A 57,671-nucleotide genomic window follows, 5' to 3' on the forward strand; every position below is an offset into this window, starting at 1 on the left:
CCCCCCCCCCCGCCCCGGGGGGACGTTCATCCCTCTCTATCTCAGAGTGGAGGTCCACAGGGCGACGTCAAGGTGCCGCAGCATGCCGTTGGGGTCACCCACTGACACTCCGTCCATCCCGGCTGCCTCGTCAACGATGTCCCGCAGGGCTGCCATGAGCTCGTTGTCGCTCAAGAGGTGACAGAAGACCTGCCAGTCAGCCGCGTAGGAGCGCAACTCCCACGTCCCGAGAAGCTGTCGCACCCGCTTGTCCCGAATGGGAAAGAGGTCTGGACGCTTCCGCGCACAGAGCTTGGAGGCGGTCACCCATGCGTCGGAAGTCTTTGCTGCCACGGGTCGAAGGGCCGCCTTAACGCCGTCGTAGAACTCGCTCATCGCGTCCAGCGTCTCGGGTCCGGCGGTTTGCAGATTGAGGTCCACCGCCAGGGCGTTGCTCGCGAGCAGCCGGTTGAGATGCGTTGATGTGGGGCAGGGCTCGGTCAACCGGCGCACAGCGATCTGAGGAATATCAACAGAGAGAAGGTGCACTGCAAGCAGGTCGCTTCCTCCGATCGAGAAGGGATCGTTGGGGTTGAGCTCGGAGAAGGTTGCCCCGGCGTAGTTGCTCTCGCGCCTGTAGTAGGCAGCCACCCGTTCGGCAACGTCATCGGCGCTCAGGACTTCCCGAGTTCTATCCGCGGCGTGACCCAAGATGTTCGGAGCGGTGGGGGTCCAAGCTTCGGGTAGTCCAGCAAACACTTAGACGTCCTGTCGTTGAGCGGCGCGATCGGGAGGCGTGGCGTCATCGCCGCAGCACCCAACCCGACACTAAGACCCCCCTCCGACTTTGGGGGTGAACCGTCACGGAGAATGCAGTCGCTAGGGCTCAGCGGTCGCTGCGGCGTGCTAGACCATGGGCGTGACCAAAGCCAACCGACCAACCGGGCTCGACTTCGTCCAAGGCAAGACCCGCTTCGACATCATCGTGGAACTGCTCCGTGAAGTCGGTGACGACATTGCCTCCCGCGATCGGATCGCCTTGGCGACATCGTTCTCACACGGTGAGAGTGCGTGGGTTGCCGAGACGGCTTGGCAGGCGGCCCACCGGGGGCTGCACGTCAAGCGAGAAGCCTCCGTTGGCGGCGTGCCCCGCGTTGACCTAGAAGTGGCGGGCACCGCGGTCGAGTTCAAGTCGACCTTCGCGTCATGGGCTCTCAATCCCGCTACCGCGACCGAGTGGGAGAAGTGGCTTGGCGCGGACGTCGATAAGCTCAAGGCAGGAAAGAACCCAGGGGTCGTTGTCGTCACCACTGCGGCTCTCACCATGGGCGTCGCGCATCAGCGCCAGGCCTTCAAGGTCATGTACGGAGACCCCGCCCATGGCGATCTCGATCCGCAACAGCTCCTCGAAGAGGGTGTCCGAGCGATCGACACGGTTCTGCGACCTCGCTGCGCTCAGGTGCATCGCGTGGACCTGCACCCGGGCACTGTCCCGCTGAACGGCGGCTCCGTGTTCCTGACCGCGCTGGTCGGGGCGGTAAACATGCAAGCCGTTCGTGCGGGTGCTTAAGGGCGGACTGGGCATCAGCCGTCGAGCCAACCGGACCGTACCAGTCCCCCAAGGCAGTCCGTGGGTGCTTCACTGAGCCACATGGACAGTGCTTGGGTCGGGGTTGTAGGTGCCGTTGTCGGAGCGGTGGCGTCCTATCCGTTTCAAGTGCTCCATGCCAAACGTACAGACGCGTACTCCCGGTCACAGCAGTTGCGGACCGAACGAGTCGCGGTCTACAGCAGCTTCGCCGAGAAGATCATGGACTGGCGACGGTCCCAGAACCGCCGGAAGAAGCGCAGTTTCGGGCGGGAAGCCTCAGGCAGCGCAGACCCAGTGATTAGTGACGAGAACCAGCGCGTGCGAGCCGCCGCTTGGTCGGCCTACTACCGGGTGAAGCTCCTTTGCGACGACCCCGAAATCGACCGAGTGGCGTTCGAAGCTCTTGAGTGCGTCAGTCGGATGAAGGACGCGCTGACCCTCGAGGAGGTGCAAGCCGTAGGTGAAGAAGTCCGCGCAAAGCTGGAGCGCTTTCTAAGGGAAGCATCCCGACAGACTCGGTCATCCACCTGACTAGCTCACGCATGCGTGCGCTCTCTGCGTGCGTTGTGCGGGTGATGGGAGCAACCCAGCGACCCCAGCTCTTGATGGCCGTTCATGCCGACTCGCTCGACGCCCAGTGGGCTTAACACCTGGCCCTACATCTGTCTGCTCGGACGACGGCAGAGTTCTGGCAAAAGACACTGAGCAACAGTTGACGGGTTGTATATCCAGGTTAGGAGGGCAGAGTTCGGCCCTAAGAGACTGCTGGCAATCCCAAGCGGTCCTGAGAGCTGCGAACTCTCCCACCAACCGGTATCCGTGGTCAGTGTGGGGGCAGGTGTCTGGACACCCACCAACCTCCGCTTGTGAGGCCGTCGTCCGGAGGATCACGTTCTCCCTGATCCCTACCGCGGGCTAGCTCTGGGTCTCCACACCCTCGCGGGGTCCTGTGCGGCGGTCCGAGACACAGGCCGTACCCAGAGTCATCCACACCGCGTCGTTGAGGTGCGGACCCTTCTACCTGACAGTCAACACCCGATGCGGACTGACGCAAGACCCTCAGACCGCTCAAGACAGGCTCGAGGGCAGGCTGCGCCTCTCCGACGAGACCAAGGCGAGCCGTTCGCTTCAGATCCCTCCACTTCAATCCTCTTCGCTGAAGCGGCGCAAGCGGCCAAGTTGACCTCGCCAACGGTCCGCAAAAAGTCCGCAAGAGGATCGAGCACCACCACTTCTCACCAACGCTATCAACGCAAACGCGCAGGTCAGGGCCGCGCCACCAACGCTGACCCGCACTCACCAACATGCGGGGCGATCTCGAGATGTACTTCGACATCTGATCGAGCGTGTGTTCCCCGTGCGGGAACGTTGAGGGGCCGGAGGGAACATTTCCCTCCGGCCCCTCAGTCTTTCCTCCGTATGCCGGGACCTTGGGCCCATCTCGCGCGTCACCGCTGTGGCGATGCTGGGGTTCATCGACCCGCGAAGGAGGACACCATGCGAGCACTCCCGGGAGACCACATCATCCTGGCGCCGCCGTCCGTCGACGGCCCGCTGCGTGAGGGCGAGGTGATCGAGACGAGGGGTCAGGAGGGCCAGCCGCCCTATGTCGTGCGATGGAGCGACGGGCACGAGGGACTGCTCTACCCCGGACCGGGTTCGGTCCTGCGCGTGGAGTCGGCCCACGGGAGCCACACGGCGCTGGAGCCGGTGGCCGGCGGCGAAGCGGCTGCGTCGGTGGCTCCCCACCCTGAGCACGCGCCCTCGGGCATGCACCTGCACGCGAGGGACTGGACCGTGAGGATCAGCGTGCTGGGTGACGAAGACGATGCGGAGGCGCGTGTGGTCCTCGTGGCCGACTCGCCCCGACACCTCACCGCCCACGGTCACAGCCACCGGAGCTCCGGCGACCGACCGGTGCCCGAGATCGGGGACGAGGTCGCCGTGGCCCGGGCCCTGCGGCGGCTCGCGGATCGCCTGCTCGGCACTGCTGCCGACGACATCCAGGGCGTCACGGGTGAGCACGACGTGACGCTCCGCAGCCGCTAGACCTCGGGACGAGATAGCACGACACGCCGCACCCGGCGCACGGGAACGGCGTGTCGTGCTACCTCGACGGGCGGTGCCCGGTCGGGCTCAGTCCTCGAAGAGGTCCTGGCCGTCGATGGTCTCGGCGTTCTCGTCGATGGCCTCGACGAGCGCGGTCGGCTCGGCATCCGCCTGGGGTCGCCGGTCGAGGTGGACGCCGGCGATCATGCAGCGCACCGAACCACCGGCGAGCTCGATCGTCGGGATGTCGACCGCGATGATCTCGCACGACTCCTCGATGGCGGCCACCTGGTCGGGCCGCAGGCTGCGCCGGGCACGCGCCGACATCGCCATGACGTAGCGGCGCTTGCCCGTGTCGGTGCGCCCGCACAGCTCGACGGCGTTGCCGGCGAACTCACGGATCTGCTCCTCGGTGAGCTCGACGATCGTGCGTCCGGTGACGGAGAGCCGTTCGCGGACCTGCTCGCGGCGGACCTCGTCCGGGATCATGTCGAGCGCAATGAGGGCGACGTCGGTGCCGATGCAGGCGATGACGTTGGTGTGGTAGACCGGCACGCCCTCGGAGTCGACGGCGTCAAACGCCATCGGCTCGTAGCCGAAGTCGGTGCAGAAGCGCTCGAGCACGGCGATGTCGGCTCGGTGGCTGCGTGCGGTGTACGCGACCCGTGAGACGTGGTCGAGGACCATCGCGCCGGTCCCCTCGAGGAAGATCCCGTCCGGCTCGAGGCCGGAGTAGTCGACGATGGCCTGCACCCGGTAGTCGCTCTTGAGCATCTCGAGGACGTCGGCGCGCCGCTCGTGGCGGCGGTTGGAGGCGTACATCGGGTAGACCGCGACGTAGCCGCCCGCGTGGGTCGACAGCCAGTTGTTGGGGAACACGCTGTCGGGGCGGGTGTGGTCCTCGTCGGCGAAGACGTGCACCCGGACGCCGGCCTCCCTCAGGGCAGCAGCGAGGGCGTCCATCTCGGCGAGCGCGGTCGCCGAGACCGTCTCGTCGCTCTGGCCCGACGGCACGTCACGCTGGAACGCGTTGTCGGCGGCGGTGGCCGGGTTCGGCAGGAACTTCTCGGCGCGGACGAGGATGACAGCGGAAGGGGCCTGAGCACTCACGGACGGAATGTAGTCCATGGGGACTCAGGCCCCGAAACTCCCGCTGGTCAGAACCCGCCGCCGAAGTCCCCTCCCCCGAAGTCGCCACCGCCGAAGTCACTGCCACCGAAGTCACCGCCACCGAAGTCGCCACCACCACCGAGGTCCGAGCCACCGACGTCCGAGCCACCGCCGTCGGACACTCCGGAGTCACCGACGCCAGCGTCGCCAGCACCGTCTCCACCGCTGCCGTCACCGGTCCCGGCGTCCCCGCCCGCACCCGAGTCGCCCGAGTCACCCGAGTCGCCGGCCTCGGCCGCCTCGGGCGAGGAGCCGTAGTCGTTGAACAGGGCGTCGGCGATGGCCGACCCGACGACGACACCGGCGATGGTGCCCATCATCGAGCCCATGAGCGTGCCGCCCATGCCGGCGCCACCGAACCCGCCCCGTCCGAACGTGCGCTCCAGCGTGCCGGGCTGGCGCATCTCGGCACGGGTCGCAGCACGGGCGAGGTCCTGTGGCTGGGCGCTCATGGGCGCCTCGCCCTGGGGTGCGTCCTGGCGCAGCCCCTCGAGGACCTGCTGGCGCTGGTCGGGGGTGAGGCGTCCGAACGCCTCGGCGTGGACCTGCTCGAGGGTCTCGGGCGGCGCCGTGCGCAGGAGGTAGCGGTAGCGGGCGATCGCGCGGGCGTCGTCACCCGACGCCCCTGCGTCACCCGACGCCCCACCCGCAGCCGACGCCCCGCCCGCACCTTGGAACTGCTGGGACTGCTGCTGTGGCTGTCCGGACGACGTCCCCTGCGTCGTCCACGACCCGCCCCCAGCACCGGGCGCACCCGCCTGGCCCTGCATGCGTGGCTCGCGTCCGAGGAGCTTGTCGAGGAAACCCATCGTTCGTCCTCCCGTCGTGGCGCATCCGGTGATGCGGCCTCGCTCCCAGCATGCCCCAGACGGAGGTCAGCGAGTCAGGGCGAGCGACCCCAGTGCGACGAGCCAGCTGACGAAGCTGCCGACCAGGAAGTACTCGGTGACCTGGTCGATGCCATCGCCCTTGATCGTGGCGTCGTCCTTGATCGTGGAGTCGTCCTTGGCCGACTGCAGCTCCGGGAAGCGGATGAGGCCCTTGGCGGCGATGACGACGCTCGCCGCGGTGATCTGGCCAGCGAGCCCGAGCCCGAGGATGAAGATGCGCTCCATCGGACCCAGCAGCCGGCCGCCCTTGAGCCGGTCGGAGGGCTCGCTCTCACGCGTGTGGCCCGAGCGAGCCGACGGTCGCATCGCGCCCACGCTCACGAGCACGAGCCGGACGATGACGTTGCCGGTGGAGAGGTTTGCGACGAACAGTCCTGTCACGAGCAGCAACCGGTCGACCGGCTCGTCGCCGGCGAACGGCAGGTCCGCCCACCCGAGCCAGTCAGCCAACGGACCACCGGCCGTGCTGGCCAGCCCCGAGGTGGCCACGAGCGCGACCGCGGTCCCACCGAGGACGAGCAGCGCCTGTGCGTGCCCGCCACCTCGGCGCAGGGAGCGCTCGGACAGCGCGACCCAGCCGACGAGGGGCACGACCGAGGCGATGAGCGCGACGAGGTCGGCCGCACCGGTGAGTCCGGCGAGCAGCCCGACCCCGACGACGACGAGCGCGCCGACCGGCACGGCCGAGCGTCGGACGAGCCGGGAGTCGACGGCGCGGAGCAGGTCGGCGGTGCCGACGCCGAGCAGCCAGACGGCGAGCCACGTCATGGCAGCGTCCTCAGCAGGTCGTGGCAACGCAGGATGACCGCGAGGCCGTCGGCCCGCACCCGCTGCGACACCGCCGACGGGCTGATGCCCTCGGCCTCGGCCAGCTCACGTTGTGTCATCCCCTCGAGCAGTCCTCTCAACAGTCGCCCCGACCTCGCTGACAACGAGCCAACCATGTGGTCCTGACAGTGCAGGGCGGCGTCGACGGCGACCGCGGTCCCCATCTCGTCGCGCTCCCCCTCTGCGAGCCGGTATGCCGTGTGCACCTGTCCCAGCGCGGCCCGCTGCGCCTGGTCCTCGACGGCGACGATGGCCTCGCGGGCCGCCCACCAGGCGGGCCCGTCCTTGATGCCGCGCACCTCGTCGAGCGTGGTGGTCGTGCCCCGCCCGAGCCCGTATCGGGTGTCCGCGTGCGGGAGGAGGACGACCCGGGCGCGCAGTGCGGCGTCGAGTGCGGCCCCGAGGTGGGGGTAGACACCCTGGAACTCGTCGCCGACCGTGACCTCGAGCGGCTCGAGGTGCTCGACCCGGTCGTTGGTGTCGGCAAGGGCGGCCTCGACCGCACGGTGCAGGCCGCGACGGTCGGTGCTCGCGCGTGAGGCCACGACGTCCCCGATGAGGACGACAGGTGAGAGCTGAACTTCCGGCATCTTCAGATCATACCTTCATTTGCCGCAACTTCAGTGCGTTGCTTCATATCCACCGAATGAAGTCCCTGGCTGAAGGTCCACGAACTCCAGGTCCACCCTGCGCGTCTGACCACGCGCTCGCGTTCGCGAGGTCCATGATGGGAGGACGACCCCAGTGGGGCGTGACGACGGGACTCGCCGGTCCCGGACCGCGAGGTTCCCGCCGCCTGACCACCGAGCTGTGGAGGCGTCATGAGCGGCATCACTTCCCCCGTCCGCACCGAGCGGATCGTCGTCGGCATCGACGGGTCGGCGCACGGATGGGCGGCCCTGGCCTGGGCGGCCGAGCACGCCTCCCGGAGGTCGATCCCGGTCCACATCATCCATGCCTTCGCCCCCGACATCCCGATGCTCGGCTTCGGCAGCACGGACCAGACCTCGATCAAGAACGAGGGCGAGCGACTCCTCACCACCGCTCGCGCCCGTGCCCACGCGATCGACCCCACGCTCACGCTGACGACGTCGCTGCCCCCGGGCTTCGCCTCACCCGCCCTCGTCAAGGCCTCACACGACGCGACCATGGTCGTGCTCGGGGCCGTCGGCCACGGGCTGCTCAGCCGGGCGACGATCGGTGCAGTGGCCCAGCAGGTCGCCGCCCACGCCACGTGCCCGGTCGTCATCGTCGGGCACGAGGGCCACAGCGAGACCCCGCACCACCGCGTCGTCGTCGGCGTCGACGGCTCCACGCCGTCGGCAGCGGCCCTGCACAGCGCCTTCGACTACGCCGCCTCGCAGGAGTCCGAGCTGGTCGTCGTCCACGCCTGGGAGGCCAAGGGCCCCGAGGACCCGACCCTGAAGACCGACTCGAGCTGGCCGGCATACGAGAGCGACCTCGAGCAGCGGGTCGACCGGGAGATCGCGGCGAGCAGCGCGGCCCACCCCGCGGTCAAGGTCCGGCACGAGGTCGTGCGCGACTCACCGGTCGCCGCCCTCATCCAGGCCGCCGACACGGCCGACCTCGTCGTGGTCGGCGCGCGCGGCACCGGCGGCTTCCCGGGCCTGCACCTCGGCTCAGTCTCGAGCCGGCTCCTCGGACGCACGGCCTGCCCGCTCGTCCTCGTGCACCCGCGGGAGCTGTGAGGTCGCGCCCAGCTGGTCGAGGACGAACGCCCACTCCCACGCCACCTGCTCCCACGCGGCGTAGCGCCCGCTGCGACCGCCGTGGCCCGCCGACATCTCGGTGCGCAGCAGGATCGGACGGGTCTGCGGGTCGTTGGTGACGGTGGCCCTCAGCCGCGCCACCCACTTGGCCGCCTCGGTGAAGAACACTCGTGTGTCGTGCAGGCTGGTCGTGGCCAGGATCGCCGGATAGTCCTGTGCCGCAACGTTCTCGTAGGGCGTGTAGCCCTTCATCACGGCATAGACCTCGGGGTCCTCGAGCGGGTTGCCCCACTCCTCCCACTCCCCCACCGTGAGCGGCAGGTCGGGCCGCAGGATGGTCGTGAGCGCGTCGACGAACGGCACGGCACCGTGGGCGACGCGGAACCGGTCGGGCGCGAGGTTGACCACGGCGCCGACGAGCAGGCCGCCTGCCGAGCCGCCCTCGAGCCCGAGGCGGTCGGGCGCGACCCAGCCGAGCTCGATGAGCCGGTCGGCGCTCGCCACGGTGTCGGTGAAGGTGTTGGGCTTGGCGAGCAGCTTGCCCTGGTCGTACCAGTGACGGCCCATCTCGCCACCACCGCGCACATGGGCGGTCGCGTGCACCACGCCACGGTCGAGCAGCGACAGCCGGGCCACCGAGAAGTAGGGGTCGCTGGAGTGCTCATAGGCGCCGTATGCCGTGAGCAGACCCGCGTTGGTCCCGTCCGGTCGCAGGCCCACCCGGTGCACGACCGAGATCGGCACCTGCGTGCCATCGGCGGCGGTGGCCCACTCTCGGCGCTGGACGTAGTCGGAGAGGTCGACGCCGCCCAGGACCGGCTGCTGCTTGAGCACCGTGCGCTCGCCCGTGACGAGGTCGAGCTCGAGCACGGTGTGCGGGGTGACGAAGGACTCGTAGACGACCTGTACGCGGGTCTGGCCCGGCTCGGGGTTGTCGCCGAGACCGACGGCATAGATGGGCTCGTCAAACGCGACCGGAACCGGTGCGGCATACCCGGACTCGCTCGACGCGTCGACGGGGAGGACCGTGAGGGCGGTGAGGCCGCCGCGGCGCAGCGAGAGCACCGCGACGTCGTCGAACGCGTCGACACCGAGGAACCGCTCGCCCTCGCCCGCGGCGAGCAGCGGTCGCCACTGCTCGTGGCTCGTGGCGTCGAGCGGCGCCCAGGCGAGGTCGGAGTCGGGGTGGTCGGTGTTGTGGACGATGAGCAGGCGGTCCGAGGCGGGCTCGACGTCGTACTCGATGCCGTCACGCCGGGGTGCGACCACGCGGAAGTCGGCGGTCGGGGTCGTCGCGTCGAGGAGGCGGACCTCCGACGTCGTCTTGGAGCCCAGCGCGAGGATGAGCCAGCGGTCGTCACGGCTCGAGCCGACCCCCATCCAGAACCGCTCGTCGGGCTCCTCGTGGACGAGGACGTCGGTGCCCGTGTCCGCACCGACTTGGCGGCGCCACAGCTGGTGCGGCCGCCAGGCGTTGTCGACCCGCGTGTAGAAGATCGTGCCGCCGTCGTGGGAGAACTCGACGCCGTAGCCGATCCCGGTGATGGCGTCGTCGAGGGTCTCGCCCGTCTCGAGGTCGCGGACCACGAGGTCGAAGCGCTCGTCGCCGGTCGTGTCGGTCGCCAGCGCGAGGCGGGTGTGGTCCGGGCTGACGCTGAGGGCGCCGATGGCGAAGAACTCGGAGTCCCCGGCCTCGACGTTGCCGTCGACGAGGACCTGCTCGCCCTCGGGTGTCTCGCCGGGAGCGATCACCGGTCGCTGCGCCGGGTCGGTCACGGCGACGCGCGCGTGGATGGCGTACTGCTGGCCCTCGACGGTGCGCGAGTAGTACCACCACGGCCCGGAGCGCACCGGCACCGAGAGGTCGGTCTCGAGCACCCGCGACTTGATCTCCCCGAAGATGCTGTCCCGCAACGGTTTCAGGTGCTCGGTGCGGGCCTCGGCGTAGGCGTTCTCGGCGGCGAGGTAGGCCAGGACATCGGGGTCGTCGCCGTCGCGCAGCCACTCGTAGGGGTCGAGGACGCGGTCGCCGTGGTGCTCGCGTACGTGCTCGCGGGCCTCTGCCCGCGGCGGCGTCAGGTCAGCCACCGGTGAGACACCTCGCCCCGAGCAGGACCTTGAGGTCGCCGAAGAGCGACTCGCTGGCGTTGACCCGCAGCGCGTCGTCGAGCTTGATGAGCGTCGTCCGGCCCGGCTTGGTGAGCTTGAGGTGCACCTCGGTGGTGCCGGGGTGGTTGGCGAGGACGCCCTTGAGCTCCTCCATCCGACCCGTCGTGGCACGCAGCGTGTCGAGGGTGACGACCACCGGGCCGCGCGGGCCCTCGGTGAGCTCGGGGAGCGTGAGCTCCTGCGCATAGATCGACACCGAGTCGTCGCGCCGGTTGACCTTGCCCCGGACGACGGCGACGACGTCCTGCGACAGCATCGTCGACACCGTGAGGTAGGAGCTCGGGAAGAACAGGCACTCGACCGCACCCTCGAGGTCCTCGACCGTCGCGATCGCCCAGAGGTCGCCCTTCTTGGTGCGCTTGATCTGGAGTCCGGTGATGAGGCCGGCGACGGTGACCATCGAGCCCTCGGGCTTGCCGTCCTCGGCGCTCAGGGTGGCGATGGCGGTGTCGGCGTGCTGCTGGAGCACGTGCTCGACACCGAAGAGCGGGTGGTCCGAGACGTAGAGGCCGAGCATCTCGCGCTCGAAGGTGAGCAGGGTCGACTTGTCCCACTCGACGGTCGGGACGGGCGTGAGGCCCATCATCGTGTCGTCGCCGCCCGCGGCGTCGTCGTGGCCGAAGGAGCCGAACAGCGAGTCCTGGCCGATCGCCTCCTGGCGCTTGATCGACACGAACGCGTCGACGTACTCCTCGTGGATGCGTAGCAGGCCGGCGCGCGACTCCCCAAGCCCGTCGAAGGCGCCACCCTTGATGAGCGACTCGATGGTCCGCTTGTTGCAGACGACGGCCGGGCACTTGGAGAGGAAGTCGCGGAACGACGTGAAGGCGCCCTTCTCCTCGCGGGCCGCGATGATGCCCTCGACGACGTTGTGGCCGACGTTGCGGATGGCCGCCATGCCGAAGCGGATGTCGGTGCCGACGGCGGCGAACCGCGCGACGGAGTCGTTGACGTCCGGCGGGAGGACCTTGATGCCCATCCGCCGGCACTCACCGAGATAGAGCGCGGACTTGTCCTTGTCGTCACCGACGCTCGTGAGCAGGCCGGCCATGTACTCGGCCGGGTAGTTGGCCTTGAGGTAGGCGGTCCAGTACGAGACGAGCCCGTATGCCGCCGTGTGGGCCTTGTTGAACGCGTAGTCGGAGAAGGGGACGAGGACGCCCCAGAGGGCCGCGATCGAGGCCTCGTTGAAGCCCTTGGCCTTCATGCCGCTGGAGAAGGGGACGTACTCGGCGTCGAGCACCTCCTTCTTCTTCTTGCCCATCGCGCGCCGGAGGAGGTCGGCGTTGCCGAGCGTGTAGCCGGCGAGCTTCTGGGCGATCTCCATGACCTGCTCCTGGTAGATCACCAGGCCGTAGGTCGTGCCGAGGATCGGCCCCAGGGCGTCGATCATCTCCTGCTGGAGCTTGCCCTTGAGCTGTGGGTCGAGCGGCGTGAGCTCCTGCTTGCCGTTCTTGCGCAGCGCGAAGTTGGTGTGCGCGTTGACACCCATCGGGCCCGGTCGGTAGAGCGCGAGGGCGGCGGAGATGTCCTCGAAGTTGTCGGGCTGCATGAGCTTGAGCAGCGTGCGCATGCCGCCACCGTCGAGCTGGAAGACGCCGAGCGTGTCACCGCGGGCGAGCAGGTCGTAGGTGGCCTTGTCGGTCATGTCCTTGGACAGGGCGTCGAGGTCGAGGTCCTCGCCGCGGTTGGTCTTCACGTTCTCGATCGCGTCGTCGAGGATCGTGAGGTTGCGCAGGCCCAGGAAGTCCATCTTGACCAGGCCGAGCGTCTCGCAGGTCGGGTAGTCGAACTGGGTGAGGACCTGCCCGTCCTGGAGCCGCTTCATGATCGGGATGACGTCGATGAGCGGCTCGCTCGACATGATGACGCCGGCGGCGTGGACGCCCCACTGCCGCTTGAGGCCCTCGAGGCCCTTGGCGGTCTCGACGATCTCCTTGAAGTGCGGCTCGGTCTCGACGAGCTCGCGGAACTCCTTGCCCTCGCCGTAGCGCGGGTGCTCGGGGTCGTAGATGCCCGACAGCGGCACACCCTTGCCCATGACGTCCGGCGGCATGGCCTTGGTGAGCTGCTCGCCGACGTTGAACGGGTGGCCCATGACACGGGCCGAGTCCTTGACCGCCTGCTTGGCCTTGATCGTGCCGTAGGTGACGATCTGGGCGACGCGCTCCGAGCCGTACTTCTCGGTGACGTAGCGGATGACCTCGCCGCGTCGGCGCTCGTCGAAGTCGATGTCGAAGTCGGGCATCGAGGCGCGCTCGGGGTTGAGGAAGCGCTCGAAGATCAGACCGTGCGGGATCGGGTCGAGGTCGGTGATCTTCATCGCGTAGGCGCACATCGAGCCGGCGCCCGAGCCACGGCCCGGGCCGACGCGGATGCCGTTCTTCTTGGCCCAGTTGATGAAGTCGGCGACGACGAGGAAGTAGCCGGGGTAGCCCTTGGAGACGATGACCTCGATCTCGAAGTCGGCCTGCTTCTGGGCGTACTCCGGTATGCCGTCCGGGAACCTGTCGTGCAGGCCCGTCTGGACCTCCTTGACGAACCAGGACTGCTCGTTCTCCCCCGGCGGGCAGGGGAACTTCGGCATGTAGCGGCCCTCACCCTCGGTGAAGGACACCTCGCACATCTCGGCGACGAGGAGGGTGTTGTCGCACGCCTCCGGCAGCTCACGCCAGATGTGGCGCATCTCGGCCGCGGTCTTGAGGTAGTAGCCGTCACCGTCGAACTTGAACCGGTTGGGGTCCATGAGAGTCGAGCCGGACTGGACGCAGAGCAGGGCGCCGTGCGCCTGCGAGTCCTCGGGGTAGGTGTAGTGGCTGTCGTTGGTCGCGAGGAGCGGGAGGTCGAGCTCCTTGGCCAGCCGCAGCAGATCCTTGATCGTGCGCCGCTCGATCTCGTTCTGGTGGTCCATGACCTCGCAGAAGTAGTTCTCGGCGCCGAAGATGTCGCGGTAGTCGCTCGCCGCCTGCCTGGCCTCGGCGTACTGACCGAGCCGCAGCCGGGTCTGGATCTCGCTCGACGGGCAGCCGGTCGTGGCGATGAGCCCCTGTCCGTGCTTCTCGATGAGCTCGCGGTCCAGACGGGGCCACTTCGCGTAGACCTGGTCGAGCGAGGCCTGGCTGTCCATCTGGAAGAGGTTGCGCAGGCCGTTGTTGTTCTTGGCCAGCAGCGTCATGTGCGTGTAGGCGCCCGACCCCGAGACGTCGTCGCCCTGGCGGGTCCGCTCGTCGCCCCACTTGACGCGGGTCTTGTCGGTGCGGTGGGTGCCGGGCGTGACGTAGGCCTCGAGCCCGATGATCGGCTTGACGCCGGTCCCCTGGGCCTTGCGCCAGAACTCGTGCGCGCCGTAGAGGTAGCCGTGGTCGGTCATCGCGAGGGCCGGCATACCGAGCTCTGAGGCGCGGGTGAACAGGTCACCGATACGAGCAGCTCCGTCCAGCATGGAGTACTCGGTGTGGACGTGCAGGTGGACGAAGCTGTCCGTGCTGTCCGGGGCTGGGGAGGTGGTGGGCGACGACATCGTGGATCATCCTAGGTCGCTCCGGTGACAGCCTCGAACGGCTCGCCACGGTGTGAAGGATGTGACGACTGAGACCGCCAGAGGGTGCGCCGCGACACGCCGTGCGGAGCCGCCGAGGCACCCTCGGGACGGGTCGGGCGAGTCGTCAGAGACGGTCGAGCGCGTCCTGGAGGTCCTGCGGGTACTGGCTCTCGAAGGTGACCCACTCCCCCGTGCCCGGGTGCTCGAAGCCCAGGCCGACGGCGTGCAGCCACTGGCGCTCCAGCCCGAGCTTCTTGGCCAGGGTCGGGTCCGCGCCGTACGTGAGGTCGCCGACGCACGGGTGACGCAGCGCCGAGAAGTGGACGCGGATCTGGTGGGTGCGGCCGGTCTCGAGGTGGATCTCGAGCAGGCTCGCGTGCCGGAACGCCTCGAGCAGCTCGTAGTGCGTTACCGCGTGCTTGCCCGACTCCATGACCGCGAACTTGTAGTCGTGGCCGGGGTGGCGCGCGATGGGGGCGTCGATCGTGCCGACGAGCGGGTCGGGCAGGCCCTGGACGAGCGTGTGGTAGGTCTTGTCGACCGTGCGTTCCTTGAAGGCACGCTTGAGCAGCGAGTAGCCACGCTCGCTCTTGCAGACCACCATGAGTCCGGACGTGCCGACGTCGAGCCGCGAGACGATGCCCTGCCGCTCGCTCGCCCCGCTCGTCGAGATGCGGTAGCCCGCGGCGGCGAGCCCGCCGAGGACCGTGGGCCCGGTCCAGCCGACGCTGGGGTGGGCGGCGACGCCCACCGGCTTGTCGACCACGACGATGTCGTCGTCGTCGTGGATGATCCCCATCCCCGGCACCGGCTCGGCGATGACCTCGAGGGTCGGGCTGGGATCGTTGCTCGGGAGCGTCACCTCGAGCATGTCGCCGCCGTGGACGCGGTGCGACTTGCCGACGTGCGAGCCGTTGACGGCCACACCGCCGTCGGCAGCGAGATCGGCGGCCCGCGTGCGGGAGAGCCCGAACAGCCGGGCGATCGCCGCGTCGACGCGCTCACCCTGGAGCCCTTCCGGCACGAGCATGGTGCGGCTGTCAGACATCGTCGGTCTCCGTCGTGTCGGCGGGTGCCTCGTGGCGACCGTGGGTCACGCCTTCGAGCGGTATGCCGCGCAGCGCGAGGATCGCTCCCGCCACCGCCGCCACGACGATCGCGATGTCCGCGACGTTGCCGATGAACAGGCCGAAGTAGTCGATGAAGTCGACGACGTGCCCGCGCCCGAACCCCGGGGCGCGCAGGATGCGGTCGATGAGGTTGCCGACGGCGCCGCCGAGGAGCGTGCCGAGCGTGGCGGCCCAGGCGCGGTGCCCGACGCGCGTCGCGGCCCGTCCCACCCACACGACGATCCCGAGGGCGACGAGGGTGAGGAGCCAGGTGACGCTGTCACCGAGCGAGAAGGCCGCACCGGGGTTGCGGATGAGGTTGAGCCGCAGCAGCGGGCCGAGGAGGTCACGTGGCTCCCCCGGCGTGAGAGCGCGCAGCGCCCACACCTTTGACCCCTGGTCGAGGACGAGCGTGACGACGCCGACCCCGATGAGGAGCGCAAACAGCCGCGACCGGCCCTGGCGATCTTCCGGGGCCGGTGCGGGGGTGGACTGGGGGCTGGAGGTCAGCGGCGTTCCTGTTTCATCTTGCATGGCATGCATAGGGTCGCACGAGGTGCGGCCTGGAGGCGAAGTTTGCCGATCGGCTGGCCGCAGGACTCGCACACGCCGTAGGTGCCGTTGTCGAGCCGCTCGAGCGCGTGCTCGTTCTGCAGGAGCATCTCGCGGGCGTTGTCGGCGAGGGCGATCTCCTGCTCACGCTCGTAGGTCTTGGCGCCTGCGTCGGCCTGGTCGTCCCCGGCGCCGTCGCCGGAGTCACGCAGCAGGTCGGAGAGCTCGGACTCGGCCACGGCGAGCTCGGCCTTGAGCCGGGCGATGTCGCCCTCGATCTCGCCGCGGACCTCGCGCAGCTCCTTGGCGGTCCACGGGGACTCGTCCTCGCGCACGACGAGGGCGACCTTCTTGGCCGCTCGCTTCGCCGGCGCCTTCTTCGCCGCCGGGGCAGAGGGTGCGGGTGCCTTGGCGGGCGCGGCCTTGGTCCCTGCAGCCTTCGTGGGCGCGGCCTTGGCGGCCGGGGCCTTCTTCGCGGCGGCCTTGGTGGCCGGCGCCTTCTTGGCCACCGTGGCCTTCTTGGCGGGTGCCGCCTTCGTCGCCGAGGCCTTGGCCGTCGACGCCTTGGTGGCACTCGCCTTGGTGGCAGCGGGCGACTTCTTGGCACCCGTCGCCTTCGTCGCCGTCGTCCTGGCGGTGGTCTTCGTGGTGGCCGCCTTCTTCGCGGCCGGCGCCTTCTTCGCGGTGCTCTTGGCGGCGGCTGCCTTCGTGGCCGGCGCCTTCTTCGCGGTGCCCTTGGCGACAGCCGCCTTCGTGGCCGACGCCTTGGTGGAGGGCGCCTGCTTGGCGGCCGTCGCCTTCGTGGCCGCGGCCGTCCCGGAGGCCGGGGAGCCCGCCTTCTTCGCCACCGCCCGCGAGCCAGCGGTCTTGCCGGATCCAGCCTTGGTGGCCCCCGAGGGAGCGCGCTTGGCAGCCATGCCTGTCCTCACTGCTCAACAAAGGCCGGGCCCGGCAGGGCTCGACCACGTGCGGCGAGGATAAGCCCTGATGATGCCGACCACAACGCAAAACGCCACACGACCTGCACGGGTCCCACACGGCATACCTGGTCGTGGGAACGCCGAAGGGCGCCTGGTCCAAGACCGGGCGCCCTCCTGCGTCGTGGTTCAGTGACGGGTCACTGGTTCTGCTTGGCGTCTTCCTCGACCTCGACGTCGACCGCCGTGTGGTCGAGCTCCTTGAGCTGACCCTCGATGTAGGTCTTGAGGCGGCTGCGGTAGTCGCGCTCGAAGCCACGCAGCTGCTCGATCTTGCGCTCGAGCACCGCCCGCTCCTCGCTGAGCTCCTGCAGGATGGCCGCCTTGCGCTGCTGCGCCTCGTGGACCATGCCTGTGGAGCGCTCGCGCGCCTCGGTGATGAGCTCCTCACGCTTGGCGTTGGCCTCGGCGAGCATCGTGTCGTGCTGCGTCTGGGCCGTCGTCACGAGGTCGTCGTGCTGGGCCTGAGCCGTGCTGATGAGCTCGTCGTGGCGGGCCTGTGCGGTGCTCACGAGCTCGTCGTGCTTGGACTGACCCGTGGTGACGAACTCGTGGTGCTTGGCCTCACCGGTCGAGATGAGCTCGTCGTGACGGCTCTGCGCCTCGCGGACGAGCTCGTCGCGGCGGGACTCACCGGCGGAGACGTGCTCGTCGTGCAGGCGCTGGGCGAGGGCGAGGACGCCGGCGGCGGAGCCGGCTCCGGCGCCACCGGCACCGGCGAGGGCCGCGAGGTCACCCTGGGGGGCCTCGGCGGGGGCGGCGGCGTTGGCGGTGCGCTCCCTGGACTCGGACTCGGCCTGCTCGGCCTCTGCCTGGGCCTTCTGGATCCGGCGCTGGGCGTCGGCCTCGGCCTCCTCGACGCGGGCACGCAGGGTGGCGAGCTGCTCGTCGGCGTTGTCGTTGGCCTTGTCGTAGACCGCCTGGCGCTCCTGCTCGTTCTTGGCGGACGCGGCTTCGTACTCGGAACGCTCACGGTCGCGCTCGGCGAGGACGGAGTCCCGCTCGCCGCGCAGGTCGTCCCGCTCGGCCACGAGGGAGTCGCGCTCACCGGCCAGCGAGTCGTGGCGACCGCGGATGTCGGCGAGCTCGCGCTCGGACTCGGCGAGCTTGGCCTCGAGCTCGCGGACCCTGGACTCGAGCTCGTTGTTGCGCTGCGAGAGCCCGTCGACCTCGCCGTCGTTCTGGGCGAGCTGGTTCTTGCCCTCGAGCTCCTCGAGCTCGCGGACGCGGGCCTCGAGCTCGGTGTTGCGGCCCTCGAGCTTGGCGATCTCGGCCGAGCGGTCGGGGGTGACGGCGGCCGGCGCCGGCATCGCGGCGGTGACCGGCTCGAGCCCACGGCCCTGACGGCAGTCGTTGAGCTGCTTGCGGATCTCGTCGTCGGTCTTGGTCATCCGACGCATCTCGGCGACGATGTCATCGAGGAAGTCGTCGACCTCGCGCTCGTCGTAGCCACGTCGGAACTGGGTGGTCGTGAACGTCTTGTTGAGGACGTCCTCGGGCGACAACGCCATGTCAACTCCTCTGTATCGATCGGTTCAGGGTGCCGTGAGCCTCACGAGCCCCACGGGGTTCAGCGATCCAGCCTAGAGGATCGCGATCAGCAGATAGAGACCGAGCACCAGGACGAGAAAAGCGAGGTCGATCGAGGCACCCCCCAGACGCAGCGGCGGGATGACCCTGCGCAGGGCGTTGAGGGGCGGGTCGGTCAGTGTGTAGACGGCCTCGGCGAGGACGAGCACGATCCCCCGGGGTCGCCAGTCGCGGGCGAAGACACGGATCCAGTCGAGGATGAGCCGCCCGAAGACCACCATGAGGTAGAGCCAGACGATGAATTTGAGCGTCGAGAGCACGGCGTCCATGGCGACAGTGTGCGTGAACGGTCTGTGGGCCAGCTGGGCCGGGGGTCAGCTCTGGTTGAACAGAGTGCGTCCGGGGACCGCCACGGACTCCTCGGCGTTGACCTCGACGGTCGACGGAGAGAGCAGGAACACCTTGGCGGTGACACGCTCGATGGCGCCGTGGAGCCCGAAGACCAGGCCGGCGGCGAAGTCGACGAGACGCTTGGCGTCGGCGTCGTCCATGTCGGTGAGGTTCATGATGACCGGCGTGCCCTCGCGGAAGTTCTCGCCGATGGTCTTGGCCTCGTTGTAGGTGCGAGGGTGGATCGTCGTGATCCTCGAGATGCCCGACGCCTCCTGGGTCCGCACGACCTGGGCGACGCTGCGACGCGTCGTCAGGGGCGTGACCTCGGCCGGGCGCTCACGCGTCTCGCGTGCGTCCTCGGCCTCGAAGGTCTCGTCGGTGTCGTACTCGTCGTAGGCCTCGTCGTAGTAACGACCCTCGTCCTCGGCCAGCCCGAGGTAGACCATCGTCTTGCGCAGCGCGCCAGCCATGAGTACTCCTAGTGCGAATCGGCGGTCACCGTGACCGTGTTCGTGAAAAGAAGTTACCCAAGTGACGGACGAGAACCGAGTATTGCGGTCCCGACACGCAGGTGTGTCGCCCCTTCGGCGACGGCGTCCTCGAGGTCACCGCTCATCCCGGCCGAGATCCAGGTCGCGTCGGGATGACCTGCCCGTATGCCGTCCGCGACCTCCCGCAGCCGCGCGAACGCGCGCCTCGGGTCACCGTCGAGCGGTGCCACCGCCATGATGCCTCGCAGCCGCAGCGACGGTGCCCCGGCGACGAGGTCGGCGAGGGCGGGCACCTCGTCGGGTGCGGCTCCTCCCCTGCCGTCGGCGCCGTCGAGAGCGACTTGGAGCAGGACGTCGAGCCGTCGACCGTGGCGCTCGGCGCCGCGGTCGAGGGCGGTGACGATCTTGGGCCGGTCGACCGACTGCACGACGTCGGCGTAGCCCGCGACGTGGCCGGCCTTGTTGGACTGCAGCTGCCCGATGAAGTGGACGGTGACGTCGTCACGGCGCGCGAGCTCGGCGACCTTGGCCGCGGCCTCCTGGTCCTTGTTCTCGCCGATGTGTCGCACCCCGAGGTCGACGAGGTGGTCGACGTCGCTGGCCGGGAAGTACTTGGTCACGACGACGAGCTCGAGGTCGTCGGCGTCCCGGCCGGCGGCCTTCGCAGCCGTGTCCATGCGCGCCCGGACCTCCCGGAGCCGGCCCGCCAGCTCGTCGCGCCGTCCGGTCACGACACGCCTCGCACGATGACCCCGGCGAACCGTCCGGTCGTCCCGTCGCGGCGGTAGGAGAACAGCGAGTCGTCCTCACGGGCGCAACCCGCGACCCAGGTGAGGTCGTCCACGCCGGCTGCTCGGAGCTGTGCGACGACGCCCGAGGCCACGTCGATGGCGGGTGTGCCCGTCCAGGACACGGCGCGGGCCTCGGAGGTCACCGCAGCCGCGGCCTCCCGCATCTCGAGGGGGACCTCGTAGCAGCGACCGCACACGCTCGGGCCGACGGCGGCGGCGATCCGGCTCGCCCCGAGGTCGTGCATCGCCGAGATCGCCTGTGCGAGAACGCCCGTCGTCATGCCGGGACGCCCGGCATGCACCGCGCCGATGACTCCGGCCTCCGCGTCGGACAGCAGGACGGGGGTGCAGTCGGCGACGAGGACCGCCAGGGCGAGGTCCGGCTCGGCGGTGACGACACCGTCGACGGGCAGCGCGCCGTCGGGCTTCTCGGTGACGACGGCGACATCGCTCCCGTGGCACTGGTCCATGAAGACGAGCCGCTCGACGTCGACGGCCAGTGCGGCTGCCACGCGGGTTCGGTTCTCGCGCACCGCATCCGAGTCGTCGCCGACGTGGCCCCCGAGGTTGAGGCCGGCATACGGAGGGTCGCTCACCCCGCCGGCGCGGTCGGTGAAGGCGCGGCGGATGCCGCCCAGGTCGTCTCGCCAGAAGAACACGGGACCACCGTAGACGCGACGAGGGCGACCGGCCACGGCCGGTCGCCCTCGTCGTGCGTGCGTCAGGTCGGTGCCTCAAGTCGCGTGGTGGGTCACTTCAGGAAGTCGGGCACATCCAGGTCGTCACCGTCGTCGAAGGTGACGGTGCGCGGCGGCGTGGGACGCTGCTCGGCCTCGGCGGTGCGCTGACCGTGCGACACCTCGACTGGCTGCCGGACCGGCTCGCTCGCCGGGACGACGGGCGGGACGGCCGGAGCCTGGGTGGCCGGGCGCTGCGGGTCGGGCTGGCCCGCACGCTGCAGGGGCTCGGGCTGCACCGGCGCCTGGCGCTGCGGCGGGGTGTGGTTCGAGGAGCCCTGCTGTGCCTGCTGGGCGGCAGCCGCCTGCTGGGTCTTGCTCGGACCCTGGATGCTGCCGATGCCACGCTCGTCGGGACGCTTGGCGGGGGTGCCGCCGTCGAACCCGGCCGCGATGACCGTGACCCGGACCTCGTCGCCCAGGGCGTCGTCGATGACGGCGCCGAAGATGATGTTGGCCTCGGGGTGCGCGGCCTCCTGGACGAGGCGAGCCGCCTCGTTGATCTCGAAGAGACCGAGGTCGCTGCCACCCTGGATGGAGAGCAGGACACCGTGGGCCCCGTCGATGCTGGCCTCGAGCAGCGGGCTCGAGATGGCGAGCTCGGCGGCCTGGACGGCGCGGTCCTCACCGCGCGCCGAGCCGATGCCCATGAGCGCCGAACCGGCACCCTGCATGACGGACTTGACGTCGGCGAAGTCGAGGTTGATCAGGCCCGGCGTGGTGATGAGGTCGGTGATGCCCTGGACACCGGAGAGCAGGACCTGGTCGGCGCTGCGGAACGCGTCGAGCATCGAGACGGCGCGGTCGCTGATCGAGAGCAGCCGGTCGTTGGGGATGACGATGAGGGTGTCGACCTCCTCGCGCAGGCTGCCGATGCCGGACTCGGCCTGGTTGGCGCGGCGACGGCCCTCGAAGGTGAACGGGCGCGTGACGACACCGATCGTCAGGGCGCCCAGGCCCTTGGCGATGCGCGCGACGACGGGGGCGCCACCGGTGCCGGTGCCACCACCCTCACCTGCGGTGACGAAGACCATGTCGGCCCCCTTGAGGACCTCCTCGATCTCCTCGGCGTGGTCCTCGGCGGCCTTCTTGCCGACCTCGGGGTCGGCGCCGGCGCCGAGGCCGCGGGTCAGCTCACGACCGACGTCGAGCTTGACGTCGGCGTCGCTCATCAGGAGGGCCTGCGCGTCGGTGTTGATCGCGATGAACTCGACACCCTTGAGCCCGACCTCGATCATCCGGTTGATGGCATTGACACCACCTCCACCGATGCCGACGACCTTGATGACGGCCAAGTAGTTCTGTGGTGTTGCCACGGTGTGGGGCCTTCCCTGAGAGTGCTGAGGTTCTGGTGCTGGGTGCTCGACTGGTTGGTCGGGGCCGGAGACCTCCGGTGAAGCCTCGACCTGAAGTCAAGAGTCACAGTTTGGTCACGACCCGATGAAGCGACGCTAGGCGTCAGCGTGGCCTCATGCAACGAGCGCGTGGGCGTGTCGCGCGCGAGTCCGGACCATTCTCGCCCACGGCCACCACGCGAGTCACATCACCCCCACCAGCCCCACCCGTCACTGGGGGAAACCCTCACTTGGACGGTGACGGTGAGGGCCCTCCGCGCGTCACCGGCGAGTCTGGCGCGCTCACGTCGATGACCTCCGGCTTGGTCGGGAGCAGCGCCCGCAGGATCACCAGCTTGCGGTCGGCGTCGTCGGCGCCGCCCCAGACGACGTCGACCCCGCCGAGCGTGAACGACACGAGGTTGGCGGTGCTCACCTGGATCGACGAGACCCGGGAGGACAGGTCCGGCGGCAGGGTCCGGACCATCGACAGCGCGGCCTCGAGGGCCTCCTTGGTCGTCCCCTTGGGCGACGCGGCCGTGACGAGCGGGACCCCGGCTGGCGGGGCCTTGACGACGTCGTACGAGACACCCGTCGCGTCCACAACCTCAAGTTGACCCTGAGGGTTCTTGAGCACGAGCGCGGGGTGCCGCTGGATCGTCCGGACCCGCAGTGTCGAGGGCCACCCGCGTTCGACCGACACCTCGGCGATCGTCGTGCGGCTGCGCACCCGCTCCTCGACGGCCTCGAGGTCGACCCGCGCCAGGGGCGTGCCGGTCGGGACCCGCACGAGGCCCACGACCGCGGTGCGATCGGCGCCGGTCACGCCGGTCACCTCGACCGAGCGGACGGCGAGCAGCGGGCTCCAGAAGGCGACCCAGGCGAGACCGACGAGCACGGCCACCGCCACCGCGGTCCAGAGTCCGCGCAGCCAGGGACGGCGTCGACGCTGGAGGGCGCGTTCGCGGAAGCGGGGGTCGGCCTGGGCGAGGCCGCGGCTCACGCCGACGCCGCTCATCGCTCCCCCAGTGCCGTGAGGACGTGGACGGCGAGCTCGGTGACGTCGCCGGCGCCGACGGTGAGGACGAGGTCGCCCTCTCCCGCCACGGAGGCGAGCAGCGCGGCGACCGACTCGAAGGTCCCTCCGACGTGGACCGAGCGCTCGCCCGGGAGCAGCCGCAGCGGGGTGGCGACGAGCTCGCTCGTCACGCCCTCCATCGGCTGCTCACGGGCGCCGTAGACATCGAGCAGGACGACCGTGTCGGCAGGCGCGAGCCCGTCGGCGAAACCGTCGGCGAAGTCGCGGGTGCGCGAGTAGAGGTGCGGCTGGAAGGCGACGTGCAGCCGACCGCCGCGACGGCCCGCGATCTCGGCGGCGGTGGAGACGACGGCGGCGACCTTGCCGGGGTTGTGGGCGTAGTCGTCGACGACGGTCACGCCACGGACCTCTCCGCGGACCTCGAACCGGCGGCGTGCGCCGTCGAAGCCCGCGAGCCCGGCGAGGGTGCGTGTGCGGTCCGCACCGAAGCCCTCGGTGGCGGCGAGCAGCGCGGCCGCCGCGTTGAGCGCGTTGTGGGCTCCGGGCGTGGCCAGCCGCAGGGTCTCGACGCCTCCGCCGGGCAGGTGCAGCGTGGTCGTCGTCCCGATGCCCTCGGTGTCGGGGCGGTGCCCGGACAGCCGCAGGTCCGCCGACGGGTCGAAGCCGTAGGTGAGGACCCGCGTGCCGGTGGCGGCCACGCGTGCGGCGAGCCGGGCCGAGCCCGCGTCGTCGGCGCAGGCCACGAGGAGCCCACCGGGACGCAGGGAGGCGGCGAACTCGGCGTAGGCCCTCTCGACCTCGTCGAAGGTGCCGTAGAAGTCGAGGTGGTCGGGCTGGACGTTGGTGACGATCGCGACCTCGGGCCGGTAGACGAGGAACGAGCCGTCGCTCTCGTCGGCCTCGACGACGAAGACGTCGCCGTCGGCCCACGCCGCGTTGGTGCCCTGTCCCGTGAGCTCGCCTCCGGACGCGAAGGACGGGTCGAGACCCGCCTCCTGCAGCGCGACGGTGAGCATCGACGTCGTCGTGGTCTTGCCGTTGGCGCCTGCCACGGCAGCCGGGCGTGCGTCGTGCATCGTGGCGGCGAGCCCCTGCGAACGGTGCAGCACGAGGAGCCCGGCGGCACGCGCCGCGGCGAGCTCGACGTTGGACTCCGGGATCGCCGACGAGATGACGACCGTGTCGACGTCGGCCACATGGGCCGGATCGTGGCCGACGCTCACGTGGGCGCCGAGGTCGCGCAGGCTCTCGAGCACCGCGCTGTCCTTGGCGTCGGAGCCGCTCACCGCCACACCGCGCGCCAGCATGATGCGGGCGACCGCGGACATGCCCGCCCCGCCGATCGCGATGAAGTGGACCCGACCCAGCGTCTCGAGCCCGGGGACCTCGCTGGTGAAGTCGAACCGGGGGTTGCGCGACATGGTCAGACCTTCCCGGACGCCGCGTCCACGACGAGGTCGGCGAGCAGCTCGTCGCCGTCGCGCTCCCCCACCGATGCGGCCGCGGCCGCCATCTCGCCGAGGCGGGTGGCGTCGCGCAGCAGCGGGACGAGGGTGGTCTCGATCCAGGCCGGCGTGAGGTCGGCGTCCTCGACGACGAGGCCACCACCGGCCGACACGACGGCCTCGGCGTTGAGCCGCTGCTCGCCGTTGCCGATGGGCAGGGGGACGTAGGCCGCCGGCAGGCCCACCGCGGTGAGCTCGCAGACGGTGTTGGCTCCCGAGCGCGCCACGACGATGTCGGCCGCGGCGTAGGCGAGCTCCATCCGGTCGGCGTAGGGGACGACGACGTAGGGGGCGCCCGCGCCGGACTCCTCGACAGGGAACTCCTTGCCGACACCGGTGACGTGGAGGACCTGGACCCCCGCCGTGCGCAGCGAGCCCATCGACGTCCGGAACGCCTCGTTGATCCGCTGCGCCCCGAGCGAGCCGCCGGTGACGAGGACGGTGGGCCACTGGGGGTCGAGCCCGAAGGCGGCCAGCGCCTCGGCGCGTCGGGCCTTGCGGTCGAGCAGCGCGATCTCGCGGCGCAACGGCATACCGGTCACCGTGGCCCCGCGCAGCGGGGTCCCCGGGAAGGTCACCGCGACGTGCTTCGCGAAGCGGGCACCGAGCTTGTTGGCGAGGCCGGGTCGGGCGTTCTGCTCGTGGATGACGACGGGTATGCCGCGTCGTCGCGCCGCGAGGTAGGCGGGCGTCGAGACGTAGCCGCCGAACCCGACGACGACGCGGGCGTCGGCCTTCGTGATCGCGGCGTCGGCGGCGGCCACGGCCCGGCGCAGCGAGCCCGGCAGCCGGAGCAGGTCGCCGGAGGGCCGGCGGGGCATGGGGACCTTGGGGACGACCTCGAGGTCGTAGCCGCGCGCGGGGACGAGTCGCGCCTCGAGGCCCTCGGCGGTCCCGAGCGCGACGATCCGCACGTCGGGCTCGCGGCGGCGCAGGCAGTCGGCGAGGGCCAGCAGCGGCGACACGTGACCGGCGGTGCCGCCCCCGGCGAGCAGGACCGAGCCGACGGTGAGCTGGGTGCTCATCGCCCGGACCTCCGCTTCGGGATGACGGCGAACGACCGCTTGATGAGCGAGGGGCGGCCGGCGAGGGCCTTGGCGCACCCGGGCTCGGCGCGGGCGAAGGAGAGCAGGATGCCGAGCGCGAGCATCGTCGTCACGAGCGACGACCCACCCGAGGAGACGAGCGGCAGCGGGACGCCGATGACGGGGAGCAGTCCGATGACCGCGGCGACGTTGATCATCGCCTGGACGACGATCCAGCTCATGATGCCGGCCGTCGCGACGCGGACGAAGAAGTCCGACGTGCGCATGACGAGGCGGTAGCAGGTGAGGGCGAGGACGACGAAGAGCGCGAGCACCATGATCGTGCCGGGCAGGCCGAGCTCCTCACCGATGATGGCGAAGATGAAGTCGTTGTGCGGCTCCGACAGCCACTGCCACTTCTCTCGCGACTGCCCCAGCCCGACGCCTGTCCAGCCACCGTCGGCGAGGGCGTAGCGGCCCTGGATCGACTGGCGTGCGGCACCGAACGGGTCGGTGTCGCGACCGAGCCAGACGTCGAAGCGACCGAGGCGGTTGGGGCTGGTGACGACGAAGGTCACCGCCACCGCGGCGAAGCCCGCCGCCGCCATGGCGAACCAGCGACCGGGGACACCGGCGGTGAAGAGCACGCCGCCCACGACCGCCGAGAGGATGAGGACGGTGCCGAGGTCGTGGCCGAGCAGCACGAGACCGATGGCGAACATCGCGACCGGCAGGACGTAGGGCACGAGCGCGTGGCTGACCTGTCCGAGCTGCTTGCGCTTGGCCGACAGGATGAGCCCGCCGCTGAGGGCCAGACCGACCTTGAGCAGCTCCGAGGGCTGCATCGAGAAGACGCCGAAGTCGAGCCAGTTGCGGTTGCCCTTGACGTCGACGCCGAGCGGCGTGAACACGAGCACCTGGAGCACGAGGCCGGCGCCGAGCAGGGGCAGCGACAGGCGTTTCCAGGTCGCCACCGAGAGCCGTGAGGCGATGAGCAGGGCGGTCCCCCCGATGAGGGCGAAGACCGTCTGGCTGATGACGATCGAGTAGGCCGAACCGGAGTTGGTCGCCTGGAGCGAGGAGACGGTCGAGGCCGACAGGACCATGATCAGCCCGAAGCCGACGAGCACCGAGGTGACGCCGACGAGGACGTAGTAGGTCGTGACGGGACGGTCGAGGCGCTCGAGCCACCCGGGGACGACCCCGAAGCCGCGCTCCGCGCCGGAACCGGTCGTGCTGCTCACTGACTCACTCCTCGGAAGCCGATCGGCGGAGCACCGCCTCGGCGAAGGCGTCTCCGCGTGCGCCGTAGTTGTCGAACATGTCCATGGACGCCGCGGCCGGTGCGAGGAGCACGACGTCGCCGGGCTGGGCGAGCGAGGTTGCCTCGGTGACGACGCGGTCCATCGCTCCAGTGTCGGTCTCGGCGACCTCCACGACGGGGACATCGGGGGCGTGTCGGGCAAGCGCCTGCGCGATGGTCGCGCGGTCGCGCCCGAGGAGCACGACACCCCGGAGCCGGCCGGCCGCCGACCGCACGAGGTCGTCGACGTCGGCCCCCTTGAGGAGCCCTCCGGCGACCCAGACGACGTGCTCGTATGCCGTGAGCGAGGCCGCCGCTGCGTGCGGGTTCGTGGCCTTGGAGTCGTCGACGTAGCGCACCTCGTCGATCGTCGCGACGTGCGCGATCCGGTGCGCCTCGGGCCGGAAGGCCTTGAGACCGGCCCGCACCGCGCCCGGCTCGACACCGTGGGCGCGGGCCAAGGCGGCGGCTGCGAGCGCGTTGGCGACGAGGTGGGGGGCGACGTCGGGGGCGTCTGCGCGCAGGTCCTCGATCGAGGCGAGCTCGGCGGCTGCGTGGCGACGCTGCTCGACGAACGCCCGGTCGGCGAGGACGTCACCGACCACACCGAGCATCGACGGCGCCGGGGTGCCGAGCGTGAAGCCGACGGCGCGACAGCCCTCCTGGACGTCGGCCTCCTCGACGAGGCGCTCGGTCTGGGGGTCGTCGACGTTGTAGATGCAGGCGATCTCGGTGCCCTCGTAGACCTTGCCCTTGGCGGCGAGGTACGCGTCGTAGCTGCCGTGCCAGTCGACGTGGTCGGGTGCGACGTTGAGACACACGGACGCCTGCGGACGGATCGAGTCCGACCAGTGCAGCTGAAAGCTCGAGAGCTCGACGGCGATGGCGTCGAACGGCTGGGGGTCCATGACCGCCTCGAGGATGGGCGTGCCGACGTTGCCCGCGCTGATCGCCCGCTCCCCCGCTGCCCGCAGGATCGAGGTGAGCATCTGCACGGTCGTCGTCTTGCCGTTGGTGCCGGTCACCGTGAGCCACGGTGCGGCCCCCTCGGTGGGGCGCATCCGCCAGGCCAGCTCGACCTCGCCCCAGATCGCGACACCGGCCTGCGCGGCGGCCGCCAGCAGGGGCTGCGTCGGCGCCCACCCCGGTGAGGTGACGACGAGGTCGACGGGGTCGGACGGCATACGGGAGACGTGCTCGGGACCGAAGCGCAGCTCGGCGTCGAGGATCTCGAGGATGCGCGCCCGCTCGGCCATGGCCGGAGAGGCGTCGGGCGACGAGCCGTCGACGACGATGACGTGGGCGTCGCGCTCGAGGAGGGCGTCGGCGGCCGCGAAGCCGCTCACGCCGAGGCCGGCGACGAGCACGCGCAGGCCGGCCCAGTCGGACTCGCGCGAGGTGAGTCCTGACAACCTCGAGGCGCGACTCGGGTCGTTCGAGGTCATGCCGCGCCCACGACCCATTCGGCGTAGAAGAGGCCGAGCCCGAAGGCCACGAAGAGGCCCGCGATGATCCAGAACCGGATGACGATCGTGACCTCCTGCCAGCCGAGGAGCTCGAAGTGGTGCTGCAGCGGCGCCATCCGGAAGACCCGTTTGCCGGTCGACTTGAACGACGCGACCTGGATGATCACCGACAGCGTGATCGTCACGAAGAGGCCGCCGAGGATGACGACGAGGAACTCGGTGCGGGTGACGATGGCCAGACCGGCGAGCAGACCACCGAGCGCCAGCGACCCGGTGTCGCCCATGAAGATCTTGGCCGGCGAGCCGTTCCACCACAGGAAGCCGAAGCAGGCACCCATCGCCGCGGCAGCGATGATGGCGAGGTCGAGCGGGTCGCGGACCTCGTAGCACTTGATGCCAGCGTTGGTCTGGCAGTTCTGGTTGAACTGCCAGATGCCGATGAGGACGTAGGCGGCGAACGTCATCACCGAGGCTCCGGTGGCGAGGCCGTCGAGCCCGTCGGTGAGGTTCACGCCGTTGCTCGTGCCGGCGATGATGACGTTGGCGAAGAGGATGAAGAGCAGGACCCCGACGATCGTCCCCGCGAAGGCGAGGTCGATGTTGGTGTCGCGGACGAACGAGATCTTCGTGGACGCCGGGGTGCGACCCGAGCCGTTGGGGAACTGCAGCGCGAGGATCGCGAAGATCACGCCGACGAGCCCCTGGCCGAAGAGCTTCTGCTTGGACCGGAGTCCCAGGCTGCGCTGCTTGCTGATCTTGATGTAGTCGTCGAGGAAGCCGACGAGCCCCAGCCCTGCCATGAGGAAAAGGACGAGCACCCCGCTCCAGCTCGGGGCCGTCCAGAACGCGAGGTGCGCCGCGCCGTAGGCCGCGATCGTCGCGGCCACGATGACCGCGCCGCCCATCGTCGGCGTGCCGCGCTTGGTGTGGTGCGAGGTGGGTCCGTCGTCGCGGATGAACTGGCCGTAGCCGCGCTTGACGAGGACCTTGATGAACATGGGCGTGCCGAACAGTGCGACGACGAGACTGACCACCGCAGCGACGAGCACGGCCTTCACTGGGGATCCTCCTGGGTGGTGCGGTCGGTGGTGGTGAGTCTGTCTCCGAGCCACCGTAGACCTGCATCGCGGCTGGACTTGAACAACACGACGTCGGGTGGCGCCACTTCGGCGCGGAGGACGACCTCGGCCGCGTCGGCGTCCTCGACCCAGCGGATCCGGGTGTCCGGCGTGGCCGGGATGTCGGCCATCGGACGGGCCGTCGGGCCGACGACGAGCAGCTCGTCGACGCCACGGCGCTGCGCCTCGGCACCGACCTCGGCGTGGTCGTCGTCGGACTCGTCGCCGAGCTCGAGCATCGAGCCGAGGACCGCCCAGGTGCGACGTCCCGTCCCCATGGTCTCGAGGGCGGCCAGCGCCGCGCGCATCGAGTCGGGGTTGGCGTTGTAGGCGTCGTTGACGATGGTCACGCCGTCGGGACGCTGCGTGACCTCCATGCGCCAGCGGCTCACGACACCGGCATCCGCGACGGCGGCGACGGTGGCGTCGAGCGACATCCCGCACTCGAGGGCCACGGCGATGACGGCCAGCGCGTTGCCCACGTGGTGTCGGCCGACGAGCCGCAGGTGGACGGGGGCCTCCCCCGCCGGCGTGACGACGCGGAAGCTCGCGCGCCCGTCGCTCGCGAGGCCCACGTCCTCGGCGCGCACGACGGCGTCGGACGCCTCGCCGACGAGGACGACGCGGGCCTCGGTGCGCTCGGACATGGAGCGGACGACGGGGTCGTCGGCGTTGAGGACGGCGACACCGTCTGCGGGCAGGGCCTCGACGAGCTCGGCCTTGGCGCGGCCGATCGCCTCGCGGGAGCCGAACTCGCCGACGTGGGCGGTGCCGACGTTGAGGACGACGCCGATGCGCGGCGGTGCGATGCGGGTGAGGTACTCGATGTGCCCGATCCCGCGCGCGCCCATCTCGACGACGAGGAACCGCGTGTCGTCGGTGACGCGGGTGACCGTGAGCGGCACGCCGACCTCGGAGTTGTAGGAGCCGACCGGCGCGATCGTGGGCCCGCTCGTGGCGAGGACGGTCCCGAGGAGGTCCTTGGTGCTCGTCTTGCCCGAGGACCCGGTGATGCCGATGACGGTGAGGTCGCGGGCGCGGTCGAGCACGGCGCGCGAGAGGGCCACGAAGGCGGCCTGCACGTCGTCGACGACGACGCACGGGAGCTCGTCGACGACCCGGCTCGTCAGCGCGGCGACGGCGCCCTGGTCCCGGGCTGCGGCCACGAAGAGGTGGCCGTCCATGCGCTCCCCGATGCGGGCGACGTAGAGGCTTCCAGGCTCGGCCTCCCGGGAGTCGGTGACAACGGCGCCGGTGACGACGGGCGCCGCGGCGGGCTCGACGCCGTGGGGGGCACCGCCCGTGAGCTCGGCGATCTCGGTCAGGGAGAGGGCGATCACCCGGTGGTCTCCTCGTCGGTGTCCGTGGTGGTGGTCTCGTCGTTGGTGGTGCCGCCAGCAGCGCCGGCAGCGCCGGCCTCGCCGTCGGCGGCGTCGAGCGCGGCCCTGAGCTCCTCGCGGTCGTCGAACGGGTGCACCACGCCGGCGACCTCCTGGCCGGTCTCGTGGCCCTTGCCGACGACGGCGACCACGGAGCCCGGGCCACCCTCGCGGGCGAGCCGCACGGCCTCGCGGATGGCCTCGCGCCGGCCGCCGACCTCGACAAGCGTGGAGCTGCTGTCGACCGAGCGCGCGCCCTCGAGGACGGCGGCACGGATGCTCGACGGGTCCTCGCCGCGCGGGTTGTCGTCGGTGACGACGACGGCGTCGGCGAGCCCGGCGGCGGCGCGTCCCATGCCCTGGCGCTTGCCGCGGTCGCGGTCACCGCCGGCACCGAGCACGACGACGAGCCGGCCGGTGGTCGAGGGCCGCAGGGCGGCGAGGGCGGCCTCGACGGCGTCTGGAGTGTGGGCGTAGTCGACGACGGCGAGCAGGTCGTCGCCGTCGGTGGACGAGGTCACCCGCTCCATCCGGCCCGGCACGTGCGGGTCGGTGAGGATGGCCCGGCTCACGGCGTCGGTCTCCTCACCGAGGAGCAGGAGGGCGACGGCAGCCATGGCGGTGTTGGCGACGTTGAAGTCCCCGGGCAGGGCCGAGCGAAGGTCGAGCTCGATGCCACGGCCGCGCAGGACGAAGCGCGACGGCTCCTGCTCGTCCACGGTGACGGTCCAGTCGGCGTCTGCGTCGGGCAGGGTCGTCAGGGTGGTGACGGGGACACCGGAGCGCTCGACGAGCCGGCGACCCCAGACGTCGTCGACGCAGACGAGCCCGCGCAGCGAGTGCTCCGTGCTGAACAGCCGCGCCTTCGCGCTGAAGTAGTCCTCCATGTCGGCGTGGAAGTCGAGGTGGTCCTGCGACAGGTTCGTGAAGAGCGCGAGGTCGAAGACCACACCGTCGACGCGGTGCTGGCTCAGCGCGTGGCTCGACACCTCCATGACGCACGTGTCGGTGTCGCGCTCCTCCATGACGGCGAGGATCGCGTGCAGGTCCGTGGCCTCGGGCGTGGTGCGGACACTCTTGATCCGCTCGTCGCCGATCCGGGTCTCGACCGTCCCGATGAGACCGGTCCGGTGCCCGAGGACGGCCAGCGCGCTCGAGACGAGGTATGCCGTCGTCGTCTTGCCGTTGGTCCCCGTGATGCCGACCATGGTCAGGCTCTGCTCGGTCGTGTCGTAGATCCGGGCCGAGAGGGCGCCGAGCACCGCACGGGGCTGCTCGACGACGAGGGCCGGGAGGGCGACAGCGGCGGCGCGGAGCCGCTCGGCACCGTCGGCGTCGGTGAGCACCGCGCTCGCGCCGGCCGCCTGCGCCTGCGCGGCGAAGTCGGCGCCGTGCGCACGGGCGCCGGGCAACGCGGCATACAGGTCACCGGGTTGGACGGCACGGGAGTCGAGGGTCACTCCGGTGACCCCCACGTCGAGGTCCGCCGATGTCTCGATGGAGGCGTCGACGAGCAGCGCGAGCTCACGAAGGCTCGAGCTGTCACGGGAAGCGGGTCGGGGAGCAGACACGACCAGTCAGACTACTTGGCCGGGTGACGTGCCTTGTCACGCAGCGTGTCCGGGTTGGACAGCGCCTCCTCGGGCGTCACCGAGAGCGTGATGGGCGCGGCCGCGGTCCCCGTCGGCGGGACCTTGAGCTCCTGGAGCGCATAGGTCATGACGTCGTGGAAGACCGGCGCCGCGACCGTGCCGCCGTAGATGCTGGCGCTCGGCCGCTGGAGGATCACGGCCACGACCAGCTCGGGGTTGTCGGCGGGGGCGTAGCCGATGAAGCTCGCGGTCTTGCCGCTGTAGCGCTTGAGCCGGGCGTCGTAGAAGTCGGCGGTCCCCGTCTTGCCGGCGACGCGGTAGCCCGGGATCTGGGCCTGCGGCGCCGTGCCCTCCTTGGAGACGACACCCTCGAGCATCGCGTTGACCTTGGCCGCGGTGTCCTCGGAGACCACCCGCGTGCCGGGCTTCTCCGCCGCCTTGGTGAAGGTGCCGTTCTCGGCCGTCGTGCCCTCGATGAGCGAGGGGGTCATCCGCATGCCGCCGTTGGCGATCGTCTGGAACACCGACGCCGCCTGGATCGCGGTCACCGAGAGTCCCTGGCCGAACATCACGGTCGAGCGCTGGGTGCCGCTCCACTTGCTGGACGAGGACAGCAGTCCGGCCGACTCACCCGGGTAGCCCATGCCCGAGCGCGACCCGAGGCCGAACTTGCGGAAGTACTCCTCGAGCTTCTTGGGCGGCATGGTCTCGCCGATGAGGATCGTCCCGATGTTGCTCGACTCGGCGAGCGTGCCGGCGACGGTCCGGTAGAGCGTCGGGTGGTCGTGACTGTCCTTGAAGCTCGCGTCGAAGCGCTGCATGCGGTTGGGGATGACCACCGGCTGGCCGGGCGTCACGAGCTTCTCCTCGAGCGCCGCCGCGACGGTCATGACCTTGGCGGTCGAGCCGGGCTCGAAGACGTCGTTGAGGGCCTTGTTGACGAGACTGCCCTTGGCGCTGGCGATGTCGTTGGGGTCGAACGTCGGGTAGGACGCCAGCGCGAGGACCTTGGAGGTCTTGGCGTTCATCACGACGGCGGTGCCCGACTGGGCACCCATCTTGGCCATCTGCTGCGCGAGGGCGTTCTGGGCGTACCACTGGATGTTGGAGTTGACCGTGAGCATGACGTCCTGGCCGTCGTCGGCCGGGGCGCCTCCCTGACGTCCGCCGGGGATCTTCGACCCGTCCGGGGCCTTCTCGAAGATCGAGTAGCCGGCGGTCCCCTTGAGGGCGGTGTCCATCATCGACTCGAGCCCACCACCGGCGGCGCCGTCGTTGGTCACGAAGCCCACGAGCGAGGCCGAGTTCGGCCCCTGCGGGTAGACGCGCTCGGGCACGGCCTCGGCCGAGTCACGGTAGATGCCGGGGATGCCGAGGTTGGCGATCTTGCGCCAGGTCAGCGGGCTCACCTTGCGGTCGAGCACCTGGTAGCGGCCCGACCCGCCGAGCCGCGGGCGCAGCTCGTCGGCGGTGCGGCCGAGGAGCGGAGCGAGGGCCTTGGCGGCGAGGTCGACGGCGACGCCGCTCGTCGCGGGGTCGCAGGTCTTGGTGCTCTTCTGCTTGTAGGTGCAGACGGCGGTGGGGTCGGCGACGACGGTCTCGCGGGCCCGGCTGGAGGCGAGGACGACCCCGTCGGAGGACGTGATCTTGCCGCGCAGAGCGGGGATGACGACCTTCTCGGTGCGCTGCTCGAGCGCCTGGGCCGCCACGGCCGACGAGTCGAAGCCCTGGATGCGGAGCAGCTGCGCCGCGAAGATGCTGAAGACGAAGAGGACGGCGATCGTCATGCCGCGCATCCGACGACGCGGGTTGCCCGGTGACCGGGTCGCCTTGCGGCGCGCCGGCGGTCGCCGTGGCGGACCGGTGCGGCGTGCCGTGCTGCGCGGGGGGACACCTCGTCCGGAGCCGGCGCGAGAGGCCGTGGCCCTCGAGGTCGACGAGCCCGAGCCACGAGCGGCGGACGTCTTGGCGGCGGTCGCCTTCGACGCGGTCGCCGGGCGCTTGGCCGCGGGACGCTGCGTCCGGGCGGCACCGGCTGCCGGGGGCTGGCGCTTCTTGGCCGGACGCGCCGGGCCGGTCGCGGGCTTGGCCGCGCCTGAAGCAGGACGTGCACCTGAGGAAGGACGCGCGGAGGAGCGAGGAGTGGAGGCGGAGCGAGGAGTGGAGGCGGACCGACCAGACCGCCGGGGCTCGCGCCCTCCGGACGGAGGCGGGGTCCGGGGGGTCACGGCGTCGTCGTGGCGCTCGGCGCCGGGTTCGGGTCCGTGGACGAGGCCGACGGGGACGGCGAGGAGGACGCCGAGGGCGAGGCGCTCGGCGAGGCCGAGGACGAGGACGAGGACGAGGACGAAGGCGCGGGCGTCGAGGACTCGTCGGCCGACCGGGCGCTCTTGGTCGACGTCGTCGCGGTCGTCTCGCCGGTGCGCGAGTCGACACTCGTGGTCGTGACCTCGATGTTGCCCCCCTTGAGGGTCGTCACGGTCGTCGTCGTCACGGTGCCCACCGTCTTGACCGTCGTCTGCGGGGTCGTCGCCGGACGGGCTGCCGCGGCAGCGGAGCTGCCTTGTGTGGCCACCGTAAATTCCTTCTGCGCCGTTGCGCCCTGCGCCACGCCGAGGACCTTGCCATCACTCAGGCGGAGGAAGGCTGCCGTCTCCGAGGGGACCATGCCCATGTCGAGGGCGCGCTGGGCCAGCACCGAGGGCGCGCTCTGCGCGTCGATGGCGTGGCTCAGCGCCTCCTCGGCGTCGGCGAGCTGGTTCGACTGGTCCTGGAGGTCGCCGAGGACGAAGGAGCCCTTGGCCATGGCGGTGTTGAGCATGAGCACCCCGAGCAGGCCCGCGACGAGCAGCGCGAGGCACGCGGCGACGAACGCCGGCTGCCCCTGCTGGGGCTGCTGGCGGACCACGCGCAGCGGCTGCGGCCTCGTGGGCCGAGCCGGTGAGCGGTGGAGTTGGCGTGCGGTGGCGGTCGTGGTCATCGCCGGGCTCCCTGGGTGGATCGTGTGCGTTCTGCGACCCGCAGTCGTGCGGAGGCGGATCGTGGGTTGGTGGACTGCTCGTCGGCCGGGGGCTCCTCTGCCCCTCGGGTCAACAGGCGGAGGTATGCCGCGTGCTCGGGGAGCTCGACCGGCATACCGGGCGGTGTCGTCGAGGTGGCACCGGCGACGAGGGCGCGCTTGGTGATCCGGTCCTCGAGCGAGTGGTAGGACAGGACGGCGATGCGGCCACCGACGGCGAGGACGTCGATGGCGCCGACGACCGCGCGCTGCCATGCGCCGAGCTCGTCGTTGACCTCGATGCGCAGCGCCTGGAAGGTCCGCTTGGCCGGGTGCCCACCGGTGCGCTGCGACGCGGCCGGGACCGCGTCGCGCAGCAGGTCGACGAGGCGCGCCGAGCGGGTGAAGGGCTCGACCTCACGCTCGCGGACGATGGCCGAGACGATGCGCTTGGCGAAGCGCTCCTCGCCGAAGTCGCGCAGCACGCGGATGAGGTCGCCGGGGGCGTAGGTGTTGAGGACCTCGGCGGCGGTGATCCCGCTCCCCTGGTCCATCCGCATGTCGAGGGGTGCGTCCTGGGCGTAGGCGAAGCCGCGGTCGGCCTCGTCGAGCTGGAGCGAGGAGACACCGAGGTCGAACAGCACACCCTGCACCTCGCGCAGCCCTGCGTCGGCGACGACGTCGGCGATCTCGTCGTAGACGGCGTGGACTGCACGGAAGCGGTCCCCGAACCGGGCGAGGCGCTCACCCGCGAGCGCGAGGGCCTCCTCGTCGCGGTCGATGCCGATGACGGTGGCCTCGGGGCAGCGCTCGAGGAAGGCCTCGGTGTGCCCACCCATGCCCAGGGTCCCGTCGACGAGCACCGACCCAGGCGCCTCGAGCGCCGGGGCGAGGAGGTCGACGATGCGGTCGCGGAGCACGGGCACGTGCCGCTCGTGGGCGGCTCCCCGTGACTCCATGTGGTGCTCCTCGTCTGACTGGCGTGTGGGTGGGACTGGCGGTGCGGCGGTCGTGGTGCGCGGTGGTGGGTGTCTGCGTCGTGCTGGAGGTCGATCCCTGTGGTGGTCCTGTGCCCCGGCCCCTGGTCCCCATCCGTCCGGGGCCCGGCACGGGGGAAGTCGTGTCGGGAACCGGTCGGCTGGAGGCCGGGAGCCGGGGCAGGTCACATGAGTCCGGGGATGACCTCCTCCGACTGCTCGGAGTAGGCCTGCTCGGTGCTGGCGAGGTAGTCGTTCCACGCCTCGGTGTCCCAGACCTCGACGCGCGAGCCCGTGCCGATGACGGTGCACTCGCGCGAGAGGCCGGCGTACTGGCGCAGGTGCGCGGGGATGGTGACGCGGCCCTGCTTGTCGGGGATCTCGTCGCTCGCACCGGAGAGGAAGACGCGGATGTAGTCGCGGACCGCGCGGTTGGTGGTCGGCGCCTCCTGCATCTGCTGGGTGACCTTGGTGAACTCGTCCATCGGGAAGACGTAGAGGCAGCGCTCCTGGCCGCGGGTGACGACGAGGCCGGTCGAGAGGCGCTCGCGGAACTTCGCGGGGAGGAAGAGACGGCCCTTGTCGTCCAGGCGCGGCGTGTGAGTACCGAGGAACACCGCGCTCACCTCCCCATCCGTTTCGACCCGTGGGCGACACTTCTCTCCGGTGTCCCCCACTTTACTCCACCTTTACTTGAAATCAAGTCGTTACAGTCATCTGAACCCCCTTTTTCCGCAGGTCAGCAGCGGTGGTGCAAAGTGGGGCACTTTTGCGCTGAAAGCACGGTTCCGGGGTCCCCGAGCCCACCGCAGACGCCCGTATGCCGTCCGCTCCCCCTGCGCCCGCACCTGCACGTTCGCTGTGAACTCCGTTTTCGGGCGCGAGGCCCTCCCCCGGTGGAGGAATGTGGGGCAAGATCGAAAGCCCCGGTGGCGCAGGGCCCCGGGAGCACTCATCACAGGAGTTCCGGTGCCCGCACACGACGAGGTCCACCCGGCCCCCGAGCACGTCCGCACCGAGCGAGCACCGCACACCGGGGCCGCGCTCGACCAGGTCCTCCAGGTCGCGAGCTCGCTCCAGAACGCGATGAACTCGGTCATCGAGGGCAAGCCCGCGGCGGTGCGCACGGCTGTCATCGCGCTGCTCGCCGAGGGTCACATCCTCATCGAGGACGTCCCGGGCGTCGGCAAGACGATGCTCGCCAAGACCCTGGCGCGGTGCATCGACGCGTCCGTGCGACGGGTGCAGTTCACGCCCGACCTCCTGCCGAGCGACATCACCGGTGTCAGCGTCTACAACCAGGACGTGCGCGACTTCGAGTTCCGGCCGGGCGCGATCTTCGCCAACGTCGTCGTCGGTGACGAGATCAACCGCGCCTCACCCAAGACCCAGTCGGCGCTGCTCGAGTCGATGGAGGAGTCGCAGGTCACCGTCGACGGCACGACCTACGCGCTGCCCCGTCCGTTCATGGTCCTCGCGACCCAGAACCCGATCGAGATGGAGGGCACCTACCCCCTGCCCGAGGCACAGCGCGACCGCTTCATGGCGCGCATCTCCATGGGCTACCCGTCCGCACGCAGCGAGCTCGAGATGCTCGACCAGCACGGGGCCGGGTCGCCGCTCGAGGCCCTGCGCCCGGTCACCGACGCCACGACGGTCATCTCGATGATCGAGGCGGTCCGCCGGGTCCACGCGTCGCAGGCGCTCAAGCAGTACGTCGTCGACGTCACCCAGGCCACCCGCACGAGCTCGGCGCTGCGCCTCGGCGCCTCACCTCGGGCGAGCCTGCACCTGCTGCGCGCCAGCCGGGCGCACGCCGCGCTCGCCGGGCGCGACCACGTCCTGCCCGACGACGTGCAGTCGATGACCACACCCGTGCTCGCCCACCGACTCATGCTCACCGGCGAGAGCCAGCTCGCGCACCGTTCGGCTGCCGACGTCCTCGCCGACCTGCTCCAGCGCGTGCGCGTGCCGGCGCCCACCCGCTGAGGGAGGGACATGCGCCGGTTCCGTGAGTCGCTCACGACACGAGGTGCGGCCTTCCTCGCGTCGGGGATCGTCCTGGTGCTCTCCGGGCTCGCGCTCGGGCAGCACGACCTCAGCCGGATCGGCACGGCCCTGTGCGCCCTGCCGCTGCTCGCCGGGATGCTCGGCCGACGTCACGACCTCGCGCTCGTCGTCGAGCGCGAGGCCCATCCGTCACGGGTGACGATCGACGAGCCGGCCGTCGTCGGGGTGACGATCTCCAACCCGTCGTCGTCGCGCTCCCCGGTACTGCTCGCCGAGGAGCACCTCGACTACTCCCTCGGCGACCGGCCGCGTTTCGTCGTCCCCGGACTTCCCAGCGGCGGTGTCACGCACGTGGAGTATGCCGTCCGCGCCCACGCGCGTGGTGCGCACCGGCTCGGCCCGCTGGGTGTCCGCGTCCAGGACCCGTTCGGGCTCACCCTGCGCCACACCTCGATCAGCAGCCACGACGAGCTGCTCGTCCTCCCCCGTGTGGTCACCCTCTCGGACGGCCGGGCACTCGGGCGCGGCCTCGGTGCCGAGGGTTCGGTCCCCCACCGCGTGGCGCTCCACGGCGAGGACGACCAGTCGATCCGCGAGTACCGCGACGGCGACGACCTGCGACGCATCCACTGGCCCGCCACCGCCCGCACCGGCGAGCTCATGGTCCGGCAGGAGGACCGCCCCGCCAAGCGCCGCGCCGTCGTCCTGCTCGACACCCGCGCCCGGGCCCACGGGGGCACGGGGCCGGCCGGCTCGCTCGAGTGGGCCGTGACGATGGCGGCCTCCGCGGTCAACCACCTCCTCGACTCCGGGTTCGCCGTGCACCTCCTCACCCCGGACCCGGGGCAGGAGTCGGGGGTGCGCGAGGACGGTGACCTCGACGCCGCGCTCGAGACACTCGCCCGGACCACACCGTCGGACGAGACCGGCGTCGGCAGCATGCTCCACGCCGCGAGCGGGGCGACCGCACAAGGCGGCCTCGTCGTCGCCATCATGGGCGCCCTCGACGACGACTCGGCCCGGGCGCTGTCGTCGCTGCGCCAGCCCGGCGGACCCGGGCTGGCGTTCGTCGTCGACGGCTCGACCTTCGCCCGCGGCGAGCAGGCGCGCGGCGGCGACCTCGAGCCGAGGGCCACCACGGCCGCCCTCTCCGGCGCCGGCTGGGCCGCCCTGCCGGTGACGCCCGACCTCGCGGTGGCCGACGCCTGGGCCGCCGTCGCCGGGTCGCGCCGGATGGTGGGTGCCCGATGAACCGCGCCCGCCCGGTCGAGACCCTGCTCGCGGCCCTGGCCAGCTTCACGGTCGCGCTCCCGCTGCTCACGCTTTTCGACTCCAACGCCTGGGTGCGCCCCACCCTCGTCGTCGTCGCCACCATCGCCGTCGTCGGGCTCGTCCTGCGCTCGGTCACGGCGTCGGCCCTGCGGGTCTTCGCCGGCCAGCTCGTCGCGGCGACCCTCGTCGTGTCGTGGCTGCACGGGCGCGGACACCTCTACTACGGCGTGCTGCCCGGACCCGACACGATGCGGACCTTCGGGATCCTGCTCGGCGAGGCCCAGCAGACCGTCATGGCCTTCTCCGTCCCGGTGCCGACCGAACGCGGCGTCATCGTGGGCATCACCATGCTCGTCGGCCTCACGGCCCTGGCCACCGACGCCATCGCGGTGACCCTGCGCCTGCCGGCCCTGTCCGGGCTCGGTCTCCTCACGGCATACCTCGTCTCCGCGACGAACTCGGGTGAGGGACTCAGCTGGAAGTACTTCGTGCTCCCCATCGCGTTCTGGCTCGGGCTCGTCGCGAGCCAGGGCATCACCAGCGTGCGGCGTTGGGGCACAGCGGTTCCGCGCACCGCCGACGGTGAGGACCACGACCCCGTCCTCGGTGTCGCAGGGACGGCGCGGCTCCTCGGGGCCGGCGCGCTCGCCCTGGCCGTCGTCGTGCCCGCGGTCGTGCCGCACCTGCCCACGACCTACCTCGCCGAGGGCCTCGGGCGCACCGAGAACGGCACCGGTGGGGGCTCGGTGCGGCTCAACACGACCCTGGACCTGCGCCGCTCGCTCGAGAGCCAGTCGCAGCAGCCGGTCATCGACTACAAGACATCGACGAGCACGCCCGTCCCGCTGCGGGTCGCGATCCTCACCGATTACCGCAACGGCGAGTGGAGCACCGGCTTCGACGCCAACCGGGTCGTCACCAACGGTGTCGAGCCGGCCGTCGGGTCACCCGACGTCAAGCGGACCGACGTCAAGGTCGAGGTCACCGAGAACCGTCTCGAGGCGCCCCAGATCGCGCTGCCCACTCCCCTGCGCTCCGTCGACCTCGACGGCGCGCCGTTGCGCCGGAACTTCGTCGGCGGCTACGAGGTCGACCGCACGCGCGGCGACTACTCCGCGACCTACAGCGAGCTCGCTCCCGAGGAGAGCGACTTCTCCGGCAACGGTCCGGAGCCGGCGGGGTCCGAGCAGGGCCTCTACACCGAGCTCGGCGGCGAGGGCATCCTGCGGCTCAGCGAGCTCGTCGACTCGGTCGTGCCGAGCGACGCCACCCCGCTCGAGACGGCCCGGCTGCTCCAGGCCCACTTCCGCAGCAGCCAGTACACCTACTCGCTCCAGCTGCCGACGCCCACCGACCCGGTCTCGGGTCGCACGATGATGTCGGACCCGCTGTCGAACTTCCTCGTCTCCCGCACCGGCTACTGCGTCCAGTTCGCGTCGGCCTTCGTCATGGCGGCCCGGCTCAAGGGGATCCCGGCCCGGATGGCGATCGGCTTCCTGCCCGGCACGTTCGCCAACGGCGGCTACACCGTGCGCGCTGCCGACGCCCATGCCTGGCCCGAGCTGTGGTTCCCCGACCTCGGCTGGACGCGGTTCGAGCCGACGCCGGGCGTGCGTGCCGGTGCCGCGCCCGTCTACAGCCTCATCCCCTCGCAGGCCGACCCCACCGCGAGCCCCTCGGCGAGCGCGACGACGTCCGCTCCCGCCCCGACGGCCAGCGAGCGACCCGACAGCGACCAGGGAGCAGTCCGCGACACCACGTCGTCGCTCCCGGGCCCGCTCAGCTGGGCGCGCGACAACCTCCTGACGATCGGGATCGTGCTCGGCATCATCCTGTCGCTCCTGCTGTTGCCGGTCGCCGCGTGGGTGCGGCGCCGACGGATGCGCCTCGACGCCCGTGACGACGCCGAGCGGGTCGAGGCCGAGTGGGCCTCGCTCATCTCGCGGCTCGGCGACATCGGCATCGCACCGCCCGCCGGCAGCACGCCAGGCCAGGCCGGGGCGCGGCTCACCCACGACGCCATCCTCACCGGTGACTCCAAGGCCGCGATGGGACGCATCGTCGACACCGTCGAGCGGGCCCGCTACGCCCCACCGAGCACGCCGATCGACGACGTCGGCGAGGACGCCAAGGCGGTGTGGAAGGCTGCGGTCTCGGCCCGGCAGCGCGGTGACCGGGCGCGGGCCTACCTCGTCCCCGGCGACGGGGTGCAGCAGTGGAACGACGTCAAGGACGCCGCCCTCGACTGGCCGCGCCAGGCCTGGGCGCGATTGCGCCGCCGCTGAGCCCGTCCCGACGGCCGGCGTGAGGGCGCTGCCCCAAGACGCACGTATGCCGTGTGCCCGAGGTGGGCACACGGCATACGTCGTGCGTGGGGTGCGGCTCGCTCAGTCGAGGTAGTCGCGCAGCGCCTGCGACCGCGACGGGTGACGGAGCTTGCTCATCGTCTTGGACTCGATCTGGCGGATCCGCTCGCGGGTCACGCCGTAGACCTTGCCGATCTCGTCGAGGGTCTTGGGCTGGCCGTCGGTGAGACCGAAGCGCATCGACACGACACCGGCCTCGCGCTCGGAGAGGGTGTCGAGCACCGAGTGCAGCTGCTCCTGGAGGAGCGTGAAGCTCACGGCGTCGGCCGGCACGACCGCCTCGGAGTCCTCGATGAGGTCACCGAACTCGCTGTCGCCGTCCTCGCCGAGCGGGGTGTGCAGCGAGATCGGCTCACGGCCGTACTTCTGCACCTCGACGACCTTCTCGGGCGTCATGTCGAGCTCGAGCGCGAGCTCCTCGGGGGTGGGCTCGCGGCCCAGGTCCTGGAGCATCTGGCGCTGGACACGGGCCAGCTTGTTGATGACCTCGACCATGTGGACCGGGATACGGATCGTGCGCGCCTGGTCGGCCATGGCGCGGGTGATGGCCTGGCGGATCCACCACGTCGCGTAGGTCGAGAACTTGTAGCCCTTGGTGTAGTCGAACTTCTCGACCGCACGGATGAGGCCGAGGTTGCCCTCCTGGATGAGGTCGAGGAAGAGCATGCCGCGACCGGTGTAGCGCTTGGCCAGCGAGACGACGAGTCGCAGGTTGGCCTCGAGCAGGTGGTTCTTGGCGTTCTTGCCGTCCTGCGCGATCCACCAGAGCTCGCGCTTGAGCTTCATGTCGATCTTGTCGCCGGAGTTGAGGCGCTCCTCGCTGAACAGGCCGGCCTCGATGCGCTTGGCGAGCTCGACCTCCTGCTCGGCGTTGAGGAGGGCGACCTTGCCGATCTGCTTGAGGTAGTCCTTGACCGGGTCGGCCGTGGCGCCGGCGGTGACGACCTGCTGGACGGGCGCGTCCTCCTCGTCGTCGTCGCGCAGGACGAAGCCACCCGCGGTCTCGGGGACGGCGTCGGCCTTGGCCTTGTCGTCGCCCTCGCCGTCCTCGTTGTCGTCGTCCGTGTCGGTCGCGCCGGCAGCGGCGGGGGTGGACTCGACCTCGGCCGTGACCTTGGCGAGCTCGGCCTCGTCGACCTCTTCGGTCTCGGCGTCAGCGTCGGCGGTCTTCTTGGCGGCGGCCTTCTTGGCGGCGGCCTTCTTGGCGGCAGGCGCCTTGGCCGCGGCCTTCTTGGCCGGGGCGGCCGCAGCGGCGGCGGCCTTCTTGGTCGTGGCGGCCTTGGCCGCGGTCTTCTTGGCGGGCGCTGCCTCGTCGTCGCTCGCAGCGGCCTTCTTCGCGGGTGCGGCCTTCTTGGCCGGGGCGGCCTTCTTGGCGGAGGCAGCCTTCGTGGTGCTCGCCGACGTCGTCTTCTTGGCGGTCGCCTTGGTCGCGGCCACGGCGCGCTCGGGGGCGATCATGACGACCTCGATGCCCTGACCGGCGAGCGCCTTGAGGACGATGCGACCCCGGTTGGCACGCACCCCCGCGGCGACGATGGCCTGGGAGACCTGCTCACCGGTCACCTGACCGGTGGTGCGGCCCGTGCGGACGAGGTCCTGCAGGGCGGGGTGGCTGAACTCGGCGGGGAGGGGCGTCTCGGGGGCGTTCGTGGACACAGGCGACACCGACAACCTTTCGTCACGGGGGGCGCGCGGTGGTGCTCACGCTCGGGCGGAGCACTGACCGGCTGGTCTGTTTGGTGCCCCTTCTGACGTGATCCGCAGGGGTGAGGATCGGCCGTTGCTCGAAGGGTGCATCACCATTATAAATCGCTGCGACCCCCCTGCCCTATTCCAGGGGGGTCGCAGCGCGTTGCCGGGGGTGCCGGGTCAGCTCTTGACGGCCAGGACGGGGCACGGGGCGTCGAGCAGGATGCGCTGCGCGTTGGACCCCAGGATGAGCTTGCCCACGGGGGTGCGGCGGCGCAGGCCGATGACGATGAGGTCGGCCTTGATCTCGTCGGCGACCGCGATGAGGTCCTCGGCCGGCTCGTTGCCCCGGATGAGCTGGCGGACCGTGACACCCACACCCTTGGCCTTGAGCTCGTCGCCGAGTCGGTCCAGCTCCTCGGAGTCGTCCCCCGATCCGTCGCGACCCGAGTTGATGACGACGAGGTCGGTCTTGCGCAGGAGTGCTTCCTCGCCGGCGCGAGCCAGGGCGGCTGCGCCTTCCTTGGTCGGGATGTATCCCACGACGATCGCCACGAGTGTCTCCTTTGGTCAGCTGCTCAGCCGGATGGCTCTTGGCTGGACGCTACCGGAGTTTGTGACACAGGACACGGAGGCCGGAGTCTCGTTTGACGCCGCACGTCGCCGTCCTCGCCGGGTCACGACCGGTCGGCGCCGAGCGCGTCCCGGATGACCGCGCCCACCTGCTCGATCTCGATGAGGAAGCCGTCGTGCCCGAACCTCGACGTGATGTGCCGCAGGGTGGTCCCCGGCCGCAGCGCCGCGATCTCGTCGGACAGGCGCTCCGGATAGAGGCGGTCGGTGTCGACGCCCGCCACGACGAGCGACCCTTCGAAGGCCGCGAGCGCCGCCGCAACGCCGCCGCGTCCGCGGCCGACGTCGTGGCTGTTCATCGCCTCGCTGAGGACGACGTAGGAGTTGGCGTCGAACCGACGGCCGAGCTTGCCCGCGTGGTGGTCGAGATAGGACTCGACCGCGAACCGCCCACCCCGGTCGAGCGGCTCCTCACCTGCCTGCGCCTCGCGACCGAACCGCTCGGCCAGCTCACCCTCGTGCCGGTAGGTCACGTGGGCGATCCGCCGGGCGATCCCGAGGCCGTCGCTCGGCACGACACCGTGCTCGTAGTAGTCACCGTCGTGGAAGGCAGGGTCGCTGCGGATCGCGAGCAGCTGCGGCTGGCACCAGGCGATCTGGTCGGCCGTCGCGTATGCCGTCGACGCGAGGACGATGCACGTCGCCACCCGCTGCGGATGGGACGTGGCCCACTCGATGGCCCGCATCCCGCCCATGGAGCCACCGAGCACGGCGGCCCACACGCGGATGCCGAGGCGGTCGGCGAGCAGGGCCTCGACCGCAACCTGGTCGCGGATGGTCACTGCGGGGAACCGCCCGCCCCAGGCGCGGCCGTCGGGGGCATCGCTCGAGGGACCGGTGGTCCCCTGGCACCCGCCGAGGACGTTGCTCGCGACGACGAAGAACCGGTCGGTGTCGAGCGGCCGGCCGGGGCCGATGAGACCGTCCCACCAGCCGGGTGTCGGGTGCCCGGCTCCCGGTGGGCCCTCGACGTGCGAGTCACCGGTGAGGGCGTGCTCAACGAGGACGGCGTTGTCGCGGGCGGCGTTGAGGGTGCCCCAGGTTTCGTAGGCGACCGTCACGTCGGGCAGGGTCCCACCGCGCTCGAGGACGACGGGGCCCAGAGCGGCGAACTGCCGGTCGCCCGGGTCGTCGCCGGGGCGCCAGAACGACGTCGTCGGGAGGTCGGTGATGGTCATCGGGGGTGCTCCTCGGATCGCGCTTGCCCGCCGGTGCCGACGGGCCGTGTCTTCACCCGGGGCACCCCACCGCGAGGAGGGTTGCCGCCCAGCAAGCCGGGGCTTGTCGCTGGGACTCATGACCTTGGGACCGAGTCTAGGCGCGCCGCGCCACGCTCCGGGAGCCCTGTCCGCACCGTGAGAGCACCTCAGGCGGCCACCTCGCTCCACGGGTGTCGCGGCCGCATCTGGTGGTGGACCATCTGCGAGAGGTACCCGGCCAGCGTGTAGCCCGGGTGGACGCGCAGGGCCCGCTCGGCGGCGTCGCCGGCAGTGGCGCCGTTGCCCACCCCCCAGGCGACACAGCCGGCCACGGTGCACATCGCCGCCGCCTCCAGGGCGAACTCGTCGGGGATGCGGGTGGCGACGTGCAGCACCCGCCGGAGCACGACCTCGGACTGCTCCGAAGTCGTCGTCGGACCCGCGGGCACGTGCTCTCCGAGCAGGGCGCGCGAGGCGTCGTCGACGAGGTCGAGCGGGAACATCACCGGTGACATCCATGCAACGAGCGAGTCGCGCCACTCCTTGTCCACGAGGGAGTGCGCCAGGCGAGCCACCTCGTCGTCGGACACGGCGAAGGTGTCGCCGCGCTCCCCGACCGGGGCCAGGACCTGCGCCCACAGGTCCGGAACGCGGTCGAGCTCCCGGATGCGTGCCCGGATGCGGGAGAGCGCCTCGTCCAGCGCGGCCTCCCGCGCGGCGCGTTCCTCCTCGCCCTCGTCGTCGTCATCGCCCCACGAGTCGCAGCAGTCGCACTCCGAGCGGCACGCCCCCCCGCGCTCCTCGTCGTCACGCGTCCCGCACGGCAGGACCCCCTCCGCGTCGATCTCGTCGTCGAACCGCTCCCCGAGGTTCGCGAGGGCATCACCGACCCCGTGGCTCACGGCCGGGTCCTCGGCCACGAGGGCGCCCAGCTCGTCGCGGCTCGCGAGCGGAGCACTGCCGCGGGCGATGAACTCGGCGACGGCGGGCACCGTGGCCTCGTCCGGCAGGGGGTGGCCGTCCACGTGCTCGGCCAGGAGCCCGTCGAGCTCGTCGCCGGGCCGGCAGCACCAGCCCCACCATCGCCCGTCACGTACGACGACGTGGTCGATGATGCCGATGCCCGCCGCGACCATGCCCTTGTGCAGGGCGCGCAGCAGCGACCTCGACTCGCCGGGCACGGTGTCGTGCCCGACGAGCATGGCTGCCTGCGGCCGGACCCGTCCCAAGCTCTCGAGCAGGTGCTCGGCCGTCGGGCCGACGTCCTTCTCGGGCGGGATGTCGATGCGCGCGACGGGGCCCAGGACCCGGTCGGTCACCATGATGATGGCGACGCACTGCTCCGGCCGGTGCCCGAGCTGGTGCGGCAGCACCGCCAGCAGCTCTTCGGTGGTGGAGATCTTCACTGAGGTCATGACCCCAGCGTCAGGAGGAACCGGCTCCCCCGGGAAGGGTCAGGTCACGCACCTGTGGAGGGCGGACGGCATACGAGGTGCCTGTGGACGACGCTCACGCACGAGGCGAGGCGGAACCGCCACGCAGGCCGTCGTCGACGACCTCACCGGGCACCGCGTCGGCAGCCGAGCGGGGCCCCGCTCCGTGGCCCGACCCACGACCGGTCGCGCGCTCCCACTCGAGGAACGCCTCGGTCTCGGTGACGAGCTGGGCGGCCAGCCACGAGCCGACCACGGCGTCGTCGGCGAGCCCGAAGGCCCCCAGCAGAGCCTCGGGCAGCAGGTCGACCGGCGAGACGAGGTAGCCCGCAGCGCCGGCGATCATGAGCAGCCGGCCGACGGAGGTGCCGGTGTACTCACCCGAGCGCACCGCCTTGACCAGCCGCGGCACGGCCTGGGCCCGCTCGACCATCGAGGGCCCACCTGGCCGGGTGGCGATGCGCACCGCCGTCGCGAGGCTCTTGAACGTGGTGACCTTGGAAGCCATCGCCATGGGTCAGCCCTTCGCGATCTGCGCTGACGCCGTGGGGAACTCGCGCCGCGCGTTGTCCGAGATCCGCTTGAGGAGCCACCCGTCGAGCCCGGCGCCGACGACGCCGCCGACGAGCGGGACGTTGCGACCGAAGCGCGAGAACGTCTTCTTGCCGGCGGTCGACAGCAACCGGAACCCGATCGCCTTGTTGACGACCATGAGCGCCGGGCCGGGCAGTCGCTGGGCCGCGAGGTTCGTGAGGCGACCGGTCGGGGCGACCATGCCGGCCTTGGCGAGCAGGTCGTCGGCGTCCGCACCCACGAGGGTGAGGAGGACGGCCGTGCGGATCTGCGGCTGGCTGATGTCGTGGCCACGCACCTGGGCGATGGCGCCCGTCATGCGCGTGGCGATGAGGTAGAAGCCGAGGACGTTGGCCGGCAGCGAGACCGGCAGAGTGATGAACCCGCCGAGGCTCGTGACGAAGCCGCCGGCGGCCGCGAGCTTGAGGTGGCTCTTGACGATGTCGTCGACCGCGGCGTCGGCGTTGCCGCCGTTCTTCCTGAGCGCGCCGGCGGCGACCTTGGCCGCGGAGTCGAACGGGCCCTTGCCGTCGATGCCGGTGTCGAGGAGGTTCTCGACGACCTTCGTCGCGGAGTTGCCGACGAAGCCCTGGTCCTTGGGGGCCTCCTGGGCCTGCTCGAGCGCGGACTTGGTCTGCGCGATCTGGTCCTTGGCGTCCTTGGCGTCGTCCCTGCCGAGTCCGAAGAGTCCCACTGATGACCTCCTGTGGCGTCCGGGTCGCCCCGGCGCCGTTGCGAAGCTGTCTCGTCGCTGTCGCGACACTGCTGTCCCGACCGATCCTGCCACGTCAGAGCGGGTGCGCCGCTCGCGTGCGGAGGTGTCCTGACCCTCACCTAGGCTTCGCCCCATGCCACCTCCCGGCGGCCCCGCCGACCTCGTCGCCGCCGTCGTCCACGGTGGCCGCGCCGCGCTCGTCGGTGACGGCGTTCGCCTCGTGGGATCGCTCCCGGACCTGGCTCGCGAGATGGCCGGGTGGGAGTCCGCCTCCCGACCGCGGTGGGTCTGGTGGTCCGCCCGGTATGCCGGCGAGCTGGTGTCCGCGCTCGGCTCCCCCATCGCTCGGGCCTGGGACCTCGCCGAGGGCCACCGGATCCTCCACGGCGGCTGGAACGCCGAGCCCGGACGGGTCTGGGCGGGAGCGCACGGCATACCGGTCACGACGATGCCGGCGCCGTCGGCAGGTGACCTGTTCGACTTCTCCGCGGGTGACGAGGTGGGGCCGGACGAGCTCGTGCGGCCCGACGGCCACCTGCGGGCCGATGCCGCGTCGGGCTGGCTCGAGAGTGACGACCACCTGCTCCGGTGGGCCGAGGCGGCGCTCGAGTGCGCTGTGCGACAGCGGGATCGCGCCGAGTCGTTGCGCGCCCGCACCGTCGCCACGATCCACTCCGAGTCCGCGGCGGCCCTGATGTGCCTCGAGCTCGAGAGGGGCGGGCTGCCCGTCGACCGGGTCGTGATGGAGCGGCTCATCGGCGAGTTCGCCGGCCCTCGCGCCGCGTCCGAGGAGGCCGCGGTCGCGGCCCGTCGCGAGCGCGACGCCGAGGTCCTGCGCCACGTGCCCGGCCGCGAGTCGACCGACCTGCGCAACCCCCAGCAGGTGCGCGACATGCTCGCCGGGGTGGGCGTCGACGTCCCCAACACGCGCAAGTGGGTCCTCGACGCCTACCGCCAGGTGCACCCCGTCGTCGACGCCCTCCTCACCTGGCGCAAGGCCGAGCGGATCGCGACGACCTACGGCTACCGGTGGCTCGACGAGTGCGTCGGTCCCGACGACCGGCTGCGTGGAGGGTGGTCGGCCTGTGACGGCGCGGCCGGGCGGATGACTGCCGAGAACGGCCTGCACAACCTGCCCGCGGCCCTGCGCTCCGGGGTTGCAGCGCACCCCGGGCACGTCTTCGTCCGGGCCGACCTCGGGCAGATCGAGCCCCGCGTCCTCGCGGTGGTGTCGGGCGACCCCGTGTTCGCCGAGGCCACCCGGGCCGACGACCTCTATGCCCCAGTCGCCTCCCGGCTCGGGGTGGAGCGCCCGGTGGCCAAGGTGGCGGTGCTCGCGGCGATGTACGGCCAGCGCAGCGGCGCCGCCGGTGAGGCGCTGCGGGGGCTGGAGCGGGCCTACCCCGTGGCGATGGGGCTGCTCGACCGGGCCTACGACAGCGGGGTCAAGGGCGAACCGCTGCGGACGTTCGGTGGGCGGCTCATCCCCACCGGCCGCTTCCTCGCCCAGTCCCCCGTCGGCACCAACCCGGCGCTCGACGCGGCCCGCGGCCGGTTCGCGCGCAACGCGATCATCCAGGGCGCCGCGGCCGAGCTCTTCAAGGCGTGGGCGGCGACGGTGCGGGCACTCGGCGGACCGCTCGGTGCCCAGATCGTGCTGTGCCTGCACGACGAGCTGCTCGTGCACGCGCCGGCGGAGCGGGCGGACGAGGTGGCGGCCCTGGTCGACCAGGCGCTGGCCGACGCGTCACGCCGGTGGGCGGCTGGGGCGCCGGTGCGGTTCGTCGCCGACACGTCGGTCATCGCCCGCTGGTCCGACGCCAAGGACTGACCCACCGGTCCGGTTGTCGCCGCCATCCTGCGTCGTCGCCGGCCGATTCGCCGGCGACAGCGCGAGGTGGGCCCGACAACGGGGCGGGGGCGGCCGGCATACCCCCTCGAGGTTCGTCAGTCGTCGCTGACGTTGCGGAGGAACTCCTCGATGTCGGCACCGAGCTCGTCGGCGGACGGGAGGTCCTCGGCCTCGGTCGCGAGCAGGCTCGGGCGCTCCTGGCCCTCGACGAACGCGTCGTACTGCTGCTCGAGCGCGCTGACGATCTGGCCGGCCTCGGCATTGTCGTCGAGCTCGGCCGCGATCTCGCGGTTGTTGACCCCGGCCTTGGCGACGAGCTCGTCGTTGGGCAGGTTGAGCCCGGTCGCGTCGGTGATGGCGTTGAGCGCGGCGAGCGCACCCTCGGCCCACTCGGCCTGTGCGAGGTACTGCGGCACGTGGATCGCGAACCCGAGGGCATCCCGGCCGGCCTCGCCGAGGCGCAGCTCGAGCAGCGCCGGGAAGCTCGCCGGGACCTGCACGGTGCCGAACGGCGACTCCTTGTCGCCGACGAGGCGCGGGTCCGTGGCGTGCGCGGTCATCCCGACGGGTCGGGTGTGCGGAACGCCCATGGGGATGCCGTGGCTCGTGACGACCAGGGTGATCCCGAGGATCTGGATGAGCTGGCGGATCGCCTCGATGGCCCGCTCCCACTGGAAGTCCGGCTCGGGGCCGGTGAGCAGGTAGTAGGTCTGGCCGTCGCGGTCGCTCATGCGGTAGAGGACCATCGACGGGTCGGCGTAGCTCTCCCAGCGGTTGGTGTCGAACACCATCGCCGGGCGGCGCCCGCGGTAGTCGAGCAGCGCGTCGACGTCGAACGTCGCGACGACCTCCGCGTGGGAGGTGTCGACGAGGTGGGTGCCGAGGATGCGCTGGATGTTGCCGGCGTCGATGAAGGCGCCGAGGAGCACGATGAGCGCGCCCGGCTGCCGGGTCGGCGGCTGGACATCGATCTCGAAGCGGTAGAGGTCAGACGGGTTCTGCACGGGAACAGCCTCTCAGGGGGGTCACGTGTTCGGTCAAACGTGCCGGTGGCCGCGGAGATTCCCTCATGGCGTCACCGCTGCGATCGCGTTGCGCACGCGCTTCTCGCTCACAGGGTGGGCGGTGCCCAGCGACTGGGCGAACAGGCTCACCCGCAGCTCCTCGATCATCCACCCGATCTCGGTCACCTCGGGTGCCCGTGCCCCGCTCGGCGGGAGCGCGTCGAGCAGGTCGGCGTATGCCGTCTCGATGCTGTCGACCTGCTGCTGCAGCTGTGCTTCGCGCGGGTTCGTCGCGGCCTTGTCGAGACGCTGGAGCATCGCCTTGAGGTAGCGCTGGAGGTGCGGCATCCGGGCGAGGCCGCTGTCGGCGACGAAGCCGGCGCGCACCAGCCCGTCCAGCTGGGCCCGGACGTCGGCGGTGGTGACCGCGAGGCTGCGGGCGGTGGCTCCCGACTCGATCGCGTCGAGGCGGCGCCGGACGTCCCCCGCGAGCGCGAGGACGGGTTCGACGGCCTCGATGGTGAGGAGGACGCGGGTGACGACGTGGGTGCGGACGGCGGCGTGCGCGGTCTCGAACTCCGACCTCGTGCGGACCTCCCCCGCGACGTGCTCGGCGACGATGGCGTCGACCGCAGCCGCGAGGCAGTCCTCGAGCAGCGCCGGGACGGAGCCGTGGGGGTTCTGGCCGAGGGCGAGCTTCTGGGCGTTGGACAGTCGCGCGAGGACCCGCTTCCAGGGAGCGGTCGTGTTGAGCAGGAGCAGGCGACGCACGCCCTGCCGGTGTGCCGCGGCAGCCGTGCCCGGGTGGTCGAGGACGCGCAGCGCGACCGACGAGCCCTCGTCCACGAGCGCAGGGAAGCCCTGCACGGTGTGACCGGCGGACCGGCCCTCGAAGGTCCTCGGCACGTCGTCGATGGTCCACGCGGTGAGGCCACGGCGCTCGATCGACGCGCCGGCCTTGGCCATGCGCTGGCGCACGGCGCCCTGCGACTTCGGCCGCAGCTCGTCGAGGTCCTTGCCGCGGGCGACGACTCGCCCGCCCGGCGCCTCCACCGAGAACGTCAGCCGGAGGTGGTCGGGCACGCGGGCCCAGTCCCACTCCGCGGGCGGGATGCTCACACCGGTGCGCTCACGCAGGACCCGGGCCAGCTCGTCGGTGAAGGCCGCGCCGGACGTCGGGTCGGCGGCCGCCAGCGCGGCGCGGGCATGGTCCGGTGTCGGGACGAAGTGCCGGCGGGTCGCCTTGGGCAGCGACTTGAGCAGGGCCACGGCGAGGTCCTCGCGCAGCCCCGGCACCTGCCAGTCGAACCCGGCGGTGTCCACCCGGTTGAGCACCGCGGTGGGGACGTGGACGGTCGCGCCGTCAGCGGCGTCGCCGGGCGAGAACTGGTAGGTGACGTCGAGCTCGAGGTCGCCCTGCCGCCAGGTTCGCGGGTAGTCCCCGGCCGACACCGTGTCGGCGTCCTCACGGGTGAGCAGCTCCTCGGTGAAGGTCAGCAGGTCGGGGCGGCGTCGCTGCTCGCCCCTCCACCAGCGGTCGAAGTGGCGCACCGACGTGACGTCCGGCGGGATGCGGGCGTCGTAGAACTCGAACACCACCTCGTCGTCGACGATGAGGTCGCGGCGGCGGGCACGTTCCTCGAGCTCAGAGAGGCGCTGCAGGAGTGCGGTGTTGGCCTTCCAGAACGCGTGGTGGGTGTCCCAGTCGCCCTCGACGAGGGCGTTGCGGATGAAGAGGTCGCGGGCCTCCTCCTGGTTGATCCGGCCATACTGCACCGTGCGGTCGACGATGAGGGGGACGCCGTAGAGGGTGACCCGCTCCGAGGCGATGACGCTCCCCTGCGACTTGCTCCACCGGGGCTCGCTGAACGTCCGCTTGACGACGTGGGCGCCGATCTCCTCGGCCCACACCGGGTCGATGGCGGCGTTGACCCGGGCCCAGAGCCGGGTGGTCTCGACGAGCTCGGCGGCCATGACGACGTCGGGCTGCTTCTTGAACAGGCCCGAACCGGGGTTGATGCCGAACCGCGAACCGCGCGCGCCGGCATACTCGCGCTTCTGCTCGTCACGGACGCCGACGTGCGAGAGGAGACCGGCCAGCAGCGCGCGGTGGACGGTGTCCCAGTCGGGCTCACCGCCCTGCGCGGCCGTGCTCTGCTCCGGGTCGATCCGCGCCGACTTGCACGCGCTGCGGAGCTGCTGGTGGAGGTCCTGCCACTCGCGGATCCGCAGGTAGTGGAGGAACTCGGCCTTGCACATCCGGCGAAAGGCGCTGCCGGACAACGCCTTCTGCTGCTCCTTGAGGTAGCGCCACAGGGCGTGGAAGCCCGCGAAGTCCGAGGTCTCGCTCTTGAAGCGCGCGTGCTGCTGCTGGGCCTGCGCCTCCTTGTCGACCGGCCGCTCGCGCGGGTCCTGGATCGACAGCGCGGCGACGATGACGAGGACCTCCTTGGTGCACCCGAGTCGCCCCGCCTCGATGATCATCCGCCCCATCCGGGGGTCGAGCGGCAGCCGTGCCAGCGTCTTGCCGTCGGCGGTGAGCCGCCTCTCTCCCCTCCTCCCCTGTCCGTCGCGCAGCGCCCGCAGCTCCTCGAGCAGCCGGACGCCATCGGCGATCTGCTTGGGGTCGGGGGCGTCGACGAAGGGGAAGCGGGCGATGTCGCCGAGGCCGAGCGAGGTCATCTGGAGGATGACGGCGGCGAGGGAGGTGCGCTGGATCTCGGGCTCGGTGAACTCCGCGCGGTTGTCGAAGTCCTCCTGCGAGTACAGGCGGATCGCGATGCCGTCGGCGACGCGCCCGCACCGGCCGGAGCGCTGGGCTGCGCTCGCCTGCGAGATGGGCTCGATGGGCAGGCGCTGCACCTTGGTGCGCTGGGAGTAGCGCGAGATGCGGGCGGTGCCGGTGTCGATGACGTAGCCGATGCCGGGGACGGTGAGCGAGGTCTCGGCGACGTTGGTGGCGAGGATGATCCGGCGCCCCTTGCCCCGGGTGAAGACCCGGTGCTGCTCGGCCGCCGACAGCCGGGCGTAGAGGGGCAGGATCTCGGTGCTGGGGAGGCCGAGGGCCGTGAGCGCGTCGGCGGCGTCGCGAATCTCTCGCTCTCCCGAGAAGAAGACGAGGATGTCGGTGGCCGTGTGGCCCGGCGGGGTCTCGGTCCAGAGCTCGGTCACGGCGTCGCACACGGCGGTGACCTGGTCGCGCTCCTCGACGACGTGTCCGCCCTCCGCGCGCTCGACGAGAGGGCGGTAGCGGATCTCGACGGGGTAGGTCCGGCCCGAGACCTCGATGACCGGGACCTCGCGGACGACCTTGCCGTGCACGTCCGTCGCGAAGTGCTCGGCGAAGCGCGCGGGGTCGATGGTTGCCGAGGTGATGACGACCTTGAGGTCGGGACGGCGCGGCAGCAGCGACTTGAGGTAGCCCAGGATGAAGTCGATGTTGAGCGAGCGCTCGTGGGCCTCGTCGATGATGATCGTGTCGTAGCGGCGCAGGTCGCGGTCGCGCTGCATCTCGGCGAGCAGGATGCCGTCGGTCATGACCTTGACCCGGGTGCGGTCGCTCGAGTGGTCGGTGAAGCGCACCTGGTAGCCGACGAGGTCGCCGAGCTCGACCTCCATCTCCTCGGCGATGCGCTCGGCGACGGACCGGGCGGCGATCCGGCGGGGCTGGGTGTGCCCGATCTGGCCGCCCCCGCCGAGGCCGAGCTCGAGGCACATCTTGGGCAGCTGGGTGGTCTTGCCGGAGCCGGTCTCACCGGCGATGACGACGACCTGGTGGTCCCGGATCGCGGCAAGGATGTCGTCGCGACGCTCGACGACGGGGAGCTGCTCGGGGTACCTCAGCTGCGCGGGGTCGACGGGGCCACGGTCGGTGACGACGGATCCGGGCTCGGGCACGCGCTCAAGGATAGGTCGGTCTCGCGGCCTTCTCCTCCGGCTTTGTGTCCACCGCCAGACGACGCGCCACGGGCAGTGTCTTCTCGAGGGTGACTCCCGCGGCGAACATCTTCTGGGCTCCCGGCCCACCGGCGGACGCGAGGCGCCACTGACCGACCACCGAGGCATCGACCTTGGCCTGGGCCGTCTGGCGCAGCCGGGCGTGCCACGGGCCCGAGACCTTGGTCGGACGGATCGGCGTGGCCCTGACGACCTTGGACCTGAACGACATGGGCGACGTGGCCCACTGCTCCCGCGCGCCGGCGAGGGTGCGTTGGCGCATCGTCAGGGAGGGCCGGCCCGACACCACCGCCCCACGGCCGACTCCTCGGCGGGTGGCGCCGACCTGCGAGCCCTTGACCAGCCCTCCGGCCGCGTGGAGTCCGGCTGCCGTCGCGGCAGTGACCGCGACGTCGCGCAGGCTGCCCTCGTCGTAGGCGAGGGCCAACGTGACGCGCGACAGCCCCCCGACGGCGGCCGTGGCCCCCATGGCCTGCGAGGCGCCCGGAACCTTGCCGAGGGCCAGACCCGCCCCCGGGAAGCTCCCGGACGCCCAGGCGAACCCGGCGTCCATCGCGGTGGCTGCCTCCTCGGCCCGAGCGACGACCATGTAGTGCCAGCTGTCGTCGAGCACGTCGTCGGCGAGGGCACGCAGCCTGCGCGCGAGCCGGCGGTCCGCCTCGACGAACTCGCTCGTCGCCCGGGCGTGTGCCTGCTCGGCGTCACGAAGCCGCGCCAGGACCGTGCCCGCCACGTGGCGGAGGACCTCGAGCTCCGCCGCGTCGCCGGCGGCCGCGTCCATCTGGATCTCGAGGCCCCGATGGACCTGCAGGTGCTCGGCGTACATGGAGCTCGCTGCCTGAGCCTGCGCCTGGGAACGTTCGTGCACCTCGACGAACGTCCGCAACGCAGCGGCAGCGCCGGCATACCGGTCGGTCAGAGCATCGAGCAGGGGCGGGGACGCCGCCACGGCCGAACCGAAGGCCACACCAGCAGGACTCTCCCACGCGCTGCCGGCCCTGATCCCGGCGAGCACGGACGCGATGGAGCTCAACCGGGCGGCACCGGACGTCAGCGCCGCCGCGAGGGCACGCACCGACGCGGGGTCGCCCTCGATCGGTGGCAGCACCCGGTCACTCGTCACGCCAGGCCGCCGAACATGCCGCGCTGCGCGCACTCCGTCTCGACGTAGGCCGTTCCGGCGTGCTGGGCCTTGTCACCCAGGTCGCGCAAGGACTCCGCCAGCACGAGACGACTGCGTCGCCAGCCGGTGAGCAGGTGGTCGAACGCCGCCGACGACTCTCCCCCTCCGAGAGCCCAGCGGTCGACCGACCCGTCGCGGGTCGCCTCGAGGTCGGCCGCCACCTCACCGAGCGAGACGCCGAGAGCGGCCACCACCTCTGCGTCGATGCGCATCACTGTCATGGGCCCGACGCTAGGACGGACCGCAACATCGGCCGTGGAGTTGTCCACAGCCCCTCGCAGGACCCCCGCAACTGATGGCCCGTGGGTGAGGCGCTCGCTGGCGCTCGGCCTCGCCCACGGGCCATGAGTTGAGGTGGAAAGAGGACTCAGGCGCCCTTGGCCGCAGTGAAGCCCTGCTCGAGGTCGGCGAGGATGTCGTCGATGTGCTCGATGCCGACCGCGAGCCGCACGAGCCCCGGCGTCACACCGGCTGCCAGGCGGTCCGAGTCGGGTCCTTGCGAGTGGGTCGTCGTCGCCGGGTGGATGGCGAGCGAGCGCACGTCACCAAGATTGGCGACGTGCGAGTGCAGCCGCAGCGACTCGACGAACGTCCGGCCCGCGTCGACGCCACCGGCGATCTCGAACGCGAGCACCGCGCCCGAGCCCTTGGGCGTGTACTTCTGCGCGAGCTCGTAGTTGTCGTCGCCGGGCAGCGAGGCCCAGCGCACCGACTCGACCTGCTCGTGGCCCTGGAGGAACTCCGCGACGGCCCGGGTGTTCTCGAGGTGCCGGTCGATGCGCAGGCTGAGCGTCTCGATGCCCTGCGCGATGAGGAACGCGTTGAACGGCGCCACCGCCGGTCCGAGGTCGCGCAGCAGCTGCACCCGCGCCTTGAGGATGTAGGCGAGGTTGGCCCCCAGCGCCCCACCGACGCCGAGGTCCCGCGCGAACACCAGGCCGTGGTAGCTCTCCTCGGGCGTGTTGAAGTTCGGGAACTTCTCGGGGTCCTTGCCGAAGTCGAACGTCCCACCGTCGACGATGACGCCGGCGATCGTCGTGCCGTGGCCGCCGAGGTACTTCGTCGCCGAGTGCACGACGATGTCGGCGCCGTGCTCGAGGGGGCGCAGCACGTAGGGCGTCGCCACCGTGTTGTCGACGATGAGCGGGACACCGGCCTCGTGCGCCACCGCCGCGACCGCCTCGATGTCGAGGATCTCGATCTTGGGGTTCGAGATCGTCTCGCCGAAGAACAGCTTCGTGTTGGGGCGCACCGCTGCTCGCCACGACTCGGGGTCGGCGGGGTCGTCGACGAAGGTCACCTCGAGGCCGAACTTCGGCAGCGTGTGCTTGAGCAGGTTGTAGGTCCCGCCGTACAGCGACGGGGACGCCACGACGTGGTCGCCGGCCTCGGCGACGTTGAGGATCGCCAGCGTCTCGGCGGCCTGTCCCGACGCGACGAGCAGCGCGCCGACGCCGCCCTCGAGCGAGGCGATGCGCTGCTCGACGGCGTCCTGCGTCGGGTTCATGATGCGGGTGTAGAT

47 protein-coding genes and 1 riboswitch (1 of these 48 running past the window's edge) are annotated in these 57,671 nt (G+C 71.1%); of the genes, 8 read left to right on the plus strand and 39 right to left on the minus strand.

The genetic code is table 11. The features are described 5' to 3' along the window. Positions 1-36: 36 nt before the first annotated feature. Positions 37-630 (minus strand): DUF6308 family protein, encoded by a 594-nt coding sequence (locus KLO01_RS15885; protein ID WP_147066975.1) that lies wholly within the window; start codon positions 628-630, stop codon positions 37-39. 268 nt (positions 631-898) lie between these two features. Between KLO01_RS15885 and KLO01_RS15890 the strand changes: the two genes are divergently transcribed. The 3 genes from KLO01_RS15890 (at position 899) to KLO01_RS17450 (ending at position 3,619) form a co-directional block, all read left to right on the plus strand. Further along, on the plus strand, positions 899-1,549 hold the full coding sequence (locus KLO01_RS15890; protein ID WP_147066977.1) for a hypothetical protein: 651 nt from the start codon (positions 899-901) through the stop codon (positions 1,547-1,549). A gap of 81 nt (positions 1,550-1,630) precedes the next feature. Next, a complete protein-coding gene (gene kilB / locus KLO01_RS15895) occupies positions 1,631-2,101 on the plus strand; it encodes a plasmid transfer protein KilB (protein WP_147066979.1) in 471 nt (156 codons plus the stop codon). Between the two features lie 966 nt (positions 2,102-3,067). Further along, positions 3,068-3,619, plus strand: a complete 552-nt coding sequence (locus tag KLO01_RS17450) for a dsRBD fold-containing protein (RefSeq protein ID WP_147066981.1) — start codon at positions 3,068-3,070, stop codon at positions 3,617-3,619. Positions 3,620-3,706: 87 nt separating this feature from the next. On the opposite strand, the gene ctlX is transcribed toward KLO01_RS17450, so the two are convergent. The 4 genes from ctlX to KLO01_RS15920 all read right to left on the minus strand — a co-directional run bounded on the left by ctlX (position 3,707) and on the right by KLO01_RS15920 (position 7,097). Beyond that, positions 3,707-4,729, minus strand: coding sequence for a citrulline utilization hydrolase CtlX (gene ctlX, locus KLO01_RS15905; RefSeq protein ID WP_147066983.1), 1,023 nt, complete (start codon positions 4,727-4,729; stop codon positions 3,707-3,709). A gap of 47 nt (positions 4,730-4,776) precedes the next feature. Beyond that, the gene (locus KLO01_RS15910) at positions 4,777-5,598 is read right to left on the minus strand and encodes a hypothetical protein (RefSeq protein ID WP_147066985.1); all 822 of its coding nucleotides are present in this window, start codon (positions 5,596-5,598) and stop codon (positions 4,777-4,779) included. A 66-nt stretch (positions 5,599-5,664) separates the two neighbouring features. After that, positions 5,665-6,447 (minus strand): hypothetical protein, encoded by a 783-nt coding sequence (locus tag KLO01_RS15915; RefSeq protein ID WP_147066987.1) that lies wholly within the window; start codon positions 6,445-6,447, stop codon positions 5,665-5,667. Beyond that, entirely contained in the window at positions 6,444-7,097 is a 654-nt protein-coding gene (locus KLO01_RS15920; protein ID WP_147066989.1) for a SatD family protein, read from the minus strand. Before KLO01_RS15920 ends, KLO01_RS15915 begins: the two co-directional genes overlap by 4 nt. A 231-nt stretch (positions 7,098-7,328) precedes the next feature. Here KLO01_RS15920 and KLO01_RS15925 point away from each other — a divergent pair, with 231 nt between their 5' ends. Beyond that, on the plus strand, positions 7,329-8,216 hold the full coding sequence (locus tag KLO01_RS15925) for a universal stress protein (protein WP_147066991.1): 888 nt from the start codon (positions 7,329-7,331) through the stop codon (positions 8,214-8,216). Here KLO01_RS15925 and KLO01_RS15930 read toward each other — a convergent pair. The 23 genes from KLO01_RS15930 to mraZ all read right to left on the minus strand — a co-directional run bounded on the left by KLO01_RS15930 (position 8,148) and on the right by mraZ (position 36,880). Continuing rightward, positions 8,148-10,325: a S9 family peptidase gene (locus KLO01_RS15930; RefSeq protein ID WP_147066994.1), complete on the minus strand. Its 2,178-nt coding sequence runs from the start codon at positions 10,323-10,325 to the stop codon at positions 8,148-8,150. The two genes, KLO01_RS15925 and KLO01_RS15930, sit on opposite strands and share 69 nt — an antisense overlap. Then, positions 10,318-13,926 carry a DNA polymerase III subunit alpha gene (gene dnaE / locus KLO01_RS15935; RefSeq protein ID WP_147066996.1) on the minus strand — a complete coding sequence of 1,203 codons (3,609 nt, stop codon included), beginning with the start codon at positions 13,924-13,926 and terminating at the stop codon, positions 10,318-10,320. Before dnaE ends, KLO01_RS15930 begins: the two co-directional genes overlap by 8 nt. Positions 13,927-14,071: 145 nt before the next feature. Beyond that, positions 14,072-14,995 (minus strand): RluA family pseudouridine synthase, encoded by a 924-nt coding sequence (locus KLO01_RS15940; RefSeq protein WP_147066998.1) that lies wholly within the window; start codon positions 14,993-14,995, stop codon positions 14,072-14,074. Beyond that, positions 14,988-15,590 (minus strand): signal peptidase II, encoded by a 603-nt coding sequence (lspA, locus tag KLO01_RS15945; protein WP_147067000.1) that lies wholly within the window; start codon positions 15,588-15,590, stop codon positions 14,988-14,990. The genes KLO01_RS15940 and lspA overlap by 8 nt, the downstream gene beginning before the upstream one ends. Then, positions 15,563-16,525 carry a TraR/DksA family transcriptional regulator gene (locus KLO01_RS15950; RefSeq protein ID WP_147067001.1) on the minus strand — a complete coding sequence of 321 codons (963 nt, stop codon included), beginning with the start codon at positions 16,523-16,525 and terminating at the stop codon, positions 15,563-15,565. The genes lspA and KLO01_RS15950 overlap by 28 nt, the downstream gene beginning before the upstream one ends. Positions 16,526-16,725: 200 nt before the next feature. Beyond that, positions 16,726-18,096, minus strand: a complete 1,371-nt coding sequence (locus KLO01_RS15955; protein WP_147067004.1) for a DivIVA domain-containing protein — start codon at positions 18,094-18,096, stop codon at positions 16,726-16,728. A gap of 72 nt (positions 18,097-18,168) precedes the next feature. Continuing rightward, positions 18,169-18,444 carry a YggT family protein gene (locus tag KLO01_RS15960; RefSeq protein ID WP_147067006.1) on the minus strand — a complete coding sequence of 92 codons (276 nt, stop codon included), beginning with the start codon at positions 18,442-18,444 and terminating at the stop codon, positions 18,169-18,171. A gap of 45 nt (positions 18,445-18,489) precedes the next feature. After that, positions 18,490-18,978: a cell division protein SepF gene (locus tag KLO01_RS15965; RefSeq protein WP_147067007.1), complete on the minus strand. Its 489-nt coding sequence runs from the start codon at positions 18,976-18,978 to the stop codon at positions 18,490-18,492. 53 nt (positions 18,979-19,031) lie between these two features. After that, the gene (locus KLO01_RS15970) at positions 19,032-19,730 is read right to left on the minus strand and encodes a YggS family pyridoxal phosphate-dependent enzyme (RefSeq protein ID WP_147067008.1); all 699 of its coding nucleotides are present in this window, start codon (positions 19,728-19,730) and stop codon (positions 19,032-19,034) included. Next, positions 19,727-20,449 (minus strand): peptidoglycan editing factor PgeF, encoded by a 723-nt coding sequence (pgeF, locus tag KLO01_RS15975; protein ID WP_147067009.1) that lies wholly within the window; start codon positions 20,447-20,449, stop codon positions 19,727-19,729. Before pgeF ends, KLO01_RS15970 begins: the two co-directional genes overlap by 4 nt. A 92-nt stretch (positions 20,450-20,541) precedes the next feature. Then, a complete protein-coding gene (ftsZ, locus tag KLO01_RS15980; RefSeq protein WP_147067011.1) occupies positions 20,542-21,843 on the minus strand; it encodes a cell division protein FtsZ in 1,302 nt (433 codons plus the stop codon). A gap of 265 nt (positions 21,844-22,108) precedes the next feature. Continuing rightward, on the minus strand, positions 22,109-22,864 hold the full coding sequence (locus tag KLO01_RS15985; protein ID WP_246136262.1) for a cell division protein FtsQ/DivIB: 756 nt from the start codon (positions 22,862-22,864) through the stop codon (positions 22,109-22,111). Positions 22,865-22,875: 11 nt separating this feature from the next. Then, entirely contained in the window at positions 22,876-24,321 is a 1,446-nt protein-coding gene (gene murC, locus KLO01_RS15990; RefSeq protein ID WP_147067014.1) for a UDP-N-acetylmuramate--L-alanine ligase, read from the minus strand. 2 nt (positions 24,322-24,323) lie between these two features. Further along, positions 24,324-25,430 carry an undecaprenyldiphospho-muramoylpentapeptide beta-N-acetylglucosaminyltransferase gene (gene murG / locus KLO01_RS15995; protein WP_147067016.1) on the minus strand — a complete coding sequence of 369 codons (1,107 nt, stop codon included), beginning with the start codon at positions 25,428-25,430 and terminating at the stop codon, positions 24,324-24,326. After that, positions 25,427-26,674, minus strand: a complete 1,248-nt coding sequence (gene ftsW / locus KLO01_RS16000; RefSeq protein ID WP_147067019.1) for a putative lipid II flippase FtsW — start codon at positions 26,672-26,674, stop codon at positions 25,427-25,429. The genes murG and ftsW overlap by 4 nt, the downstream gene beginning before the upstream one ends. 4 nt (positions 26,675-26,678) lie before the next feature. Continuing rightward, entirely contained in the window at positions 26,679-28,196 is a 1,518-nt protein-coding gene (gene murD, locus KLO01_RS16005; RefSeq protein WP_147067021.1) for a UDP-N-acetylmuramoyl-L-alanine--D-glutamate ligase, read from the minus strand. Further along, entirely contained in the window at positions 28,175-29,257 is a 1,083-nt protein-coding gene (gene mraY / locus KLO01_RS16010; RefSeq protein WP_147067023.1) for a phospho-N-acetylmuramoyl-pentapeptide-transferase, read from the minus strand. The genes murD and mraY overlap by 22 nt, the downstream gene beginning before the upstream one ends. Then, positions 29,254-30,657 carry a UDP-N-acetylmuramoyl-tripeptide--D-alanyl-D-alanine ligase gene (locus KLO01_RS16015; protein ID WP_147067025.1) on the minus strand — a complete coding sequence of 468 codons (1,404 nt, stop codon included), beginning with the start codon at positions 30,655-30,657 and terminating at the stop codon, positions 29,254-29,256. Before KLO01_RS16015 ends, mraY begins: the two co-directional genes overlap by 4 nt. Further along, positions 30,654-32,267: a UDP-N-acetylmuramoyl-L-alanyl-D-glutamate--2,6-diaminopimelate ligase gene (locus tag KLO01_RS16020; RefSeq protein WP_147067027.1), complete on the minus strand. Its 1,614-nt coding sequence runs from the start codon at positions 32,265-32,267 to the stop codon at positions 30,654-30,656. Before KLO01_RS16020 ends, KLO01_RS16015 begins: the two co-directional genes overlap by 4 nt. Before the next feature lie 11 nt (positions 32,268-32,278). Next, positions 32,279-34,075 carry a peptidoglycan D,D-transpeptidase FtsI family protein gene (locus KLO01_RS16025; RefSeq protein WP_246136264.1) on the minus strand — a complete coding sequence of 599 codons (1,797 nt, stop codon included), beginning with the start codon at positions 34,073-34,075 and terminating at the stop codon, positions 32,279-32,281. A gap of 437 nt (positions 34,076-34,512) precedes the next feature. Continuing rightward, a complete protein-coding gene (gene ftsL, locus KLO01_RS17245) occupies positions 34,513-35,268 on the minus strand; it encodes a cell division protein FtsL (RefSeq protein ID WP_186828090.1) in 756 nt (251 codons plus the stop codon). Continuing rightward, the gene (gene rsmH, locus KLO01_RS16035) at positions 35,265-36,245 is read right to left on the minus strand and encodes a 16S rRNA (cytosine(1402)-N(4))-methyltransferase RsmH (RefSeq protein ID WP_147067031.1); all 981 of its coding nucleotides are present in this window, start codon (positions 36,243-36,245) and stop codon (positions 35,265-35,267) included. Before rsmH ends, ftsL begins: the two co-directional genes overlap by 4 nt. A gap of 203 nt (positions 36,246-36,448) precedes the next feature. Beyond that, positions 36,449-36,880 (minus strand): division/cell wall cluster transcriptional repressor MraZ, encoded by a 432-nt coding sequence (gene mraZ / locus KLO01_RS16040; RefSeq protein WP_147067033.1) that lies wholly within the window; start codon positions 36,878-36,880, stop codon positions 36,449-36,451. 352 nt (positions 36,881-37,232) lie between these two features. On the opposite strand from mraZ, the gene KLO01_RS16045 reads away from it, so the two are divergent. The 3 genes from KLO01_RS16045 to KLO01_RS16055 are packed head-to-tail and all read left to right on the plus strand — an operon-like array spanning position 37,233 to position 41,830. Continuing rightward, positions 37,233-38,252 (plus strand): AAA family ATPase, encoded by a 1,020-nt coding sequence (locus tag KLO01_RS16045; RefSeq protein ID WP_246136265.1) that lies wholly within the window; start codon positions 37,233-37,235, stop codon positions 38,250-38,252. Positions 38,253-38,261: 9 nt separating this feature from the next. Then, complete coding sequence (locus tag KLO01_RS16050; protein ID WP_147067035.1) at positions 38,262-39,524, plus strand: DUF58 domain-containing protein; 1,263 nt, start codon at positions 38,262-38,264, stop codon at positions 39,522-39,524. After that, positions 39,521-41,830 (plus strand): transglutaminase TgpA family protein, encoded by a 2,310-nt coding sequence (locus tag KLO01_RS16055; protein ID WP_147067037.1) that lies wholly within the window; start codon positions 39,521-39,523, stop codon positions 41,828-41,830. The genes KLO01_RS16050 and KLO01_RS16055 overlap by 4 nt, the downstream gene beginning before the upstream one ends. Positions 41,831-41,932: 102 nt before the next feature. Here the strand turns inward: KLO01_RS16055 and KLO01_RS16060 are convergent, their stop codons facing one another. The 6 genes from KLO01_RS16060 to KLO01_RS16085 form a co-directional block, all read right to left on the minus strand. Beyond that, complete coding sequence (locus tag KLO01_RS16060; protein ID WP_147067039.1) at positions 41,933-43,567, minus strand: RNA polymerase sigma factor; 1,635 nt, start codon at positions 43,565-43,567, stop codon at positions 41,933-41,935. A gap of 213 nt (positions 43,568-43,780) precedes the next feature. Then, positions 43,781-44,155: a universal stress protein gene (locus KLO01_RS16065; protein ID WP_147067041.1), complete on the minus strand. Its 375-nt coding sequence runs from the start codon at positions 44,153-44,155 to the stop codon at positions 43,781-43,783. A gap of 122 nt (positions 44,156-44,277) precedes the next feature. Further along, entirely contained in the window at positions 44,278-45,411 is a 1,134-nt protein-coding gene (metX, locus tag KLO01_RS16070) for a homoserine O-acetyltransferase MetX (RefSeq protein ID WP_147067043.1), read from the minus strand. A gap of 14 nt (positions 45,412-45,425) precedes the next feature. After that, a riboswitch (SAM riboswitch) is annotated at positions 45,426-45,535 on the minus strand. A 64-nt stretch (positions 45,536-45,599) separates the two neighbouring features. Further along, positions 45,600-46,847, minus strand: a complete 1,248-nt coding sequence (locus tag KLO01_RS16075) for a DUF4192 domain-containing protein (RefSeq protein WP_147067045.1) — start codon at positions 46,845-46,847, stop codon at positions 45,600-45,602. Positions 46,848-46,941: 94 nt separating this feature from the next. Beyond that, positions 46,942-47,379 (minus strand): YkvA family protein, encoded by a 438-nt coding sequence (locus KLO01_RS16080; protein ID WP_147067047.1) that lies wholly within the window; start codon positions 47,377-47,379, stop codon positions 46,942-46,944. Between the two features lie 3 nt (positions 47,380-47,382). Further along, a complete protein-coding gene (locus tag KLO01_RS16085; protein ID WP_147067049.1) occupies positions 47,383-48,132 on the minus strand; it encodes an EcsC family protein in 750 nt (249 codons plus the stop codon). 154 nt (positions 48,133-48,286) lie between these two features. Between KLO01_RS16085 and KLO01_RS16090 the strand changes: the two genes are divergently transcribed. Next, positions 48,287-49,984 carry a DNA polymerase gene (locus KLO01_RS16090; RefSeq protein ID WP_147067051.1) on the plus strand — a complete coding sequence of 566 codons (1,698 nt, stop codon included), beginning with the start codon at positions 48,287-48,289 and terminating at the stop codon, positions 49,982-49,984. A gap of 116 nt (positions 49,985-50,100) precedes the next feature. Here the strand turns inward: KLO01_RS16090 and KLO01_RS16095 are convergent, their stop codons facing one another. From KLO01_RS16095 to KLO01_RS16115, 5 genes are all read right to left on the minus strand, one after another. After that, positions 50,101-51,009 carry a proteasome assembly chaperone family protein gene (locus tag KLO01_RS16095; protein WP_147067053.1) on the minus strand — a complete coding sequence of 303 codons (909 nt, stop codon included), beginning with the start codon at positions 51,007-51,009 and terminating at the stop codon, positions 50,101-50,103. Between the two features lie 63 nt (positions 51,010-51,072). Further along, positions 51,073-54,906 (minus strand): ATP-dependent RNA helicase HrpA, encoded by a 3,834-nt coding sequence (hrpA, locus tag KLO01_RS16100; protein ID WP_222612006.1) that lies wholly within the window; start codon positions 54,904-54,906, stop codon positions 51,073-51,075. Positions 54,907-54,910: 4 nt separating this feature from the next. After that, positions 54,911-56,074, minus strand: coding sequence for a hypothetical protein (locus tag KLO01_RS16105; protein WP_147067055.1), 1,164 nt, complete (start codon positions 56,072-56,074; stop codon positions 54,911-54,913). An 11-nt stretch (positions 56,075-56,085) separates the two neighbouring features. After that, positions 56,086-56,370 (minus strand): WXG100 family type VII secretion target, encoded by a 285-nt coding sequence (locus tag KLO01_RS16110; protein ID WP_147067057.1) that lies wholly within the window; start codon positions 56,368-56,370, stop codon positions 56,086-56,088. A gap of 146 nt (positions 56,371-56,516) precedes the next feature. Beyond that, on the minus strand, positions 56,517-57,671 hold the 3' portion of the coding sequence (locus KLO01_RS16115; protein WP_147067058.1) for a bifunctional o-acetylhomoserine/o-acetylserine sulfhydrylase. The gene runs 183 nt beyond the window's last position; only the last 1,155 of its 1,338 coding nucleotides appear in the window; its start codon lies off the right edge, out of view; the stop codon is at positions 56,517-56,519.

This window comes from Knoellia locipacati (assembly GCF_007992835.1).
Lineage (GTDB): Bacteria > Actinomycetota > Actinomycetes > Actinomycetales > Dermatophilaceae > Knoellia > Knoellia locipacati.

Coding starts and splice junctions, on each gene's coding strand:
- KLO01_RS16110 (WP_147067057.1), bottom strand. CDS start 56,370: ATGACAGTGATGCGCATCGACGCAGAGGTGGTGGCCGCTCTCGGCGTC.
- KLO01_RS16080 (WP_147067047.1), bottom strand. CDS start 47,379: ATGGCGATGGCTTCCAAGGTCACCACGTTCAAGAGCCTCGCGACGGCG.
- murG (WP_147067016.1), bottom strand. CDS start 25,430: ATGAGCACCCAGCTCACCGTCGGCTCGGTCCTGCTCGCCGGGGGCGGC.
- dnaE (WP_147066996.1), bottom strand. CDS start 13,926: ATGTCGTCGCCCACCACCTCCCCAGCCCCGGACAGCACGGACAGCTTC.
- murC (WP_147067014.1), bottom strand. CDS start 24,321: ATGTCGCGCAACCCCCGGTTCGACTTCACCAGCGAGGTCCCCGGGCTC.
- KLO01_RS15920 (WP_147066989.1), bottom strand. CDS start 7,097: ATGCCGGAAGTTCAGCTCTCACCTGTCGTCCTCATCGGGGACGTCGTG.
- KLO01_RS16050 (WP_147067035.1), top strand. CDS start 38,262: ATGCGCCGGTTCCGTGAGTCGCTCACGACACGAGGTGCGGCCTTCCTC.
- KLO01_RS15940 (WP_147066998.1), bottom strand. CDS start 14,995: ATGTCTGACAGCCGCACCATGCTCGTGCCGGAAGGGCTCCAGGGTGAG.
- KLO01_RS16090 (WP_147067051.1), top strand. CDS start 48,287: ATGCCACCTCCCGGCGGCCCCGCCGACCTCGTCGCCGCCGTCGTCCAC.
- KLO01_RS15955 (WP_147067004.1), bottom strand. CDS start 18,096: ATGGCGTTGTCGCCCGAGGACGTCCTCAACAAGACGTTCACGACCACC.
- murD (WP_147067021.1), bottom strand. CDS start 28,196: ATGGGTCGTGGGCGCGGCATGACCTCGAACGACCCGAGTCGCGCCTCG.
- lspA (WP_147067000.1), bottom strand. CDS start 15,590: ATGCAAGATGAAACAGGAACGCCGCTGACCTCCAGCCCCCAGTCCACC.
- metX (WP_147067043.1), bottom strand. CDS start 45,411: ATGACCATCACCGACCTCCCGACGACGTCGTTCTGGCGCCCCGGCGAC.
- KLO01_RS17450 (WP_147066981.1), top strand. CDS start 3,068: ATGCGAGCACTCCCGGGAGACCACATCATCCTGGCGCCGCCGTCCGTC.
- KLO01_RS15965 (WP_147067007.1), bottom strand. CDS start 18,978: ATGGCTGGCGCGCTGCGCAAGACGATGGTCTACCTCGGGCTGGCCGAG.
- KLO01_RS16025 (WP_246136264.1), bottom strand. CDS start 34,075: ATGACGATCGCCGTCCTCTTCGTCTTCAGCATCTTCGCGGCGCAGCTG.
- KLO01_RS16075 (WP_147067045.1), bottom strand. CDS start 46,847: ATGACCTCAGTGAAGATCTCCACCACCGAAGAGCTGCTGGCGGTGCTG.
- KLO01_RS15915 (WP_147066987.1), bottom strand. CDS start 6,447: ATGACGTGGCTCGCCGTCTGGCTGCTCGGCGTCGGCACCGCCGACCTG.
- KLO01_RS15925 (WP_147066991.1), top strand. CDS start 7,329: ATGAGCGGCATCACTTCCCCCGTCCGCACCGAGCGGATCGTCGTCGGC.
- ftsL (WP_186828090.1), bottom strand. CDS start 35,268: ATGACCACGACCGCCACCGCACGCCAACTCCACCGCTCACCGGCTCGG.
- rsmH (WP_147067031.1), bottom strand. CDS start 36,245: ATGGAGTCACGGGGAGCCGCCCACGAGCGGCACGTGCCCGTGCTCCGC.
- KLO01_RS15950 (WP_147067001.1), bottom strand. CDS start 16,525: ATGGCTGCCAAGCGCGCTCCCTCGGGGGCCACCAAGGCTGGATCCGGC.
- kilB (WP_147066979.1), top strand. CDS start 1,631: ATGGACAGTGCTTGGGTCGGGGTTGTAGGTGCCGTTGTCGGAGCGGTG.
- KLO01_RS15960 (WP_147067006.1), bottom strand. CDS start 18,444: ATGGACGCCGTGCTCTCGACGCTCAAATTCATCGTCTGGCTCTACCTC.
- KLO01_RS16055 (WP_147067037.1), top strand. CDS start 39,521: ATGAACCGCGCCCGCCCGGTCGAGACCCTGCTCGCGGCCCTGGCCAGC.
- KLO01_RS15910 (WP_147066985.1), bottom strand. CDS start 5,598: ATGGGTTTCCTCGACAAGCTCCTCGGACGCGAGCCACGCATGCAGGGC.